Raw genomic sequence first — 57,671 nt, 5'->3', positions numbered from 1 at the left:
AGCTAAATATTCTACAGCGGCTTTTGTATAATTTTCTGTAAGATAATTTTTGAGTTAATGCTTACCACACCTTTAATTTTATTGAGTGTATTAATAACAAAATGAGAAAAAGAGTTTAGATCTTTAGTGGCAACGTGCAGTACATAATTAGATTCACCTGTAATGATATAGGCATTGATGACTTCATCAAAATTCTTGATTTGGCTTAAAAAAAAGTTGTGGTCATTTTCGGTGAGTTGAGCAAGTTTTATTTCAACTATCGCCTCAATTTTTATACCTAATTTTTCATAATTAACTTTCGCTTGATATTTTTCAATGATTCCGTTGGTTTCTAAAATTTTGACGCGTCTGTGACAAGCAGATGCTGAAAGATTAACAAGATCAGCAAGTTCTTGGTTACTTAAACGGGCATTGTCTTGTAAATACTTCAAAATTTTTAGATCAATTGCATCTACATTCATTTTCGAATTTCATCCATATTTTTTAATTTTAATTAGAATTTTATACGAAAATAGCTATTTTTGATCAAATATTATCGAATAAATCGTACAAATTGACGTGATAAAATTCAAATACAAAGGAAATGTAGAAATAGGTGCAATACCAAATGATTACTCGTGAACAGTGTTTGTATTGGGATCAGGAAGATGAACTCAAAAAATTTAAAGATGAATTTGCATTGCCAGAAGGCGTTATTTATTTAGATGGTAACTCTTTAGGTGCTAGACCAAAGAAATCTTTGGCTGTCGCTCAGCATATTATTTCCCAAGAATGGGGAGAAGATCTGATCAATAGCTGGAATAAGGCAGATTGGTGGGGGCTACCAACGCGGCTGGGTGACAAAGTCGCTAAACTGATTGGTGCGGAACAAGGTGAAGTTGTTATTTCAGATTCAACTACACTGAACTTATTTAAAGTTTTATCTGCAGCGGTAAAAATTCAGGCTGATAAATTCCCTGAACACAAAATTATTGTGGCAGAAAAAGATGCTTTTCCAACAGATATTTACATTATTGAAGGTTTCATTGACTTAATTCAAAAGGGCTATCAGGTTGAATTAATTGATGGCGTAGAAGACTTATCTCGTGCTTTAGAGAAAGATGTTGCTGTAGTAGTACTTTCCCATGTGAATTACCGCACTGGTTATTTTTATGATATGGCAACTATTAATGAACAAATTCACTCTAAAGATGCTTTGGTGATTTGGGATTTATGCCACTCAGTCGGTGCGGTTCCTATGCACCTTAATCAAACTGATAGTGATTTTGCGATTGGTTGTACCTATAAATATTTAAATGGTGGCCCTGGTTCTCCTGCATTGCTCTGGGTCAATGAAAAGCATCGTGATCAGTTCTGGCAGCCTTTATCTGGTTGGTGGAGTCATAAAAAACCATTTGATATGGCACAGCATTATGAGCCAGCGAATAGTATCCGCCGATATTTATGTGGGACTCAGCCGGTTATTTCTATGAGTCTGATTGAATGCGGAGTAGATATTTTCCTGCATGCCGATATGCAAAAAATCCGTGAGAAATCGTTGAAATTAACAGATTTATTTATTCAATTGGTACATCAAGAATGTTCTGAATTCGGATTTGAGTTAATTACGCCTTTAGATCATAACCATCGTGGTAGTCATGTTAGTTATCGTCATGAATTCGGTTATGAAATTATTCAGGCACTTATTGCACGCGGTGTGATTGGTGATTATCGGGAACCTGCAGTCTTGAGATTTGGTATTACACCTTTGTATCTGGGCTTTGAAGATATTTGGAATGCAGTACAGCACTTAAAAGAAACCATGCTGAATAGTGAATGGAAAAACAAACAGTATTTAGTTCGTGGTGAAGTGACCTGATTTTAAGGAATCAAAATAAAACAAATGGCTAGGAGGGCCTATGAGTAGTTTTGATGAAATACAAAATAGAGAAGCTGGGCTGCATAAAAAGTTATCTGCAAAACAGATGGGGATGATTGCGATTGGTGGAGCAATTGGAACCGGATTGTTTATGGGAAGTAAATTTGCAATTAGTTTTGCAGGTCCCGCAGTCATCGTCAGCTATGCGATTGGTGGTTTAATTGCTTTTGCACTTATGGCTTGTTTGGCTGAAATGACAGTTCAGCATCCTACTTCAGGTTCATTTGGTGCATATGCAGAACATTATATAAGTCCACTTGCTGGCTTCTTGGTTCGCTACTGTTACTGGGCTTGTATTGTGCTGGCTGTAGGTACAGAGATTACCGCCGTTGCTGATTATATGAAGCTCTGGTTCCCGAATGTAGGCTCTTGGGTCTGGATTGGATTTTTTTCACTGACCTTACTTGTTGTAAATGCCTATAGTGTTAAAGCTTTTGGACTAGTGGAATACTGGTTTTCCACAATTAAAGTTTTTGCCATTATTGTGTTTATTCTTTTGTCTATTGGTATCTTGACGCAAAGCAATCAGGGAATGACGCAAGTTGTAACTCATTTATCAGGACATGGGGGCTTTTTTCCAAATGGTTTTAGTGGGGTATGGATTGGTGTCATTATTTCAATATTTAGTTATTTAAGTATAGAAATGATTGCTGTCGCGGCTGGCGAAGCTAAAGACCCGGAAAAGGCAGTTAAAAAAGCATTCAAAAGCACAGCACTTCGACTCATTTTGTTTTATTTATTGTCCTTATTCCTAATCGTTACTTTGGTGCCGTGGACTGTTTTGATTGGAGCAGATGCAACAAGCCCTTTTGTTATGGTCATGAAGATTGTCGGTATCCCGTATGCGGATAGCATTTTAAACTTTATTGTAATTGTAGCTGCCTTATCAGCCATGAATAGCATGCTTTATATTTCAACTCGTATGCTGTTTAGCTTGTCACGTGCAGGTGATGCCCCAAAAGTCTTTGGTCGAATTAGTAGTAATGGTGTACCGGTAAATGCGCTGTTGTTATCTGCGGTAGGGATTGGTATTGCTAGTATTGTTTATACGATTAATCCAGCTTCCGCATTTCCAATTATGATTGCGCTATCCATGTTTGGTGCGTTGTTCACGTGGGGAAGTATATTTGTGACTCATATGTTTTTTAGAAGACATATGGTTCAGCAAAATATACAACTAAAATTTAAAATTCCTGCTAGTCGATTTATCTCTTTGTTTGGGTTTATTGCGATTTTAAGCATTACAGTGACTACCTGGTTTACCAGTGAATTTAAGTCTACTTTACAATTTGGCGTACCTTTAGTGCTTGTTCTTATATTTTTCTATTATTTGAAACGTTCTACCGTAAAGTTAAATCTCAACTCTAGTGAAGAAACATTGAAGTGACTGGTATATGAGAAAGTATGACAATGCTACAACGGTAGAGAATGAAGGTGAAATACTAGCAGGCTTCCAATACAGAAGCTTGCTGAGTTATCAGGCTTATTATCATATAAAAGATATAAAGTATGGTTCGAAGAACCGATCAACTCTGGATTTTTTTCCTCTAGAACATGTCAGTAAAACCGTAATTTTTATACATGGGGGATATTGGCAGTGGTGTGATAAATCGGACTTTGCCTTTATAGCGCCGTACATATTAGCAAAAGGAGCGCAGTGTGTACTTTTAGAATATGACTTGGCTCCTCAAAGTCATATTTCACAAATCGTTGCTCAAACTCAACAAGCGCTCGATTTTATCGCTAAACAAAATTGGAAAATAGGCGAAGTAGTAGTGGTCGGCCATTCAGCAGGTGCTCATCTTGGTGCTTTATGTTTAAACCATCCGTTATTATCCAAGGCAACTTTATTAAGTGGGATTTATGATTTATTACCTATACAAGAGACTCATTTAAATCACGCTTTAAACTTATCGCAAGAGGATATTTTGAAATATAGTCCTATTCATCAGCAGGAACAGATCAATATTCCTTGTACGATTTTGTGTGGTGGGTTAGAACTTAGTGAATTAAAATGGCAAAGTCAAAATTATTTTGAGTACCGACTTAGTCAAGGTGAGGATATGATTTCTTTTGAAATTATTCCTGAGATTAACCATTACTCTATTTTAGAGCACTATTTTAAATTTATATTTAAGTGAGAAATTAAGTTTGAGTTAGCCTTGGTAAACATAGGGTAAGTTGATTTAAATATTATAGAAACAATAGGTGGGGGGAAAATCATGAAAAGCTATCTTATTTATAATATTAAGTTCAGCTAATAAAATATTTCAGTACAAGAGCAATCAGTATGATAAATAACCAAGTTGAACAACATATAAATTTATATATTGTTTTATTAAATTTAAATAAATATATTGATTTTTGCTTAATCAACAAGGAAATGTAGAGTGCGTCACACTTCTTTGAGTTTTTTATTGCTGTATACTATTTTAAGTTGACCTAAACTAATATCTCGATTAGATTAAAAAGATAGTGTTTTCTCTCTAATCGACAAACTGTTTAGCTGTTGCTTAGATGAGTTTATAGTCCGTAGCTTCCCAAGATGCGGACTTTTTTATTTTTGTACAATTCGTTAATGGTACAAAGATTCGCGCATTAAAAAGACAGTTAATAGTAAATTCGGTTCAATTCAAGTGAAAAACTTAAAGAAGTATTGTAAATATATCTTTAAAGGTATATATTTATATATGCATATACTGCGTCTGTAAAGTTGTTTGTTTTTTAATACCCACATATTTTTAAGATATGTGGGTATTTTTTATTAAAAATGTTTATTTAAAAAATATTTTTAAACTGGCTAAGTTTTATATAAGGGGTTTATTTTAGTTAGATAAGAAAATTCAAATAATTTGTTTTGCATAATTTATTTCTAATAAGTTAATTAATAAAAAATAGGAAATATATATTTATACATTTATTGTACATATTAATCACAGTTAAAGAAATTGTTAATTTTTTATAGTTGTATGAACTTTTATATTTTGAAATAATTGTCTATAACCTGTTAATTATCATATTGTTATGGATATTTTGAAGTTTCTAAGAAGTTTTAATACTGTTGGTACTTACTTAGCAATGGCTACTATAGTTCTTATCATAATGGTTATTTTCTTTTATATTATTGAACCCAAATAGAGTGATATTTTAATTATAAAAAAATAAAATATTTAAATTATAAGTAGATGGATGTCACATTTTTCTATAAAAAAGTGGATTGATATTGTTTAACCTAAAAAATTATGAAAATATGGTTGGGGTTTAAAAGCAGATAAAACTCCTCAAAGTTCTCATCTAAAATTTTAATCCTGAAGTAAAAAGTTATTAATTATCATAAAAATACCTGAAATATAATATATGGAGATAGTCATGAATATTCGCCAAGTGTCTGCTATTTGTCTTTCAATAGCAGCTACTCATTTTGTGTATGCCGCTTCAAATGTTGCAAATCCTGTAAATGATTCTTCCCAAACAAAAGGAATTATTAAAAATCAATATATTGTTATATTAAATAAGGATGCAGGTCCTTCTAAAGATTTCGCACAAAATATTGCTAAACAACATGCTGGTAAAGTTTTACAAAGCTACGATACTGTTCTTAAAGGTTTTGCAATTTATTTACCTGATACAGCAGGGACAGCCTTTATTGAAGCGATGAAAAAGAACCCTCAAGTTCTTTCAGTAGAAAGCGATACAATAGTAAATATTGATGCAACTACTCAAAGTAATCCAGATTGGGGACTAGATCGTATAGACCAGAAAGCTTTACCATTAAATTCGGCTTATTCTTATTTACAGACGGGTTCAGGTACTACGGCTTATATCGTGGATACTGGTATATTGTCTAGTCACCAAGAGTTTTCAGGACGTGTGTTAAGCGGTTATACCGCAATATCTGATGGCAATGGTACAACCGACTGTAATGGACATGGGACCCATGTTGCTGGAACAGTAGGTGGTACGACCTATGGTGTTGCTAAAAATGTCAATTTAGTTCCTATCCGGATTTTGGGGTGTGATGGGTCAGGGGCCTCAAGTAATGTTATTGCTGGTTTAGACTGGATATTAAAAAATGGTAAAAAACCTGCAGTTGTAAATATGTCTTTAGGTGGGGCAACAAGTTCTTCTTTAGATAGTGCAGTGGAAAATTTATATAATAATGGTTATGTCATGGTCGTAGCCGCTGGCAATTCAAATACAGATGCATGTACATCTTCTCCAGCAAGAGTAAGTAAGGCCATTACAGTGGCTGCGACAGATAATACCGATACTCGGGCAAGCTATTCTAATTATGGAAGCTGTGTTGATATTTTTGCACCGGGTAGCCAAATTAATTCTTCTTGGATTGGAAGTAATACAGCTACCAAGATATTAAATGGTACTTCAATGGCAACTCCGCATGTTGCTGGTGTAGTTGCTGAAATGCTTCAAAGTACACCTACGGCTTCACCTCAAACGATCTCTACCAATCTTTTAAATCAAGCGAGCAGTAACGTAGTAAAAAACCCTTCAGGTAGCCCAAACCGCTTGTTATATAAATCTCCTTAATAAAAATATAATTCTCTATGATTGAAAAGGTCCCGAAGGACCTTTTTTTAAATTTTTGCATGTGTACCATACTTGTCAATCATGATTGAACTGGCTTCATTTAAACCACGTACAGTAACTTGTATGCCATTCTTTTGGAACTTTTCTACTGCTGAATCAAGCATTGCAACCGAAGTGACATCCCAAATATGTGAATGAGTCAGATCAATAATGACTTCTTTTACTTCCTCTTTAAAGTTAAAGCTTTGCATGAATCTATCTGAAGAACTAAAAAAGATTTGTCCTCTTAAATCATATAAACGAGCGTTGCCTTCTAATGAACTTATTACCTGTATATCATTTTCAAGTTTATTGGCTAAGAAAAGTGCGGAAAGTAGTACACCCGTCAATACGCCTAATGCTAGATTGTGAGTAGCTACAACTACAACAACCGTTGCAATCATAACGGTATTGCTACTTTTAGGATTAGTTTTAAATTGGGTAAGCGAACGCCACTCAAAAGTACTTATTGATACCATAATCATGACAGCAACAAGCGCAGCCATAGGAATAACTTTCAACCAATCACTTAAAAATACTACTAAAATCAGCAAGAATATGCCTGCGCATAAAGTAGATAAGCGTGTGCGACCACCTGATTTAACATTAATCATTGATTGCCCAATCATGGCACATCCAGCCATCCCACCCATAAAACCAGAGGCAATATTGGCAATACCTTGACCTTTACATTCCTTAAATTTATTACTCGGGCTATCCGTCATTTCATCAACAATTGTGGCTGTCATCATCGACTCAAGTAAGCCAACTGCAGCTAACGCCAATGAATAAGGAAGAATGATAAGAAGTGTATCTAAATTAAGAGGAATATCTGGAATTAAAAAAATAGGTAGAGTATTTGGTAATGCTCCCATATCGCCAACTGTTCGCACATCAAGGCCTAAAAAGAAGGCAAGTAATGTGATTATAACAATACATATAAGGGGAGATGGAAAAATTTTTCCAAGCTTTGGTACATAAGGGAATAGATAAATAATTGCTAAACCAATAGCGACTAATAGATAGACGTACCAACTTACATTGACTAGTTCTGGAAGCTGGGCCATAAAAATGAGTATGGCGAGAGCATTTACAAAACCAATCACAACCGATTTAGAGACAAAGCGCATGAGCTTAGCAAGCTTAAGATACCCTACTATAATTTGTATGACACCCGTCAAAATAGTAGCTGCGAATAAATACTGAAGACCATGTTCTTTCACTAGGGTTGTCATGACTAAGGCCATAGCACCCGTTGCTGCCGAAATCATGGCAGGACGGCCACCTACAAAAGAAATAATAACCGCAATACAAAAAGACGCATATAAACCGATTTGGGGATCTACACCTGCAATAATTGAAAAGGCAATCGCCTCTGGAATTAAAGCCAGACCAACAACAAGCCCAGAAAGAATATCTGCACGGACATTAGAGAACCATTGTTCTCGAAGATTCGTTAACATGGAAATAGCCTAGAATTTTAAATTTTAGAAAGGCTAGTGATGTGATATACCAACACACAAGCGACTACACCACATCACTAGACAGTGATGAGTTATTTACAAAGGAGAAGGGTAAATAAACTTAAGGTGGCGTAAGTGTCATGGATAATGAAAATTTGAAGTTTTAAAGAGGTGCGAAGGATAACATAAGTTTTTAGGGGGAGCCATTTAAGCTTGCTACTTTCACTTATTAGGCATCTAACTATTTTTTGATTTGTTCATTTCTGCTTTAGGCAGAGACGTAAATTCATTTAATGGCATATCTAAGAAAAAGTCAGGAGCGTCAGTGTGTTTGCAATTTAACCAATCGTTTCTAAGATGGTCAGGTATTACAATAATTGAACGTTTTTCATCGTCAGGTTTATGAAACTGCTTCATAAACGAATGTCGATCTGCATTGATTGTTAACAGCGACATTGTTCTAACTTTCTGCTCATCAATTATGGTTTCTTCATAAATTGCTGCAAGCGTAAATGGCTTCCCATCTTGACGAAAGATGCCATACCAATGTGCTTTACCATTGATATATTTCGGTTCATAAATAGCTTCAACAGGAACTAGGCCAAATTGATCATTTGACCAGGCATGTTTAAATGAACGTTTGTGATCAACCGTTTCAGTTCTTGCATTATAAGTTGCATATTTAAATGAAACTTCTTTCGCATATGGTGGCAACATTCCAAATTTAACTTTTCGCCATTCCCATTCATTTTGATGAGATAAGATTATTGGGCAATCATCACTTGGATAGACATCTGATTTGTAATCAAAGGTGGGTTCAAGTAAGTCTAATTGATAAGAATGCTCTTTCTTAAGGGGTTTAAAATTTGCACACATAACGAAATTCGATTTGTAAGGATCCTTAACCTTTAGCTTGGATCTTTTAACTATGTGGTATGTATATTTTTATAGATTGAATTGTCTATTTGAGTATTAAATTTTACTTTTCAATTACTTTGTTAAAGCTTTCTTTCAAATTATTTATCTTAAAAATGAGATCAATGATTTATAAGGCAACTTATAAGATATTCATTTGTTTTGAATAGCTACTTTTATGCAACAGAGCCTTGCAGAAATTTGGATTTTAATAAATGAGCTAATCATCATAATACAAAAGATATAGAGAACGTATACAAACCAATATTTTCAGCGGTTTAAGTAACTCTTTAGAAAACTTTATAAGGTGGAACTATGAATAAACATTTATTAGCAAAAATCACTCTTTTAGGTGCTGCACAACTATTTACGTTTCATACGGCATTTGCAGATATACCTCTGACACCTGCTCAGTTCGCAAAAGCGAAAACAGAAAATTTTGATAAAAAAGTGATTCTGTCCAATTTAAATAAACCACATGCTTTGTTATGGGGGCCAGATAATCAAATTTGGTTAACCGAACGTGCAACTGGCAAAATTTTAAGAGTAAATCCTGAATCTGGTAGCGCGAAAACAGTATTTCAGGTTCCTGAAATTGTGAGTGATGCTGATGGGCAAAATGGTTTGTTAGGCTTTGCTTTTCATCCTGACTTTAAACATAACCCTTATATCTATATTTCAGGCACTTTTAAAAATCCAAAATCTACAGATAAAGAGTTACCTAATCAGACGATTATTCGTAGATATACCTATAACAAAACTACAGATACATTTGAAAAGCCTATTGATTTGATTGCAGGTTTACCGTCATCAAAAGACCATCAGTCTGGTCGTCTTGTCATTGGTCCAGACCAAAAAATCTACTATACGATTGGTGACCAAGGCCGTAATCAGTTAGCTTATCTGTTCTTACCAAATCAGGCACAGCATACTCCGACTCAGCAAGAGCTCAATAGTAAAGACTACCATACATATATGGGTAAAGTATTACGCTTAAATCTGGACGGAAGTATTCCTAAAGACAACCCAAGCTTTAACGGGGTAGTGAGTCATATCTACACTTTAGGGCATCGTAATCCACAAGGTTTAGCTTTTGCTCCAAATGGAAAGCTTTTACAATCTGAGCAAGGGCCAAATTCTGATGATGAAATTAACCTTGTATTAAAAGGTGGTAACTATGGCTGGCCAAATGTAGCTGGTTATAAAGATGACAGTGGTTATGCCTATGCAAACTATTCGGCAGCAACCAATAAATCACAAATTAAAGATTTAGCTCAAAACGGGATAAAAGTAGCAACAGGTGTTCCTGTGACTAAAGAGTCTGAATGGACTGGTAAAAACTTTGTGCCGCCTTTGAAAACTTTATATACGGTACAAGATACCTATAACTATAATGACCCTACTTGTGGTGAGATGGCATATATTTGCTGGCCAACGGTTGCTCCGTCATCGGCATATGTATATACGGGAGGCAAAAAAGCGATTCCAGGGTGGGAAAATACATTATTGGTCCCATCTTTAAAACGTGGGGTGATTTTCCGTATTAAATTGGATCCGACATATAGCACGACTTTGGATGATGCTATCCCAATGTTTAAAAGCAATAACCGTTATCGTGATGTCATCGCTAGTCCAGAAGGTAATACCTTATATGTGCTGACTGATACAGCGGGGAATGTGCAAAAAGATGATGGTTCAGTCACTCATAATTTAGAGAATCCCGGTTCTCTCATTAAATTTACATATAACGGTAAGTAACTTATTTCAAAAAACCCAGCTATATAGCTGGGTTTTTTATATAAAGGTTTATATTTATTCAGTTACGACCAATACTGGCACATGAATTTCTCCTAACAGTGCTTGAGTTACACTTCCTAAGAAGAACTTTTTAAAACCTTTTCGCCCATGAGAACCAATCACTAATAAATCAGCTTTTAGCTCAGTTGCTGCTTTGATGATTTCTGTATGAATTGTTTGACCTTCAACAATTTTGGTTTCAACAGAAATTCCATGTTGGCTAAATTGTTCTTTAGCTTGATCTAAAATGCTCTGAATCGAAGCTCTCGCTTTATTAAAATAATCTTGCGCAATTTCTGTACTATCAATAATTTCAACTGAAATAAATGGATCAATAGTGAGTGCATATACCAAAGTAACTTTACTACTAAAGGCTTTAGCAAGACTTGCAGCATGATTAACCGCAATAAGTGAAGTAGGAGAACCATCGACCGGAACTAAAATATGGTGATAACTCATATATTGCTCCTTATTGTCTTGTGACAATATTTATTGTTGAAGAACCTAAACTTGTTATCGTTATGGTTATATTATCGCCAATTTTATAATTTTTATTGTTTGTTTTTAGTGTGTAAGGTAAATGACTAATTCATAGAATAGTGACTTTCTAGATAAGCCTGACCCTGTTTAAGAATAGAGATCACCTGATTAGCATCAATAGCTGATTCAAATAAAAAACCTTGCCCTATGTTGTATCCAAATTGAAGAAGTAATTCTTCTTGTTCTGGTGTTTCAATACCTTCTGCAATTAATCCGAGTGAGAGATTTGGAGCAAGTAAGCCAATTGCCTGAACAATTGCATAAATGGATGGATCATGTTGCATCTTTTGTATAAAGCTACAATCAACTTTTAAGCAATCAATAGGATAGTCTCTTATATGTGTTAAAGAAGAGAAACCTGTTCCGAAGTCATCTAAAGCAATGCGTACTCCATGCTGTTTTAGTTTATTGAGTGCGCGAATCACATATTCAGAACCACGGTCACCCAGCATATGTTCAGTAACTTCTATCTCAATTAAATGGGTAGGAATTTCAAGTTGATTAATCTTTTTTAATAAACGTTCAGCATAATTATCTCTTAAGAACTCAACTGGTGCGGCATTTAGAGAAACAGGAAGCGGCACAAAACCTAATTTTATCCATTTAGCAATATCATGCAAAACTTGTTGTTGCATGATTTCACCAATTTTACTGGCTAAATCGTAGTCTTTAAAAGCTTCAGCAATCTGAGAAGGCAAACCTCTTTGGGCCGAAGTCGTATGCCAGCGGAGTAATGCTTCAAAGCCCACTACAGCATGAGTTTTTAGATCGACTTTGGGTTGATAGTAGGGCTGAATGGTATGATGACGAATAAGCTGGCGAGCAATGTTGAGTTGAGAGGCGATTGCCTCGGTTAACTGCATCATACTTGGGTTATACATACGTATGCCGCCACGACCACGGGCTTTTAAGTCATGTAATGCCATATCGGCACAACTTAATAAGCTCGATTGATCAACTGCATCTTGAGGGTAAATGGCGCAGCCGATGCTCATGCCGCCGTTGAGCACATTCCCAGCATATGTAATGGGTTGATTGAGTTGTTGAAGCAATACTTCAGCAAGTTCACGAACATCATTCTCATTTTCCAAATGGCTAACAATAACTGCAAACTCATCACCACCTAATCTGGCAACTGAACATCTTTCAGGGTCTACGCACTGATTAAAACGTTTAGAAAGTATTTTTAATAAGTGGTCACCAGCACTATGACCTATAGTGTCATTAATATGCTTGAAATGATCTAGATCAATTAAAAGTAGCCCTACACTGGTTTGGGTTTCTCTTGAGTAAGCTAGGGTGCGTTTTAGTTGTAGCTTAAATGAACGTCTATTAAATAAACCTGTGAGTTCATCTCTCTCGCTAATATCTCTTAATCGGTTTTCAGTAAGATACTGTTGAGTGACATTTCGCGAAACACACAATATCTGAATAATTTCGCCGTTTGTATGTTGAATTGGGGTAAGCATGTTATCCCAATATTCTGGATCTTGATTTGGTAAGCAACTCATGCCAGCGAATCGGGCCACTTTACCCTGTAAGGCTTTTTTTAAGGCAATTCTTCCGCGTTTACGAATATGGGGGGGTAAAAGATCTAACCATCGCATACCGAATTTTTTTTCATCTACAGGTATACCTAATGCAAGGCATCCTGATTTATTCATATGAGATACAGTGCCATCTGTATTTAAAACCTTAATACAATCGACACTGATATCGAGCATTTGATTTTGTATATCGATATCTTTTCGTAAGCTTTGCTGCTCTTGTATATCTTGGTCAATATCTAGAAAACTAATAAACCATTCATTTTCTTGAGAAGATTCATGGTATTTCGACAATTGAATAGAAATTTTACACCATCGATAATAATGGGTTTTATGCAAAAGACGGCATTTAAATTCAATTCTTGATCGGAACCGTATCGCATCTAACCATTTGTTTTTAACTTCTTCTAAATCGGCAGGGTACACGAAATCTAGCCATTGTTGAAACAATGGAGGAGAAGTATCGCGCCAGTATTTTGTACACTCCGTATTGCAGTATAAAATTAAGCCTTTTTCATCACTGACCCAAGTCGGTAAAGGAAACTGCTCAACAATAAAGTGCTTTTGGGTAGTGTTCGACATTGAAGTCATAACATGCCTAAAACTGCTGAAGAGTTAAACTATTTATAAACTGTATTGTAATAGTTGTGTCGTCACCACAAAAGCTATAAAAAATTAATATTTGATGTTTTTTTCGTCTCGAGTAAAGGTTTCTTTTAAATAAAAATTTTATTAATCATCTATGCATATGTTATTTATTAACTTTTAATCTCCTAAAGATTATGAAATGTAGAATTTTAACTTGAAAAAATTATGCGTATTTTTGTAAAAAACATGTTAAAACAGTTGTTTATAAGATTCAAATAGGGTTTTTTATAAAAAACTCATACATCAAAAACATTTTAAATCGTGAAGAGTTAATTAATTTAAATATTTATGAGAAAAAATTTAAAAAGAAAAAAGCATTTAAGTTATTAGAGGTTAATACAATAAATACTATTAACTTTACAAAAGTAATATAAAATAAGGTCTTATATTATCGTAAAATTCTTTTCATCAAAAAGGATATATAATTCCTTTTTGTGCATTTTATAGCCTACATTTTCCCCAAGATGTAGGTTTTTTTTATGTAAAAATTTTATTATTTTAATTTTATTTAACTTATTAAATTATAAATAAAAAAAGCCATGGAGGCTTTTTATACGGTTTCCGGCTTTTTCAACTGTTGTTGAATGTAGAGGTTCATATAATACTGCTCTATATAATCGTCAGCATAATTGTTAGCTAATGTCTTAGTAGCTACCTGTTCATGCTTGCTGTAACAGTTAGTTTCTAAATCTTTTTCAAGTACCCACCATTGACGGTTAATACGACGTACTTGAAACTTATCACTCTTATATTTTCTTTTAGCCATTTTTTCCTAAAATTACGTTAGAGATATTAAGAGAGAGTTTCTACTGGAGTTGAAGGAACAAGTCAACAAGCATAGTGTTTAATTGATTACTTTATGAAGTCTATATTCCTGTAAACATTAGAGAAAATAATAAAAAAGCTCTCATGAGAGAGCTTGAGAATTAATCGTTTTAAAATGTTGAAAACAACAATTATCGAGAAAGATTTTTTAAAAGCAATTTTAAGCTTTCCATCATTTTTTCTAGTTGAAGAGGGGTGATACCTTCGAATGATTGTTCAAGTACTACACTCGTTAGATCATTAATTTTATTAATCATTTCTGTACCACGTTCGGTAAGATATACACGTGTAATACGACCATCTGATTGACAAGAATAGGTTTCAACTAAGCCTTCATCTTTTAAGCGATAAACAATTTTAGTGGTAGTCGACATTTTTGAAATAATCATATCAGATAGTTCTGATACGCTAGCGTGAGGTTTACTACTTAGCGCAAGCATAATACGTCGACGTGAATTATCTAGGCCATATTTTTTGAGGGCATTATCAATATTTTGAACATATTGAGCATGGACCTGAGTAATCCAATAATATGGAAAATCTTCAAGAGTGAAAGATTCTGTTGTAGGTAAAAAACGCGCATACTTCTTTGTCATTGACTTTTCCCCATACCTTGGTGGATCGCATTTTATGAAACTTATTTTAATAGTGGAAAAATATAGTTTCACTAAGCAAGTTATATCAGGACTTTAAGTCATGAGCAAAATTTATATTGTTTGATTAACAAGGACAAACTATAAATTTTCCTCTTCTAATAAAACTTATTCCTTACCGTTTATTTGAACTTGGCTACTCGCTTGGTCGTAAAATGAACGATATTTGTTAGCATGAGAATCGTAGAAAAAAAAACTCGTTTTGAACGTGACATTTCTATCAAAATTTTTTGTCTACAAAGTCATAACTTAAAAAAATAAATCCATTCAATAGGTAAATATTTAAATTAATCATATGTTTAATTGATTTTTTGAAGATGAAAATTTACCATACATTTAACATGATTGATCAAATATTAAAGAAAATTAACTAATAAATGGATTTATATTATTGAATTTACTAAATTTTTAAATATTAATTTTACTGTTCAAAAGAATCATGATTTACGAATGTATTTTAATTAAGGAATTGTTTAATTGTTGATCTTTTGAATTGTATGTTAATTGTTATTTTTTATTTATTTTAATGTAGTGCATTTTCAAATAACGATAGATAAATTCTTCTGGATTAATGATGAAAAAATTACTAATTACTTCTATGGTAGCTTTAACGATAGGGTTAAATGGCTGTGCAAGCATCATTACAGGTTCTTCACAAACACTTACTTTTACAAGTGTGCCTGAGTCAGCAACTATTGAGATTAAAAATCGTAATGGGGTAAAAGTCCATACGGGGCAAACACCTGCTACCGTTAGCTTAAAAAAGGTGCCGGTTATTTCAAACCAGAAAGTTATCAAGTATCTTTCAGTAAACCTGGTTATCAAACTAAAACGGTAGAAGTTACAGGTACTCTTAGTGGCTGGTATTTAGGTAATATTATTTTTGGCGGTTTAATTGGGCTTTTAATTGTGGATCCAGCTACTGGAGCAATGTATAAGTTGGCACCAAAAGATATAAATACAGTATTAGAAGCTCAAAATTTAGTAGGAGAAGCTAAGCAAAAGCCCACGCTAACAGTGATGCTGGCTCAAGATATTCCTGAGCAAATGATGGCCCGTGCAGTACAAATTAATAAATAAAAAATAGTAATAAAAAAGGGAGAATTTATATTCTCCCTTTTTAAATTATGAGTTTGTTAATAATTTTTCTTCTTGATTCTTTTTAATGATGGCATAACTTACTCCCGTTACGATACTTCCAGCCGCAATTGCTGCAAGATACAACCACGCATGATTGATTGCATTTGGAATCAGTAATACAAATACACCGCCGTGTGGAGTCACAAGCTCACAGTGAAATAAAGCAACTAATGCACCAGTTACTGTGCCACCTAGAATACAGGTTGGAATAACGCGCATTGGATCTTTTGCTGCAAATGGAATTGCACCTTCTGAAATAAAGCATAAACCAAGCACAAATGCAGCTTTACCTGCATCTTTTTCACCAGTACTAAATTTATTTCTAGCGAGGAAAGTTGCAATTGCCATCCCAATTGCAGGAACCATACCGCCTGCCATCGTGGCTGCCATTGGCATATAGGTATTGGTAGTAAGTAGTCCGACTGTAAAAGCATAAGCAGCTTTATTGATTGGTCCGCCCAAATCAATACACATCATACTTGCCAGAATAATTCCCATTAATACAGCATTTGTTGTGCCCATATTGTTGAGGAAATCTTTCATTAACTCAAAAATATGCGCTACAGGTTGACCTACCACATAGAACATAATCAGCCCAACAGATAATGTTCCTAATAATGGAATAATCAAAATGGGCTTAAGAGACTCTAAACTAGTTGGGAGCTTAACTTTTTTAGCTATAAATAACGCGATATAACCTGCAAGGAAACCAGAAACAATACCGCCTAAAAAACCTGCTTGTAACTGTGCTGCCAATAATCCCCCGATTAAACCTGGTGCAAGACCAGGGCGATCTGCAATCGAATATGCAATATAACCCGACAGCATGGGTACCATGAGGGTAAATGCTGCTGCGCCAATCTGTTTTAATATGGCTGGCAGACTACCAGCTTGTTCCGCTGCATTTAGGCCAAAACATAAAGAAAGTGCAATTAGCAAGCCACCCGCAACAACCATAGGCAGCATATAAGAAACACCAGTTAATAAGTGTTTATATACACCAACTTTTTCAGTTTTATCCTTATTTTCAGTTGTTGCTTGCTGTTTACCTTGTTCTAAAACCTGAGCATTAGCAATTGCCTCAGCAAAAGCCTTGTCGGTTTGTTTTAAAGCAAAACCAGTGCTACATCTATAGACACGCTTACCTATAAAGCGGTCAGTGTTGACTTCAATGTCAGTAGCAAGAATAACAATATCGGCATCAGCAATCGCTTGAGGTGATAAAATATTCTTCGCACCTACAGAACCTTGAGTTTCTACATCGATTTGATACCCAAGTCTTTCTGCACCTTGTTGTAACGCTTCAGCTGCCATAAATGTATGGGCAACTCCAGTTGGGCAAGCAGTAATGGCAACAAAATGAGTTGCGGTATTTGAAGCTTGCTTAGGTTTTTGTTCCCACTCATTTGCTGGTTTTGAGTGTTCAAGTGCCGTTAAAAGTGCTTTGTCTGCATCATCTTTAATATCTTCAATAGAAACTAAAGATAAAGCGTTTTGACCAAAAATATTTAGATTTTTAGGTTGCTGTCCAATAATAATGACATGATCAAAATGATCGCTTGATTCAAACTCATCGAGTGAAATGACACTATGTTTATAACCGTGTTGGGTTGCGACTAAAGCAAGTTTACGAGCCAAGATTAAAGCATTGACTTGCTGTTGCGGACCATTAGTGACAAATAATAAATGTTTAGCAGTTTGCATCAGATTCACTCAATGAATTGATAATAGTTTGTGCTTTTAATTGGTTTAGAACCTCAGAAGTAGGGATTCGAAAACCAATTTGTGTTACAGCATGGCTTGCAATGGCTGTCGCAGTTTTTAAGGTCTCTTCAGGAGGCAGTTGGTTAACAAGCCCATGGATCATGCCGGCTAAGAGTGAATCACCAGCGCCTACTGTACTTTTTACGATAACTTTTGGTGCTTGAGCATGTAAGGGGTGAGTGGCGTGTAACCAATTTACGCCATCTTCACCCATTGAGATAACCACATGCTCAATATTGGTTAAGCTATCAAAAAGTTCTCTTTGTTCAGCATAGCTTGTTGCTGGACGTTGATAACTTTCAACCAACTCATCGGTATTCGGTTTGATCATCCAAGGTTGACATTCAATTGCAGCAACCAATGCTTTACCACTGGTATCTAGGGCAACTTTCTTATTATTTTTTTTGATCAGTTGAATAAGTTGTTGTAACTCATCAATACTAAAACCTTGCGGGAGGCTACCAGCTATTGCAACAACCTCGACTTGTGGTAACAGAGCTTCAATCTTATTAAATAGCCTTTGTTTGTCTGTTTCAGAAACAAAAAAACCTTTGCCATTTAAATCTGTCATCCGCCCAGAATGCTCAGCAATTTTTATATTTTGACGTGTTTCACCATCAATATAAATAAACTCAGGTTGAAATTGAGCTTGTGCAAAATGTGTATCGAAAATTTGTCGATTATGCTCACCTAAAAAGCCGGTTACGATTACATCATGACCTAAGTCTTTTAATACTTGAGCAACATTAAGGCCTTTGCCAGCCGCATGAATTTCTACCGACTCTTGTCGATTCACTTCTCCTACTAGTAACTCATCCAGTTGAATGGTTACATCAATTGCAGGGTTTAAAGTAATTGTTAAAATTTTAGCCATTACTATTCCCAATCTTATAAGTCTTGTTCAGATAGCTGGCGCACAGCAGGGGCGCTATCGCATAGTAAAGCTTGTTGCGCAAGCTTTTGAGCATGGCTATAGCTTAGTGTGCGGATTTGAGCTTTTACTAAAGGAATGCTATTTGGGGACATACTCAGTTCGTCTACGCCTAATCCCATGAGAATAGGGACAGCTTTCGGGTCTGCTGCAAGCTCACCACAGATTCCTACCCATTTGCCATGTTTGTGGGCAGCTTTCACTGTTTGATCAATCAAATTAAGAATACTTGGATGTAATCCGTCTGCTTCCGCTGAGAGTATTGGGTGGCCTCGGTCAATCGCTAACGTATATTGGGTCAGGTCATTTGTGCCGATACTGAAAAAGTCGACTTCTTGTGCAAGAACCGGTGCAAGTAAAGCAGCAGACGGAACCTCAATCATAATGCCAACTTGTAAATTGCCACATGGATGTTGGGCTCTTACTTCGTCAAGAATTGCTTTGGCAGCACGCCATTCTTCAACGCGTCCAATCATAGGGAACATAATTCGTAACGGACGATTATCAGATGCTTTTAGTAGAGCGGTTAATTGCTGTTTTAAAAGTTCAGGGCGTCTTAAAGTTAAACGGATTCCTCTTAAACCTAAGAATGGGTTTTCTTCTTCAGCAATTGGTAAGTAAGGTAAAGGTTTATCACCACCTACGTCTAATGTACGTACCACAAGCGGGCGACCTGCAAGTGCATCTAATACAACTCGGTAATCAGCTTCTTGAACAGCCTCATTAGGTGCACTGCTATGAGACATAAAAACAAGTTCGGTTCTAAGTAGGCCAATTGCTTCAGCACCACATTCTACTGCTTGTGCTGTCGCTTGAACTTTACCCAAATTGGCTGCAATTTCGATTTGGTGTTGATCTAAGGTAATTGCTGGCTCGTGGCTATGACGTTCAGCTTCTTCACGAATTTGACGCTGTTGCTCACGCTCTTGCTTGGCTTGTTCGATTTGTGCAACATCTGGATCTAAAACAAAAGTTCCCGTATCACCATTAATAAGTAAAGTGCTTTTCGGATCAATTTCTAGGACTTGTTCACCAGCACCAACAATAGCGGGAATGCCTAAAGCACGTGCGACAATTGCACTATGCGCACTTGCACCACCTATAGCAGTTAGAATACCTGCGACACGGTCTTTGTTGAGACGAGCGACATCACTTGGCCCAACGTCATGCATGATTAGAATATAAGGCTCTTTAGGCTCTTCAATAACCACTTCACCACATAATTGGGTTAAAACTCTGTCGCCAATGTCACGTAGGTCTGTTGCGCGTTCAGCGAGTAAACGATCTGGTAGAGCTTCCTGTGCTTTAGCTGCAGCTTCAATATGTTCATGCCACGCAGCTGGTGCTGATAAATTTTGATAAATTTTTTGATATACACCATTAATTAAATCAGGATCATCAAGCATTTCTAGGTGAGCTCGAAAGATTTGTTTAATTTCAGAGGCATCAGCTTTGGCTATGACTTGGTGAATATTGTTTTTTACTGCATGTAGGGCAATATCTAAATTTTCTTTCTCGACTTTTACGCCTGAACCCATACGTTCATATTGATAAACCTTTGGTTTAATCACATGGACAGGTCCAAAAGCTAAGCCACTTGATGCTGCAATGCCCGTATTGTTACCCAATGTCGTAGCATTTGATATTACCGTTTGAGCAGGGAGCTGGTCAGGTGTTTCACTGGTTACAGGTAGCGCTTCAACTTCTTCACCTAAGCCTTGCTGCACTGCCAAAATAACTTGATCTAAAGCCTCTACGGCATCGGTTTCTGGCTCAGCGATAAAACGTAGAGTTTGGCCACGCTTACAACCTAACGCTAAAAGACGAGTTAAACTTTTGGCAGAAACAAAGCTACCATCGTCTACTGCAACTTGGATGTCGCCTTGAAAGGTTTTTGTAAGATTGACAAGGTGTGTAGCTGGTCGGGCATGTAAGCCGTGTGCATTTGCCAGTACTACTGAACGTTGAGGCCAGTCAGGAACAACGTCAGCTCCAATAATTTTTGCAATTTCGTTTGGTGTTTGAGTTTTATCTAGCTCGGCAACTTGCTCAGGGTTAAATAAAATATCAATTAAACGATTAAATCTTTCATTATCGAGTTGGTCATTGGCTGCTATACAAACGAGGGTGTTCAGCTTTTTACCATTTAGCTCTAATGCCTGTGATGGTTTAGTAATGCTAATAGCTGGTTGCTGAACAAAGTGATCGCTAGAAATGGACCAGATTTGATCTTGCAGTTGAATGGCTTGTTCTGGATCAAGTGAACTTAGAAAACCACATTTTACAAAATTATGTTTTTTGAGTGTTTGAGAAGCTGCCCAAAATAAATCTTCGATATCTTGTGCATCGATTTCGGTTTGAATAAGATTTTCATGAAGCGCTAAAGATAATGGCTGAGCTTGTAGTAATTCGATAATCTGCTCAGGTTTAGAAGCATTTTTTACTTGTTCGCTGACGTCATGCATTAATGCACGAGTAAGAATTTGCAAAACTTGCAAATGTTCATCAGATTTTGCTGCAATCACTACAGCTAAATAAATTTTATTTTCTCCATCCCAGATCACGCCTTCGGGGAAATGGGCTAAGCGGATACCTGTTTTTAAAATATATTCACGTGATTGAGGAGTACCGTGAGGAATGGCAATGCCTTGGCCTAAATAAGTCGCGCTTTGTTGTTCACGATTGATGAGTCCCGTTATATATTCAGGCGTAACTAACCCATCTTTTTCTAATATATCTACTAGACACTTTAATGCATGTGTTTTATCAACAGCATGTTGATTCATATGAATATGTTGAGGCTCTAGTGCTAGCATAATTATCCTTGAACAATTTCTTTGGCTTTAGCTAAAACAGAAAAAAAGAAGCTGTTTGCATTAAACAAGTAAATATACCTGTTTTTTGACAACAGCTTCAGATGAATTACCTTAGCAGAACTTTAACGGTATATCGACGCATTTAAGTAAAAAGCTGCTCGTTTTTAATACAAAAAAACCTCTAAGCCGGATTACTGACTTAGAGGCGAAAATAAAAGCAGTGATTAATGTTTAATTTCTTGTTCTAAAATAGACCAAAGTTTTTGATGTGATTTTTTAAATAACAGCATATGGCCAATTGATTTATAGCCTAAATCTTTTGGGCTAAGTTCAATCATTTTTTTATTCGCATTTGGATATAAACTTAATAATTCTTGTACGTTACGTTTGGTTGCAATCTCATCATCATCAGCCCAAATAGCAGTAATTGGACATTGAATATCTGAATGAAAATCATGAAAAATCGTCTTACCTATGGCATTTTTTACATATCCGGGACGGCTACAAAACTCTCGCCATTGTTGAGCAACTTTTTTAGGTAGGTTTTCTCCCATACCAATGAATTGAGTTGCTCCATAACCTTTAACAATACTAGAAATAGGGAAGATAAGATTAAACATAACTGGCGCTAAAACCTTGGTTTTTCCTTTAAGGCCTTTAATATGTCCAGTTGAACCTGCAACCGTTATCACTTTTGCGACTTTATTATAGTTAGGTACGACTCCTAGTAGTTGTCCGCCAGCACTATGTCCAATAAGAATAACTTGATTTGCTTTCGTTTTTATTAATAAAGCATCAATTGCAGCAGGAATATCAAGTGTTCCCCAGTCGGTAATACTTGCGGTACTTTGTTTTAAGGCTCCATGTAGGGACTCGCCAATACCACGGAAGTCAAAACTCAATACATCATAGCCTTGTTGGCTTAACCATGTTGCGAAAGAGTGATAAAAGTTTTTAGTTATACCTGTTGCTGGGCAAATCAGGATAGGGTACTCAGCTTTCTTTTCTTGAGCAGGATAAAATTGAGCTGCAAGCTGATAACCATCTTTACAGGTTATCCAAAAAGATTCAAAAGTCTTATCCATAGATTTAAAGTTAATTGGCTAATCATTTATCTTAATGTACATGAGTTCTGAAAAGGTACTTGATTAAAATGTGACTATAAAGTCAAGATTTATGTTATATAGCTCATCAAATCTTGATAAAACGAATAATGGAAATTATGGATTTATCGAAAGCTGTACAGCTGGCTATTGTCTTTAGTGGCGTCTTTTTATGGATAGGAATGTTAACTGGAGTATGGAAATATTGGCAAATACGCCGTTCCGAATTAAGCCGTGCACATTATTATGTAGATATTGCACATAGAAGCAGTTTGCTTTATGCAGCAGCCACACTTATTCTGGCTGTATTGAGCTATTTCACGATTTTAAATGAAGATATTGCTTTATGGTGTGTATTGGCAAATATACTGTTTTTTAGTTTCTCAATTTTAGTTTATATCATCCACGGATTTTTGCAGGATACGACCAATCAGTTTAAACAACCTCATAGGTTAGGGCATTTCAGTTTACCTGCATGGTTGATGACATTTATGATGTTCGCTTTAATTATTACTGAGCTGTTAGCAACTGCTATTTTAGTGATGGGGACAATTTTATTGTTTTTAAGCAAATAAAAATGGATGATCGCTCATCCATTTTTAGAATTCTTATTTCTGTTGACTAAGTCGTCTTTTAGCTAATTTTCGCATTTTGTGGTCGACAAAGGCCCATACACAAAATACAAAAGAAACAACCATGGCATACATAAAGTATTCGGGTTTCAGATTCCCTTTAATCATACCTTGAAACAGTAAAGTCAGCATAAGAGCAAGCGTCGTTACTCCATAAACAACTGAATCTTTGCTGTTCAGAGTGTTAATGAAGACTTGTTTGTTGAAATGTAATGATAACATCTCCATCCCTCCTTGTGGTTGCGCTAAAACCGAATGTTTTAGTCAAGAATAAGTTTAATGTTGTACTTGTATTTTTAGCTTAATTCAATAGTCAATAGAAAATTTTTTGAACAGTTTTATAAAAACTTCTATGTTTATAAATGGTTAAGGTATTAAAAAAGTAAATATTAAACATTTTTGTATAAAATAATTACTTTTTTAGAAAAGAGAAATTATTTAAATGAAATGTGTAATAATTTCTCTGTTCTTTAAATTTGCTTTAGCTACTTTGTTTTTTTAAAAAAACATCAATAGCGTGTTGAGCAATTTCAGCATCTTCAAAAGATTGAACACCTGAAACACCAATCGCACCTAAAATCTGGCCTTCATAAATAATCGCTTTTCCGCCTTCTAGCATACCTTTAGCACTTGGCATACTCAAGAAACCAAGACGACCATTTTGAAGAAGCTCTTCGTAAAATTTTGAAGGACGACCACTCATTGATGAGCATTTAGCTTTTTCTAAGCAAAGATGTGTGGTGAGAGGAGAAGCGCCATCTAGACGTTTCATAAGTAATAAAGAGCTTGTTTCATCAACAATGGCTATACTAACTTTAAAGTTGTGTTCAATTGCATATTTCTGAGCTTCTTCCATTAAAAACTCAGCATCTGCTAATGTTAAATAATATTTACTTTTCATTTATGCTCTTCTTTCCTGAGTAAGCTAAAAATTATTTTAGTGTAATATTACAGTAAAAATTAATTATATCTATAGTTGAATTGTCACTAAATGCTGATGTTAGAAATAAAATGCCGGTTGGGTAAACGCAGCATTTTATTCGATATATAAAATCATGTTTGGGTAAAACTCGATTTCAAAAAAACATCAGATTAAATGCTTTTATGTTTAACTTTGTCGATAAGAGTAGTCACTACAAGAACAACTAAAGATGGGATCAACCATGCCAAGTTTTGTTCATTTAACGGTAAGTGTTGAAGAAAATTAGGGAGGTAGTCACCAAAGCCTGCAACTTTAAGCCCGTCAATAATTCCGAAAATTAAAGCAATGCTTGTTACTGAACCGACAATAAAAGATGGTTTGTGCCAAAATTTCCAGAAGAAACTGAGCATAATAACTACAATTGCAGGTGGATAAATTGCACTTAAAACTGGTACTGATACGGCAATTAGCTTAGTCAATCCAAGGTTGGAAATAATGAAAGAGAAACCAACCAAGATGAAAACTAAAAGCTTATATGGCAACTTAGTAAGTTGAGCGAAATATTCAGCACATGCACAAGTTAAACCAATTGCAGTAACCATACATGCTAAGAAAATGAGACCTGTTAAGAAGAGTGAACCCATATTCCCAAAAGCATGTTGAACATATGCATGTAGGATTACAGCACCATTTGCTGCATTAGGAGCGACTTCATGACTACCCAAACCTAATTTAAATAAGCTTAAGTAAACTAAAGTAAGTCCTACACCAGAAATAAGGCTGGCAATAATTGCATACTTGGTTACTAGCTTGTTGTCAGTAACACCACGCGAATAGATCGCTTGAATAATGACGATACCAAATACTAAGGCACCTAAAGTATCCATGGTGAGATAACCATTTACGAAACCTTCTGAAACAGGAGAGTTAACGTAATGATTAATTGGAGCAGGAACATAACCCGCAGGAATCATAACCGCTGCAATACCTAAAATTGCTAAAGCGATAATTTTCAGAGGAGCTAGAACATGTCCAACTGTGTCTAAAAGCTTGTTCGGATATAAAGAAACGACAGTTACAAATGCGAAGTAAATTGCACTATAAATTAAAAGGCTACTGCTAGACGTTCCAAAATAAGATGAGAAACCAATTTCATAAGAAACAGTTGCGGTGCGTGGTGTAGCAAATAAAGGGCCAACTGATAGATAACAAACTACAGTTAAGATCAGACTTGCGATACGACCTAGCGGTGAACTAATAATTTCAATGGAACCCTGCATACGAGAGAGGGCCATAATGGTAATTACAGGTAAACCAACGGCAGTAATCAAAAAACCTATGGCAGCTAGCCATACATGATCACCAGCTTGTTGAGCGACAATGGGAGGAAAGATAATATTGCCAGCCCCAATAAAGAGGGCAAAGGTCATAAAACCTAAGGCAATAATATCTCCGGTACGAAGCTGTTGCATAAATTAAATTTAACAAAAAAGAAAGAATTTTAGAGCAAAAGAAATCATGATCAAGCGCTATTTTATGTGAAAAAGCTTTTTTTTAGGCCGTATCAATCATCCAGAGATATTAAAAATATCAACTGGTTAAGTTATCTACTTGAAAACTCATTGAAAGAAATAAAGAAAACATTTTTTAGGTCTGAATTTTTAAAGAAATTGTGTAAAAATGAAAATATAAATTTCTATTATGAATGTTGAATATTTGGACATTAAAAGCTTTCCGCCTATCCTATATCCATTCTACAATATTCTAAATTAACTAACATTTTTGTAGGCGTGGTAAAAGCAGTGTCTACGAGGATAAAATTGAATGAGAGCTTCTACTGTTACAATTAAAACTGAACAAGATCTAGAAAAATTAAGAGTTTCTGGGCGTTTGGCTGCACAAGTTTTAGAAATGATAGGGGAGTATGTCAAGCCAGGCGTAACAACTGAATATTTAGACAATATTTGTAATGATTACATCGTAAATACTTTAAAAGTTATACCGGCTAATGTGGGTTATCATGGATTCACAAAAACAATATGTACTTCAGTCAATGAGGTGGTATGTCACGGTATCCCTTCTCAAAATAAAATTTTAAAAGATGGCGATATTATTAATATTGATGTAGCAATTATTAAAGACGGCTATTTTGGTGATACGAGCCGTATGTACTATGTCGGTAACGTAAATCCACATGCTAAAAAATTAGTTGAAACTACTTATGAAGCAATGGTCGCTGGTATACATGCAGTTAAACCAGGGGCGACTTTAGGGGATATTGGTTACGCTATTCAATCGGTCGCTCATCGCGAAGGATATAGCATTGTTCGTGAATATTGCGGGCATGGTATTGGTAAAGTTTATCATGAACAACCTAATATTCTGCATTATGGACAACGCGGCCAAGGTCTTGTTTTGAAAAAAGGGATGGTCTTTACAATTGAACCTATGGTTAATGCAGGCAAACCTCAGGTAAAAGAGCTAAATGACGGCTGGACCGTAATTACCCAAGATCATTCGTTATCTGCTCAATGGGAACATATGGTTGCTGTTACAGATACAGGATTTGAATTATTAACGCCGTGGCCCGAAGGTGTGGGAAATTATCCAGAAATTTAATATGCATAAAAAAAGTTCGATAATCTATCGAACTTTTTTATGTGGCTTTGATTTATGGATGTTCTGAAAGATGTTCTACCAAATAATCAATAAATACACGTACAGCTGGCAGTAAACCTCTTCGTGACGGATAAACAGCATGGAATATACCGTGGGCTGCTTTCCAATCTGGCAAGATTTGTACAAGTTGACCTGATTTTACAAAATCCTCAGCTGCTGTGTCAGGTAGCAAGGCAATACCACAATTTTGACTTGCAAGTTGGGCAAGCATATAAATATTTGTTCCCATGATAGTTGGGCTAACTTTCACTTTCTTCAGTTGGTTGTCTGGGCCATGTAATATAAATTGTTGATCTAAATGTTCTTCAGACAAGCTTAAAATACGATGATCACTTAACTCATCAGGTGACTTAATATTACCAAACTCATTTAAATAAGCTTGGCTTGCAAAGAGACTTTGTTCTATGAGTGCAAACTGTCTTAGTACCAGACTAGGGTCATCATCTAGTTTAGATCTGACTCGTAGAGCAATATCAATCCCTTCATTAATTACATCAACGCGTCGATTACTTACAATAAGTTGTAATCGAATTTCAGGATATTTTTTTAAAAATGCTGGCAAAATTTTGGGTAGCTGGTTTTGTGCTATATCTACAGGAACGCTTACTTTGACTACACCTCTTGGTTGAATACTTAAGTGATCAACCAAATCATGAGCTGCTTGTGCGGCATTCATCATGACTTGGGCGTGTCTATAAATATCCATACCAATATCGGTAACTGCAAAATGACGAGAACTGCGCTGAATTAAGCGAACCCCTAAATTTTCCTCTAAGTTATAAACACGACGACTTAATTTTGATTTTGGAATATCCGTAACACGTTCGGCGGCACTAAATCCACCATGCTCAACAACAAGGGCAAAACAATAAAAATCATCAAGATCTGTGAGCATTAAAATATCCTATTTATGCAACACTAAAGATTTTACATTATTACTTTTGCAACGATAAAGTTTGATTTTAATTTTTTGTAAAAAGCTTATTAATAAACCTTAAAAGAGATGTTTAGATGATTTGAAATTTCATTGTAATTACATTTAAATTATTTTGTAATTTAATTTCTTAAATTAATAGACAAATATGGCGCTTATAAGCTAATTCTCCTAAAATATATTTTTCTCGATTTTTTAAATAATATGTCTTACCAGTTAGTTGAATTAGAGAACGCAACCGCTAATATTATTTGCCCGATTTGTAAGCTTGCCGTTATTGATTGGACACAAGAGCAATATGTTCAACCTTGTGAACATACAGTATTTATTGCAATGGACTTAGGATTTGAGTTTGTTGCTGACCGTTTTGAAGAAGTTATGAATCAAAACGTAGATGAGTTACATGAAGATCCGAACATAAATATTTTTGATGCAATAACGACTACACCATATAAAAATTTAACTATTTTAAAAGCAGATCTTGGTGTAGATGGGCTATTTCGTTATGTCGGTATAAGTGATTGTTAAATTTATAAGTATAAAAAAGCCAATCTTTCGATTGGCTTTTTTATTATTAAGCTTCTGGAGCTGCGCTGTATTGTTCGATTAATGGTTTTAATTCGCCATTTTGGAACATTTCAAGCATGATATCGCTACCACCAATAAGCTCGCCGTTTACCCATAATTGTGGGAAAGTAGGCCAGTTTGCAATTTTTGGTAAAGTTGCACGAATATCAGGGTTTTCTAAGATGTTCACATATGCAAATGGACGACCAATTTGACTGAGCGCCTCTACTGCACGTGCAGAGAAACCACATTGTGGAAACTGTGGAGTGCCTTTCATGTAAAGTAAAACGGGATGCTTCGCAATTTGATCGCGAATTAACGCTTCAGTATCACGTGCTTGTTCAGTCATAAATAGATCCTCAACTAATCTTGCAGCATTATAGGGGGTGTTCACATCGCTTTGCAAACCGCCTTGTTGCTTAAAGTTGCACAGAATATTCAATATTTTATTGTATAAACCGAAGCGATAGCAAAAAGCAGACGAAATTTTAGATAAATGAATGATGAGACTTTTCATCAGTGCAAGTTTTTGTTTATATAAACCCTTCTTAAAACCTCATACAGACAGAGTTCGTGATGACTGATATTACCCTAGCTCCAGTACAACCTGATCAACCAACACATTTAATGGCTACTTATGGTCGCCAAGCGATCAGTTTTGTTCGAGGCCGAGGGGCGTATCTTTATACACAAGATGGTACAGAATATTTAGATGCACTCACTGGTATTGCTGTATGTGGTTTAGGGCACTCTCATCCAGCTATTGCAGAAGCCATTGCAGAGCAAGCAGCTACACTCGTGCATACGAGTAATTTGTTTGAAATTCCTTGGCAAACTGCGGCTGCTCAAAAGCTTGCTGAAGTTTCAGGTATGGAAGAAATTTTCTTTTCAAACAGTGGCGCCGAGTCAAATGAAGGAGCAATTAAAATTGCTCGTAAATTTGGTACTCAACAAGGTATAAGCTTGCCAAAGATTATTGTTGCTGAGCAGTCCTTTCATGGTCGTACTTTGGCGACACTTTCTGCAACAGGTAACAAGAAAGTACAAGACGGTTTTGCACCTTTAGTGGAAGGCTTTATTCGAGTGCCATTTGGTGATATTGAAGCGATTCAAGAGGCTGCCTTACAGCATCCAGATATCGTTGCTATTTTAATTGAACCAATCCAAGGTGAAGGTGGTATTAATACTGCTCCACAAGGATTTAGCTATTTAGAAGAAGTTCGCCAAATTTGTAACCAGCATAACTGGTTAATGATGCTAGATGAAATTCAAACTGGTAATGGTCGTACTGGTAAATACTTTGCGTATCAACATACGAATATTATTCCGGATGTTTTGACCACAGCAAAAGGTTTGGGTAATGGTTTTCCGGTGGGTGCTGTAATGACTCAAGGTAAAGCAGTAGGCTTGTTAGGGCCTGGCAGTCATGGTTCTACTTATGGTGGTACAGTATTGGGTTCTCGTGTGGTTTACACGGTAATTGATACGATCCAGAAGGAAAATGCAGTAGAGAATGCAGCAGTAGTGGGTAATTATATTGTTGACCAATTACGTGCCCAATTGTCGGATAAGAATGTGCAAGTACGTGGTTTCGGTATGATGATTGGTATCCAATTACCTAAAGATTGTGCTGAGCTCGTTGCGATTGCTCGTGATGAATACAAACTTATTATTAACGTTACGGCAGGTTCGGTGGTGCGTTTATTACCGCCAATTAACATGACACAAGCTCAAGCTGATATTTTGCTAGAGCGTTTAGTCGCATTAATTACGAATTATCTTTAAGTTTAAAAACAATAAAAATGGGCGTTAATCGCCCATTTTTATTTTTGTATTTAGCCTGAAATATATTGCTTTAATTGTTCAATCAAAACTTTCTGGTCTTCCATTGCGGCTTTAACCAAATCACCAATTGAAATGAAACCAACCAATTTTCCATTATCTAATACAGGTAAGTGACGTAAATGACGATCGGTCATGAGCTGTAAACATTCTTCAACCGTATTATTTAAACCTACCGTGATCACTTTTGCTGTCATAATTTCAGCTACTGTAGTGCTATAAGATGAGCGCTCCATAAGCGTTACTTTTCGTGTGTAATCGCGTTCAGATAATATTCCAACAACTTGTTCACCTTCTGCTACGACTAAAGCACCAATACCTTTTTCAGCCATAATCGTAATTGCTTCGAGGACAGTTGCTTCGGGTGAAATTGTAAAAATGGCTTGTTCAGATTTGTTCTTAATTACTTGTGCAACGATAGTCATTTCTTCTGTCCTGTTGTTTTATCATTTTGATTTAAATTAGCTCGATTTTTGAAAAATGCAAAGACTTGCTAGTCATTCAAATATAAGTTTTATGTTCAAGCGTTCAAAAAGCACGCTATATTGGGTAGCTCAAAGAAACTTTAAGCTACCTGCCATTTTGGATGATTAAAAAAGAAATGATGCATTTGCTGTGTAGATAACTTCAACTTGCGATGAGATGAGTTAAATAAAGCAGGAGTGACTTTTAACCGTGTTAAAGTAGGTAATAAAGATTCATGGAAGTCTTTTGGGGTAATTTTTCTTGGCTTGTAATTGGGCCAGTGAGTTTTGGCGTATCGATGTGCTTGTACTCCATTTAGCCAGAACGGAAAAATAAAATCTTCCTGATCTGATTTAATGGCCCAGCCTTCATCAAATAGTCCCCACAGAACCCCGCAGTACATCATGGTTCTTAAAATATAAATCTTGATCATCAAGTCTTTAGAAACCGGTTGTAGATTACTTAAACTGTTCATTTTAAATTTAAAGGTTTTCAACTTGTCCTGCTTATTATAAGAGAAACACATGACATTTCAGTTTAAACAGGTGTCAAATCGTAAACAAATATTGATGACTAGAAATATCTATACAAATAAATGCTGGATAAGGGTGGGACTTTCTAAGTCACGACTGAAGTGGCGAAGTAAGGCTTTAGATAAATAGGTAATTTTGGTTTTGTATAGGTATAAAAAAACGCCACCTGAGCAAGACAAAGCGGCTAAAGCTTTGGGGAAGCGCAAGATGAACATAGTTATGGTTAATTTATATTGAACTTTTTACAGGTATAAAAAAACGCCACCTGAGCAAGACAAAGCGGCTAAAGCTTTGGCGAAGCGCAAGATGAACATAGTTATGGTTAATTTATATTGAATTTTTTACAGACATAAAAAAACGCCACCTGAGCAAGACAAAGCGGCTAAAGCTTTGGCGAAGCGCAAGATAAATATAGTTATGGTTAATTTATATTGAACTTTTTATAGGTATAAAAAAAACGCCACCTAAGTGACGTTTCTTTATGCTTGCATCGTGGCTAGTTTCTGCCAGTATTGTGCTTTCATGGAATCACGTTCAACACGGAAACCTTGGTAGTATAGTTCTGCTAAGAACAAAGCAGCTTTACCGTGACCAGCACGAGCAACTTCTTCTAACTGTGCAACTGCATCTTGGAAATTCATTTGAGACTGAATTGTGTTAACCGCAGTTGCGTATACATGTTCTAAATCATGATGAGAGATACGTTGAATCATATAAAACTCCTTATTGTAATTATGATTACTTTTTCTAAAGGCCACTGCCTTTGAACTAATTTAACTTAGAATTGTTAAACTAATATTACAAATTAATGGATTTGTCAACCATTAAGAAGCATCAATTAGTTCACTATTAGGATACATGATTAAACATTATTCACAAATAATTTTGAGTAAAATCAATATGAGAATAAAAGACAAGGAGAATAACTATGACAAATACTATTGATGGCTTTGTTTTTGATAATCCTCCTAAAGAGGAGCAAATCATAGAACTTGCCCATTACCATCGTAAATTATTAGACGAAGCAATTTTCCATCAAGAAATACATTTAGGGGATTATTGTTTAGCACAAAGGAAACGGGTTTTCGACTATGCTCGTCAATTAGACCCTAATCAAAAAGCTTGGTTCTATCAAGTTTATGATGGTGAACTTAGAAAGATTGCAGATGAAGATGAATTGCACCCAGCAGATGCAGAAGAAGGTTTAAGTATTTTTGCTATGCTATTAGTATTAGTTATTATTGCTGCAATTTTATACTTCTCTGTAATTCGTTCCTTAATGGGCTAGCAATTGTCATCCAGTAAGGTTAAAGAATAATAGCCTTACTGGATTTTGACCTTGTGCTGAAGTGCATTGAACCCTACACTACATTCATTAGAGGTAGGTCATGCTCACATTCAAAGAAAATTTTCTTAAATTAAAGTCTGAGTTAAAGGCAGATCAATGTTTTAATCTGGTTGTGATTATTATCATTGGCTGTATTTTTATGCTGTCTTATTTGGCATTACTACGTCCTGTGAATTCAGAACAGTATCAACGAATTGTGCAACTTTCTCGACAGGCTACTTATCCAAGAACTCAAGATATGGCCGAGTTGATTATGGCTCAATCAGAAATTCATAGAGCAGAGTATTTAAAGTTAATGCATGCTTATCAGTTTGAACATAATCATATCAAGCAATATCCTGCATTAGCGCAAGAAGATACTCAATAAGTATTGTCTTTATTTCAAAAAGGTTTTGCACGCTATTGAAGCAGGCAAAAATTTGAATTTATGCTAAACTTTCCGTTTTTTAACACGCTGCTTTTCAAGGAATCGGCATGCAACAACAATCGAATATGCAAAATAAATTCTTGATAGATGCTGAGATCGGGGATGACGATGTCACATTGCCTAATTTACCTGCTATCGATGTTCCTATCGTTGAGTCACCTGTTAAGCAAGAAGTAAAAGCTGAAGAAGTTGTCGAGGCTGCACCTTCTACAGAACCTGAGCAACCAAAATCTGGTTTCTTTGGACGAATGAAAGAAGGCTTGAGCAAAACTCGCCGTAATTTCACCGATGGGATGGTTAATATCTTAATTGGTGGGAAAGAAATTGATGATGAGTTGCTTGAAGAAGTCGAAGAGCAATTATTAGTTGCAGATATTGGTGTTGATGCAACAAAAACGATTATTACCAACTTAACTGAACGTACTGCTCGTGGTGATTTGATCTATTCACATTCACTTTATAAAGCCTTGCAAGAAGAGTTAGTTGCTTTGCTTGCTCCACGTGTGAAGCCTTTGCATATTGACCCTAATAAATCACCTTATGTGATTTTAATGGTTGGGGTAAATGGTGTTGGAAAAACAACAACAATTGGTAAATTAGCGAAGCGTTTACAAGGTGAAGGCAAAAAAGTGATGTTGGCGGCAGGTGATACATTCCGTGCTGCTGCTACTGAACAATTGCAAATCTGGGGTGAGCGTAACGATATTGCTGTAGTTGCTCAAGGTCATGGTGCCGATAGTGCATCAGTTATTTTTGATGCTTTTGAAAGTGCGCGAGCTAAAGGTATTGATGTACTGATTGCAGATACTGCGGGCCGTTTGCATAACAAAAGTAATTTGATGGAAGAGCTTAAGAAAGTTAAGCGTGTTATGCAAAAAATTGATGCAACAGCGCCTCATGAAATTATGTTGGTTGTAGATGCGGGTACTGGGCAAAATGCAATCAACCAAGTACAAGAATTTGACCAGGCTGTCGGTTTAACAGGTATTACCATTACTAAGTTGGATGGTACAGCAAAAGGTGGAGTATTATTTAATATTGCTAGTCGTACTCATGTGCCAATTCGTTTCATTGGTGTGGGTGAAAAAATTGATGATTTAAGACCATTCTCGGCGAAATCGTTTGTTGCAGCACTATTTGAAACTGAAAAATAATTCTTAGCCAAGACTTAAGAAAAACCTCACAAAATAGTGAGGTTTTTTTATATCCATATCTTTTTTTATTGTTGCGAAAATAAAACGAACTGTCATATTTTTAATGCTGATTATAAGAAATGAGTTCCATAGACTATATTCATTCCCAAACAACGGCCCCTGGTCAATTAAATAGGTAGGAAATAAAAAATGTCTACTTTCTTAGATAAAATTAAAAACCGTCGTACTATTTATGCAATTGGTAAAAATGTTGCATTAGATCGCACAAAAATTGAAGAAACTATTCGTGAAGCGGTTAAACATAGCCCATCAGCGTTCAACTCTCAATCTTCACGTGTTGTTACTCTTTATGGTGAATCACATGCTAAATTTTGGAATTTAGTTCGTGAAGCATTACGTAAAATTGTTCCTGCAGATGCCTTTGCCGGTACAAATGCAAAGATTGATAGCTTCGTTGCTGGTGTTGGTACAGTACTATTTTATGAAGATCAAGCTGTTGTTAAAAGCTTGCAAGAGCAATTTGAATTATATGCAGATAACTTCCCAGTTTGGTCTGAACATTCAAGTGCAATTGCTCAGTTTGCGACTTGGACTGCGCTTTCAGAACTTGGTTTAGGCGCATCGTTACAGCATTATAACCCGATTGTTGATGCTGATGCTGCTGAAGCATTTGATGTTCCAGCAACTTGGAAATTACGTGCTCAACTTGTATTTGGTTCTGTTGAAGCACCAGCTGGTGAAAAAGCATTTATTAGCGATGAAGATCGTTTTAAAACATTCAACTAAATTGAGTGGATGAAAAGAGTACCTAGAGGGTACTCTTTTTTTATGCTTTTAAAATTAGTTAGAAATTAATGATCAATAAAATAGGTGTTTATTAGAATTCAAAAAAATATTTTAAAAGCTTGAGCGGCGGCTTTGTAAACAGGAGGTTGTCATAAAATCGTCATAATCATATTGCATATTGCTCATGTTTTTACAAACTATTAAATATTACAGAGACGTGAACAGATGACTTTAAGATTAAGTGTCGCTGCGATGGGTTTATTACTCAGCGGTTCAGTATTTTCAGCAGTTACAATTACAGCGCCAGAGGAAATCGTAATCCTTGCGGTGAATGGTCAGGAAGTCAACTCTGGATTATTCCGTTCTTCTAAAAATAATTATAAAGTCGATGCTGGTGAGACAAGCCTAAGTGTACGTTATCAAGAATATTTTGAGCATTTAAGTGGCGAACACGATATTGTTAAGTCAGGAGTGGTTACCATTCAAACTCCAGCGCTTAAAGATGGTCAAACTTATAAGCTTGCAATGGTAGATGCTCCAAAACAATTTGAACAAGCCAAAAAATATGCTGAGCAACCTACAGTGGCTTTATATAATTCAAATAATGAGTTAATTGTTCAACAAACTGGTGCCAATAATGAGGCAAGGCCGTGGTTTGCATCGGGATTGCTAGGGAAAGTTACTGATTTCACGACTAAATCATCTAAACAACAACCTGACGCTGTGTATGCAGCTGCAAAACCTACCACGACTCAAGCTAATGCACCTGTTGCAACAACTATGCCTCCTACTGGTGTAGCACAAACTAATGATCAGCGTTTGGCAGAAATTTGGAAAAAATCTTCTAAAGCAGAGCGTCAAAAGTTTATGGCTTGGTTGGCTGAGCAGTCGAATTAATTGCTATTCAAAATAAAGCCGATTTAATATCGGCTTTATTTTTAGAATATTTTAAATAGCCTAAGTATATTTATGATCAAATTAAATTTCCGTTTAGCAGAATTTAGTGACATCCCAACACTAGTAGAGTTGATTAATCAGTCATATAGAGAACAACAAGGTAGAAGCTGGACTACTGAAGTTGAATATGTAAAAGGGCAACGTATTAATAAAGAGCAATTGAAACAACAATTAGAATTACCTAATTCAGTATTATTAATTGGAGAAATAGATTCTTCAAAAGTTGTTACATGTATTGGTCTTACATTTCAAAGCAATACAGTTGAGATAGGAACATTTTGTACAGATCCGCATGTTCAGAATATGAAAATAGGACGTTCTGTTTTGGAGTACGCTGAACAATTTGCTTTACACAAAGTACCTGAATTGGACAGCGCAATCATGTATATTTTAAATGTGCGTTCAGAGTTAATTGCTTATTATGAAAGACGCGGATATATAAAAACAGGTAATCATGAACCATATCCGCTTGACGCAAATGTTGGATTACCACTTATACCAATTAAACTAATCGAAATGAAAAAGGACCTCAAATGAGGTCCTTTTTGTTTAGGTTAGAAACCAGATGTAATAGCCTAAAAGCATGAGAGGCCAAGCTATCCATGGACTAAACAACCATTTCCATAACCAGAAGTGCGGCACAAAACCCACTCCATAAATGAAGCCTCCGGAAATACCCACCATCACCAGCATAAGCTGGCTATGATTGTAGTGTCCGTTTGCATCTAACATGAGGGAAGGATGCACCAGTAAAATTACAGCAAGCGGCAATGCCAACAGAAATGAAATGGCCATTGCGAATGCTTGAGCTTTTCGTTGATTTGATGCTGTCATTGCGGTTGCCATGATTTATTCCTCATCTAAATTTTGATGATGTTCGATATAAAGAGCACTCAATACACCCGCGAAACATGCCATCAAAATTCCAAGAATCCATGCGAAATACCACATTTGCTTCTCCTTATTAGTACAGGCTATGCGAGTTTGACTCGATATGTTTATTAGTAATAACGCCCCACATTTTGTAATACGACCAACTGGTGTAGATCAAAATGATCGGAACGAATATGCATGCAGCAACAGTCATAACCCCTAAAGTACGATGACTTGATACGGCATCCCACATTGTTAAGCTAGAGTTTGGATTAACACTTGATGGCAATAAAAATGGGAAGAGTGCAAAACCGGCAGTTAAAATCGCACCTACAATCATTAAGCTTGTGCCAGCAAAACTTAAACCCGCTTTGGCTTTTGATGCTGTAAAGAAGGCAATAATTGCCCCTAAAATTGCCAGTACAGGAGCTACTTTTGTAATCGGATAGCTGCTGTAGTTATTCATCCAGCCTGGGTTGTTGTTTGTGACTACTTCTTTGGCTAAAGGGTTAAGTGCTGCGTTTGGATCAACTGCAGCAGCATAGCTATAACCTGGGACTTGACCGAAGTACAACCATGCACCAATTACAAGGAAACAAACTAAAAATATGGCTGCCATAATTTGAGTTGCTTTAGCAGAGCGTTGTTTCAAGGCACCGTCTGTGCGTAGCATAAGCCAAGCGCCGCCATGAGCACACAACATAGAAAGGCTGACAATACCGCAAATTAAAGCAAATGGGTTAAGAAGAGCAAAGAAGCTACCTGAATATTCCGAGCGTAATGTACTGTCTAAACTAAAAGGAATACCTAAGAATAAATTACCGAAGGCAACACCAAAAACAAGTGCTGGTACGGCACCACCAATACAAAGTCCCCAGTCCCAAGAGTTGCGCCATTGGGTATTTTCAAGTTTAGAACGATAATCAAAACCTACAGGACGTAAGAACAGGGCAAATAGCACAAGTAATAAGGCCCAATACATTCCGGAAAATGCGACCGAGTATACCATTGGCCAAGCTGCAAATAGTGCACCACCAGCAGTGATAAACCAGACCTGATTACCATCCCAGTGAGGTGCGATCGTATTAATAGCAGCACGGCGTTCGTTATCAGTTTTACCAACAAAAGGCATGAGTGCCATTGAGCCCATATCGAAACCATCGGTTAGGGCAAATCCAATGAGTAGGACTCCAACTAACACCCACCATATGATTTTTAGGAGTTCGTATTCAATCATGATAAAGCCTCCCCATTAACAGCTGCTTTTGGCTCTTGTTTTTCAAAATGGTATTTACCAGTGTGAAGTGAGCTTGGACCTAAGCGAGCAAACTTAATCATTAAGTACATTTCAATAATCAAAAGTATGGTATAGAACGCTGCCAGAGCGAGAATTGAGCCCCACACATCGCCCGTACTTAAACTTGAAGCTGATAAGTGCGTAGGTAAAATTTCACCAATAGACCACGGCTGACGGCCGCCCTCTGCTACATACCAACCAGTTTGTGCAGCAATCCACGGAAGTGGTAGGGCAAATAATGCATATTTAAGTAGCCAAGGTTTATTCTCAGCATTTCTTTTCGCTACTGCCCAAGTTGCTAAAATGAAAAGAAGCAGCATTAAGAAGCCAGAAGCAACCATTGCACGGAAAGAGAAAAACAGAGCTGTAACATTCGGAATAGTATCTTTTACCGCTGCTTGAATGTGCTGCTCGCTTGCATCGACTACATTCGGAGCATATTTCTTAAGAAGTAGACCATAGCCTAAGTCTTTTTGATTTTTCTCAAATGAAGCTAATAACTCTGGTGAGCGATCACCAGCACGTAATTTTTCAAGCTCAGCATAAGCAAGCATACCGTTACGAATACGAACTTCGTGCTGTTGCATTAAGTCTTTCAAACCAGTGACTTCTTTCGTAGTTGAACGAGTGGCGATGAGGCCTAATGCGTATGGAATTTTAACTGCATAATCTGTTCGCATTTCTTCATGGTTTGGTACACCAAACAAAGTAAACGGAGCAGGAGCAGGGTGAGTATCCCATTCGGCTTCAATTGCAGCGAGTTTAGTTTTTTGAACATCACCTAGTTCATAACCCGACTCGTCACCGAGTAAAATTACTGAAAGTGTAGAAGCAAGCCCAAAAATGGCAGCAATTGCAAATGAACGACGTGCGAAGGGAAGGTCACGTTTTTTAAGTAGATAGTAGCTTGAAATGGCGAGTACGAAAATCGCACCTGTTACATATCCGGCAGAAACAGTATGTACAAATTTAACCTGTGCAACCGGGTTGAAAATAAGTGCGCCGAAATCAACAAGCTCCATACGCATAGTTTCGAAGTTAAATGCTGCACCTACAGGGTTTTGCATCCAGCCATTCGCAACTAAAATCCAGAGCGCTGACATGTTAGAACCTAGGGCAACTAACCAAGTTACTCCTAGATGTTGAACTTTACTTAAGCGGTCCCATCCAAAAAAGAATAGACCGATAAATGTAGACTCAAGGAAGAATGCCATTAAGCCTTCAATTGCTAATGGTGCACCGAATATATCACCTACATAATGAGAGTAATATGCCCAGTTTGTTCCGAACTGGAACTCCATGGTTAAGCCTGTAGTTACGCCTAAGGCAAAGTTAATACCAAATAGTTTTCCCCAAAACTTAGTCATATCCTTGTAAATCTCTTTACCAGATATAACGTAAGTGGTTTCCATAATAGCCAGAATAAATGCAAGGCCTAGGGTCAAAGGTACGAAAAGAAAGTGATACATTGCGGTCATGGCAAATTGGAACCGCGAAAGATCAACCACGCTTTCAGAAATCATCAACGTGTCTCCTTAATGTGGGAAGAGTTATCGCCTGCAATATGCTCGGCGACCTGATTGTCAAAATTTTTGGGGATAGTAGGAGCGTCAAACCAAATATGTTTGATTGTTAAGAGAAGCGCGACTTTAATTATTAGAATAATTGCGATTTCTCTAATTAATCGGGAGTTAATATCTAGATTTTTAAGGCTCATAAAATAAACCTCGATACATATTAATTTCATTATTAATCAAAATATATTAAAAATAAACAATAAATATATTTTAAATAAAAACTTAATTATTTTTTTAATAAAAATCATATGTTTAATAATTTAAATAATTATTAATAAAATATCTGACTAAAATGGTTTGAATTAATTATTAAATCCAACTAAAACACTTGTATATAAAAATATTAAGTTGATTAAAATAGTTTGATTTATATTTAATTCTGATTAAAAAGGTTGGATATAATAAAGTATTTTTTATTTCTAACTAAAATGGTTGGTTTAATATTCAATTAAAATAACAGTAAAATAAAGGCAATAATTAAACCTTTTAAAAAGCAATTAAAGACGAGAAGAATTATTAATAATTAATCAGGCGCGAAAAGGTCATTCGAAACAGAAATTTTCTTGGCAACATAATGGCTTTTATGCACTTTGATAAGAATGACTTGTGAATATAGTTCTAACTCACCATACTCAGGTTCAACCTGGACATAGTGCAGTTGTCCAAACTCATCACGTACACGAGCTTGTGCTGAAAAACCAGGTCTTGCACTACCACTGGAAATAGTTGCTAGACGCCCTAAAAGGTTATAGTTGGTATGTGTAAGCTTGGGTTTAATGACTTGATCAAGGCAGTGAATCATAAATACGGTAAAGAAAATCGCGATGACCAGTGCAGGGATGATTAAGTAAAACGGCGTGATAAAGTAATGCTGTATAGCAAAGAAAGAAAGCTGTAAAAAATAACCGGCAAAACTGAAATTGATGAGTAAAAAAACAAAAATTAGAGCTTTAGAAAATTTAACATTGAGCAAAGGGGAATTGGTAAGCCAAACTGGCGCAATTTTTTTTAATAGCTGGCTTGGTCGTAAACCAACATACATACCAATAGTTTCTACCACGCTGAGCAATATCAAAGCCACAACACTTAAATGAAATGGCATAAGATAATAATTAAAAAAGAAATCAGCCATGGTAGAAACTCTAATGTTGATGATCTCAGTCTACGATATAAATACCGCCATCTGAATGCACCTTAATCTCAACTTTATTTAGAAACTCACCTAAACAAGGACCTGAAATACATTCACCAGTCTCCACGTTAAATAAAGCACCGTGGGTTGAGCATTGGATATATTCTTGGTCTTGATCTAGAAATTGGTTTTCTAGATATTCAAGTTCGGTTTGCAAATGTGGGCATAAATTCTGATAGGCGTAGAAAGAGCCATCACGCTGTGTAATGAAAATAGTAGTTCCTTGTAAAGTGTCAAAAGCTCTAGCTTCACGCTCAGGAACTTCTTCCGTCATACAGATCCTCTCCATTTCAAGCACATTCCTTCTGAAAATTTTCGAGAAGTTTAGCATAGTCATTAATGGCTAAACGAGGACCAAATTGAGACACGACTTCACTTGAAATTAAGATGGCTAACTGTGCAGCAGCAGTTAAATCTTCATGATGGTTTAATGCGTAGAGGAAGGCACCTGCAAAAGCATCACCCGCACCATTTGTATCTACAGCTTCAACATGACGGCCTGCGACGTGAAAATGGTGAGTTGGATTTGCAACTAAAGCACCTTTTGCACTTTGTGTAATCACAACGGTATGGTTTTTAAAACGTAATTGAGTAAGTGCATCTTCAACAGTAGTGGTATTGGTATACATTAAGGCTTCTTGTTCATTACAGAACAATAAATCCACACCATCATCCATAAGCTCTTCTAGGCCTTCACGGGCATATTGAACCATTGCAGGATCTGATAAAGATAGGGCAATTTTAACGCCGTGAGCTTTTGCAATTTCTCTAGCTTGTTTTACCGCTTTACGTGCTGTTTCACTTGTAGAAAGATAGCCTTCAATATAAAGCCATTTTGCTGTTTTTAATGGTTCAAAATCGATTTGGTCTTGAGAGAGCTCAGCGGTAATACCTAAATAGGTATGCATAGTACGCTCAGAATCTGGGCTAATCAGGACCATACAGGTACCGGTCACCCCTTCACTGATGGACTTTGGTGTAGTCTGGATGCCTGCATCATTTAACCCTTGCAGGTAAATTCCACCTAATTCATCATGACCAACGCGGCAACCATAAAATGCGCTACCACCTAATGCACTAAATGCTACAGTTGTATTTGCAGCAGAGCCGCCACTTGCTTGACCTTTGTAATCTTGAGTTTGTTTTAATTTTTCATAAAGGGCAGATTGTGTTTCACCATCAGACAACTGCATGGTGCCTTTTTGTAAGCCTTGCTGACTAAGAAAATCATCAGAAACTTTAAATTCTTGGTCGATTAATGCATTACCAATTGCAAAAAGATCTACAGTTGCCATATGTGTTGTCACAGAATAAAAAATCAGATCGATAAGTTTACACCATTGCTCACATTTGCTGTAGTTTGTTGAATAAAATTCAGGTTATTCAGCGGCTAGCAGAGTTTTATTGTTTGCCTAAGCAATTGAAATAATCTTTTTAATAAATATTATCAATTAATAATGATTCTTGCTAATATTTACAAATCTATACTGTTTCATTGAAACTTCGCCTGAAATTTTTCGTAGCGAACTTATATGAAGCGTTCAGTTTTATTTATTTCATCAGTTGGGGTTATGACAAGCCATGTATATGCTCTGGAAGCAGATCAACAGGCAGTAACCAACCTTCCAACAATTTCAGTTAAAGCTGATAAGGAAATCAGTTTAAAACAAGAAGTGGGGCAAGCATCAAGTGCAACTAAAGGACTTATGCAATTAAAAGATGTCCCTCAAATTGTAAACGTTGTACCTAAACAAGTTTTAAGAGAACAGACAGTCACCTCTATGCAAGGTGCCTTGCAAAACGTTGCAGGTTTAAGCTTTAGTGTAGGAGATGGACAACGTGATCAGGTCATGATTCGTGGTTTCTCTGCAATCACTGATAACTATGTAGATGGTATTCGCGATGACGCATTGTATTTTCGCGATATGTCGAATGTAGAGCGGATCGAAGTTTTAAAAGGGCCTGCTTCGGTATTATATGGACGTGGTTCAGCAGGTGGTTTAGTTAACAAGATTAATAAAAAACCAATGGATCAATCTTTGCGTGAAGTGAGCCTGATTGGTAGTACAACAGGACAACGCCGCGCAGAAGTCGATGTAAATGAAAAAGTCGCAGAGAATGTTAAGGTTCGCCTAACTGGTGCAGTTGAAGATTCAGATGGTTATCGTGATCAGGCTTTTTTAAAACGTCAAGCGGTTGCTCCATCTGTACAGTGGGATATTACTGATAAAACCAAACTTTTACTTCAGGCCGACTATTTGCATGATAACCGTTTGGCAGATCAAGGTTTCCCAACAGACCCGATTACAGGTAAACCTGTTAAAACAAATCCTAAAACTTTTTATGGCGCTTTAAATGGTAAAGAGGTTGGGGATGTTGACACTGAAATCTCAAGCCAAACTATCAGCTTAGACCATGAGTTTAATGATAATTTTAAGTATCATGGTGCAGTTCGCCACTATAACTACTCACTTGATCGTCAATATAGTGTAGATTCACATCCAGCTGCTGATAAGTCAAAAATTACTTTAACCCAGAATAAACGCTTGCGTAATGAAGATGGTGTGTATGTTCAACAAGAGTTGAGCGCTTTATTTAATACAGGTTTTTTAAAGCACAATACCTTAATTGGTGCTGAATATAGCAAGCAGCATAAAGATGAGATACTTTGGCAAGGTGCTAAAACAACCACTGATTTATATAATCCTAAATTAGAGTATTGGGCGCCTATTAATACAGGAACTACAACTGCACGTAATAACAATAGCAATACTTTTGAAAACTACGGCGTGTATCTGCAAGACCTAATGACAGTGACAGATCAGCTTAAAGTTTTAGTGGGTTTACGTTATGACAATCTATCGCAAGATCGTGATGATAAAACGAGTACGAATTTAGATTTAAACCGTACTGACAATACTTATTCTCCACGAATTGGAGTGGTCTACCAGCCAGTAAATAATATCTCACTTTACACTTCTTATAACCGCTCTTTCCAACCTTTGGCTGATTCATTTGTTTTTTATAAAAATAGTGATGACTTAAGGCCCACAAAAACTGAAAACTATGAAATTGGTGCAAAGTGGGATGTAAATGATCAGTTGAATGTAACCTTGGCTTTGTTTGAGATGAGCCAAACTAATATTCAAAACCAAGATCCAGCAAACCCAAATCAAGCATTGTTGGCAGGTGAGCAAAAAACCAAAGGTGTTGAGCTTTCATTAACAGGTCAATTGACCGATCAATTGTCAGTATTGGCAGGTTATTCGTATATGGATGGTAAGATTGAAAAATCGGCTATTGGTTTTACAGGCAATCATTCTGCGCTCACGCCAAACAATACTGCTAACTTATGGTTAAAATATCAAATTAATGATCATTGGTATGCAGCTGTGGGTGGTCGTGGTGAATCATCACGTTTTAGTGCGCCAGACAACAAAAACGTTTTACCGGGATATGCAGTTGTAAATGCGGCGTTAGGTTATCAAAGTGAACGTTATGATGTGAACTTAAACTTAAATAACTTGTTTGATCGCGATTATTTTGTGTCAGGTCATAGTGGAGCAAATGATTCGAACATGATGGGCGATCCTTTAAATGCTCAAGTTGCACTTCGCTATCGTTTTTAATTAAAAAAACTCTAAAAAGCTCATCATTTCGATGAGCTTTTTTATTTGTCGTGTAGGATATAGATAGTATTAAAAGGTTTTGTTCTGATAGGATACAACGACGCGGGCTATGTGCTTGATATTAAAGCTATGGCTATGAAAACTAATACTTAACAAAAACATAGTGTTTTGCTTGGCTTTTATTCGCCATTCTCAAGCCGACTCAGGCTATAATGAGACTTATTCACTTATCCGATATGTTAGGAGATCACATGACTGTAGATGTCACTGAAACCATTTCTCAAACTGTTCACCCTGCGTTTCAGTTGCTACGTCAGCACCATGTTGAAGCATTAGATATTTTAGTGTCTGAATATAAGCATAAAGTCACAGGTGCGGTGCATTATCACTTGGCAACTGATTATGATGAAAATGTATTTCTTGTTGCGTTCAGAACACAACCTATGGACTCTAAAGGAACTGCACATATTTTAGAGCATACTGCTTTATGTGGCTCTGAAAAGTTTCCTGTTCGTGATCCATTCTTCTTAATGATACGCCGTTCATTAAATACTTTTATGAACGCGTTTACAGCAGCAGATTGGACTGCATATCCATTTGCAACTCAAAATAAGAAAGATTTCCAAAACTTATTATCTGTTTATCTTGATGCTGCTTTCTCGGCAAATTTGAATCCTCTGGATTTTGCTCAGGAAGGTATCCGTATTGAACTTGAAAATGGTCAGCCTGTATATAAAGGCGTAGTCTTCAATGAAATGAAAGGTGCAATGAGTGCGCCTTCTGATCAGCTTTATCACCAGTTGGCTCATCATCTATTCCCTGAAACCACTTATCACTACAACTCAGGCGGCGATCCAAAAGACATTCCTGACTTAACGTATGAACAGTTAGTTGAATTTTATAAAACCCATTATCATCCGAGTAATGCGGTATTTATGACTTTTGGTAACCAAACCGCCTATGAATTACAAGAGCAATTTGAAAAACTGGCTCTACATAAGTTCACTGCTGGTACAACTTTATATTCGAAACCAGAAAAACGCTTAACGGCACCTGTTGAAGTTACTGAAACTTATGCTGTTGATGGCGATGAGTTAAAAGACAAAACTTACCATGTATTGTCGTGGTTATTACCTCAGGCGAGTGACATTAAACTTCGTCTGGGTATGCGATTAGTAGAAGGCGTTTTACTCGAAAACTCAGCTTCACCACTTCGTCATTATTTAGAAACTTGTGGCTATGCTCAGTCGACTGGTCCTTTAATGGGGGTAGACGATAGTAACTTTGAAATGACGTTCTATTGTGGTGTTCAAGGTTCAAATCCAGAGCATGCAGAGAGCTTTAGAGAGGGCGTTTTAAACGTTTTACGTGAAGTAGCTGCAAAACCAATTGACTCATCGTTAGTTGATGCAATTTTGCATCAAATCGAGTTACACCAACGTGAAATTAATGGTGATGGTACACCATATGGCTTAAGCCTAATTTTAAATGGGTTAAGTGGTGCGATTCACCATAACGATCCGATTCAAATTTGGGATGTTGATAGTGCCATTGCTCAGGTCAAAGAAGAACTCCAAGACCCAATGTGGTTATCTAACCTGATTCAAACCCATTTATTGGATAATCCGCACCGCGTGCAAATGACTTTAGTACCGGATGCAACCAAGTCAGCGAAAGAGCAAGAAGCTGAAAAAGCACGTTTAGCTGCAATTGGTGAAAAGCTAACTGAAGAAGATAAAGCAGAGATCATCGCTAAAACCAAGGCATTGCAAGAACGTCAAGATACACCAGATAATCTTGAACTGTTGCCAAAAGTAGGTCTAGAAGACGTACCAGCTGACTTGCATATTGTACAAGGTCAATTGCGTGAAATTATTTGTAATCGAATGGATACGCCGTTGAATTTGTATCATGCAGGAACCAATGGTATTTACTATCAACAAGTCCTCATTCAGATTCCTGATGATGTGGTTAAATCACCATACTTCAATTTGCTCTCTATTTTAATGGGTGAAGTTGGTGCAGGTGAGTATGACTACCTTGAACTCCAGAACTTACAAACAGCTGTAAGTGGTGGTTTGGGAATGGGTGCTTCGTTACGCAGTAAGGTTGATGATAAAGACAAAATTAGTGCTTGGTTAACTTTAACAACTAAATCTTTAACTCAGAAGTTCGATGCGATTCATTTATTAAAATTAGCATTTGAACAACTTCGTTTTGATGAAAAAGAGCGAATCATTGAGTTATTGCAGCAACGTAAGACACGCTGGCAGTCTCGTTTATCTGGTGCTGGTCATAGTTATGCAATGCAGATTGCTTCTCGTAATATGAGTGCGTTAGCTCAACGCGACTATCAAAACACTGGCTTAGGTGCGTTGAACTGGTTAGGCGAGCTTGTTACTAAAATTACCCAAGATGATGCTGCTTATGATGCGCTTATTGCTGAATTGAAGCATATTCATACAAAATTATTGCAAGCACCTAAACAGTTCCTGCTCGTATGTGAAGAGCATCAGTCAGAGCGTTTAGTTGAAGAAATTCAAAATGTTTGGGATAAATTAAACGTTGATACAGCAGCAACTGAGTTAACCCAAGTTGAGCAAGAAAATGATAATGAACATGAAGCTTGGTTAATTCAAACCAATGTTCAGTTCTGTGCCTCTGCATATCAAGCTGTGGAAGTATCTCATCCAGATGCGGCACCTCTAATGGTATTGGCAGCTTACTTGCGTAATGGTTTCTTGCACAGTGCTATCCGTGAAAAAGGTGGTGCTTATGGTGGGGGGGCTAGTTATGACGGAAATGCATGTTCATTCCGTTTCTTTAGTTACCGTGACCCACGCTTAGCTGAGACTTTTAAAGATTTTGAAGCGAGCGTGCAATGGTTGTTAAACACAGAGCAACAACCTCATCAGCTTGAAGAAGCAATTCTTGGTCTGGTGGCAAGTATGGACAAACCTGGTTCACCAGCAGGTGAAGCAATAACAGCGTGTTATGCATTGTTGCATGCAAGAACTCCGACTTTCCGTCGTACATTACGTGAAAGATTATTGCATGTAACTTTAGAAGATTTACAACGTGTTGCGCGTCAATATTTAATTGAACAAACACCTGTAAAAGCTGTCGTTGCACCTTTTGCAAAACGTGATGAATTGCAACAACTGGGCTTTACGATCAAACAAGTTAATTAAAATAAAAATTGGAGATGAACATGGCGTTCAGACAATTTGAACGCACATCTTTACAGCTAAGTATGGGAACCCTGCTTAGCTGTTTATGTGCGTCGGTGGCATATGCCGACACCTTAGCCCCTGTAAAACCTGCGAGTGTAGATGCATGTGTTGCCCTTGCTTCGAATGCTGATCGCCTAGCTTGTTATGATGCTGTGTTTAAACCATCGGCCTTACCAGTAGTTCAAGCCGCAGTAGTACCAGAGCCTGTTAAAAAAATTGATAAACCTGTTGTTCAACCTGAAACATTTAAAGAAAAGGTTGTAGATAAGGTAAGTAATATCAAAGTAATTGGTAAGGCACCTACACTTGAACCTACTACGTCTTTACTAGATCAACGTTGGGAGTTGTCTGAAAAAAGTAAACTGGGTGTTTGGAATATTCGTGCTTATCAACCTGTTTACTTGCTACCAGTTTTCTGGACGAGCGATAAAAATGAGTTTCCAAGCAGTCCAAACCCAAATAATACGGTGACAGAGGCCCAAAACCTTAAATCAACTGAAAGTAAATTTCAGATTTCTTTGAAAACGAAAGCTTGGGAAAATATTTTTGGTAACAATGGTGACTTGTGGGTAGGTTATACCCAATCTTCACGTTGGCAGACCTTTAATGCTGAAGAGTCTCGTCCATTCCGTGAAACGAACTATGAGCCAGAAGCAAGTTTAATGTTTAGAACAAACTATGAGTTGCTTGGCTTAGATGGTCGTTTGCTTGGGGTAACTTTAAATCACCAGTCAAATGGACGTTCAGATCCTTTATCTCGTAGTTGGAACCGTGTCATCTTTAATGTGGGTTTAGAACGCGGTAACTTTGCTTTAATGCTTCGTCCATGGATACGCCTTGAAGAAGACAGCAAAGATGATAACAATCCAGATATGGAAGATTACATCGGTCGTGGTGATTTAACTGCTTTTTATAAGTGGAAGCAAAATGACTTCTCATTAATGCTACGTCACTCTTTAAAAGGTGGTGATGATTCTCATGGTGCTGTTCAGTTTGACTGGGCTTTCCCGATTAGTGGCAAGCTGCGCGGACACTTCCAATTATTTAATGGTTATGGTGAAAGCTTAATTGACTATAACCATCGTGCAACTTATGCCGGCTTGGGTGTTTCACTCATGAACTGGTACTAAGTTTGACCTATAAAATGCCGCTTTTACAGCGGCTTTTTTATTAACCAATTTGAATGTTGGCTTGAGGATGTTTGAGACGGCTTTTTTTAGGAGTAGCAATTAAATAGGCGAGTGTTAAGGGGCCTAAACGGCCTGCAAACATAAGTAGGCTTAAAATAAATAAACTACCATTGTGTAAATCTGGCGTGATACCGCGAGAAAGGCCTACCGTACAGGCTGCTGAAACGACTTCAAATAATAAGTTCATAAAGTCTGCTTTAGGTTCTAAAAGTAAAAGAATAAAGAACCCGATAAATATGAGAATACTGGTAATTGCGGTGACAGCTAAGGCTTTATAAGTAGTTTCGTGAGAAACGGAGTGATTGAAAACCCTGATTTCATCGGTACGTCTTAAAAAGGAAAGTACACTTAAAACTAATATGATAAAGGTGCCGACTTTTATACCTCCAGCAGTACTGAGTGAACCTCCACCGATGAACATGAGTAGCATCATAAGTAAAGAACTACTGTTGGTCATTGCTCCAGTATCAATAGTATTGAACCCTGAAGAACGTGGAACAGTCGCTTGAAACCATGCATTTAAAGCTTGATCACCTACATTGAGCAGACCTAAGGTATGAGGATTTTGTGCTTCCAAAACCCAAATTAATACAAACGCAACCAAATTAATAATCGCAATAGTTGTTAGGATGAGTTTGCTATTTGGGCTGAGTTTTTTCCATTTTTTATTTTGTTTGATATCCATGAGGACTAAAAAACCCAGTCCACCTAATGTATAGAGCAAACTAATCGTAATACATATAAGGTAGTTGCTTTGGAAGTTAACTAAACTGTTGCTAAATAGTGAAAAACCCGCATTGTTAAATGATGAGATACTATAGAAAACTGCATAATATAGTCCTCGAGCAAAGCCATAAATCGGTGTAAATGCGGTAGTTAAGATCACTGTTCCAATCAGTTCAAAAAGAAGTGTGTAAGTAACAACACCTTTTGCTACAAAAGTAACCTTTGAAAGACTAGTCTGCCCAAGGCTATCTTGAGCCATCATTTGCTGTTTAAGGCCAACTTTAGGAGATAAACTTAATGCTGCCAAAATGGCAAAAGTCATAAAGCCTAAACCACCTGACTGAATCAATAATAAAATAATGACCTGTCCGAAAAGTGTAAAAGATTCATGAATATTTAAAACGGATAGACCTGTAATAGTGACTGCCGAGGTCGCCGTAAATAGAGCATCCATCCAACTAACATGTCCGTTATTGGCAATAGGAAGTTTAAGCAATAATGTGCCAAAGACAATAAAGCCCAGAAAGCCCAGTGCTAACAGAGAAGGTGGGCTTAAATTTAGTGTTTTATGCGGTTTAGGCTTAAGAGACATATTTTCTGGTTCGTTTTCTTATATGAAACAATTTGAGAGTTTTTTTAGCTGCTGTAAATGACCTTCTAAAATAAGAATATCATGCGTTTGTAAAGTAAAAGTCTCTTCGGTTTCAAATAAAATCTGCTGTTGTCTTTTTACAAGAAGCGTTTTTACTTGAGGGGCTTGCTGCATAATTCCGTACAAATTAATGCCGTTTAACTTCTCTGGAATATCAATTTTTACAATATAGTGCTCATCATCTAAAGACATATAACGGCTCACCATTGGGTAGTTTAGTGCTTGAGCAACACGTACCCCCATGTCTTCTTCAGGATGAATGATTTTATTGATATTTAGATGAGATAAGATTGTATGATGTGCTTTGGTTTTTGCTTTTACCCAAATTTTATCAATGCCCAGATTTTTTAAATTCAACACACATAAAATACTGGCTTCAATATCTTCACCAATTGCTACAACCACTGCATCACAATTTTGAATGTTTAATTCATCCAATACATGTTCATCTGTAGCATCAGCAATGACAGCATGAGTTAAAACATCGGCAAGGTTCTCAACATTCTTTTTGACTGTATCAATACCAATAACATCATGGTTTAATCTCGTAAGTTCCTGAGCAACAGTTGCCCCAAAACTTCCCAAGCCGATGACCGCGAACTGTGCCATAGTTGTCCTTTTATACTTAGTTAGGGCTTTATTTTTAATGATATTTTCTTTGAGATAAAGAGAAGCAATGTAAATATAAAAAATAATAAGCTTAAATGATAAAAAAGCCGACATATTTGCCGGCTTTTTTATCAAAATGAAAGGTTACTTCAAGAAACGTTTATAGCCCACATTGTCAGTAATTTCTGCATATGGATAGCTAATTTGCTCCAGAGTTTCAATTAAACCATCTGGGTTTTGTTTAGCATCTGTTGCTTGTAAGCCAACTAGTACACGACCTTCAGCAGCGCCGTGGTTACGATAATGGAACAGCGTAATATTGTGGGTTGGACCTAAACGAGTTAAGAAGGTGAGTAAGGCACCTGGACGTTCCGGAAACTCAACACGGAACAATCTTTCGTCATCCAGATTGGCATGACCACCAATCAAGTAACGAATATGCAATTTGGCAACTTCATCATCAGATAAATCATCTACAACATAATTTTGCTGTTTAAGTTGTTCTAAAATTTCATGACGTTCAGTGTCACCACCTTTTAAGCTAATACCCACAAAAACTTGTGCTTCTTCTGTGTTATTTGCACGGTAGTTAAACTCGGTAATGTTACGGCCCTGTAGAGCACGGCAGAAGCCTAAGAATGCGCCTTTTTCTTCAGAAAGAGTAACTGCATAAATGGCTTCACGTTGTTCACCCAATTCGGTGCGCTCTGCAATGTAACGTAAGCGGTCAAAGTTCATGTTGGCGCCGCAAACAATCGATACCATGTTTTTGCCGCTAATTTTATGCTCGGCAACATATTTTTTGATACCAGCTAGGGCCATCGCACCTGACGGTTCAACGATGCTGCGGTTTTCATCAAAAGTATCTTTAATTGCAGCACAGATCTCATCTGTATTTACAGTAACAATATCTGGTTCAACAATTGGTCCAGAATTATCTGATTTGCGTAGACGAACGATATCAAAAGGTAAGGCACCAATTTGAGCAACTGCTGTACCATCAGCAAATAAGCCTACGTGGGGTAGGACTACACGTTCATTGGCTTCTAGCGCTGCTTTTAAACAAGCTGACTCTTCATATTCAACACCGATGACTTTGACATGCGGTGCAACATCACCTAAGTAAGCTGCTACACCAGCAATTAAGCCACCACCACCAACAGCAACAAAAACATATTCTACATCACGCCATTGGCGTAAAATTTCATTCGCAATTGTGCCTTGGCCCGCAATAACCAACTCGTCGTCATAAGGTGGAATAAAAACTAATCCTTCAGCTTCGGCACGTTGCTGAGCGTATTTGTTTGCAATATCAAAACTATCGCCATGTAATACAACTTGGCCACCCAAACGCTTCACTGCCTGAACTTTAATGTCAGGGGTAGTACTTGGCATAACAATAATTGCAGGAATACCTAAACGTTGACCAGACAACGCTACACCTTGCGCATGGTTGCCGGCAGATGCGCAAATCACGCCACGTTCAAGTTGTTCTTTCGGTAATTGGCTAATACGGTTATAGGCACCGCGTAATTTAAAAGAAAAAACTGGTTGTAAATCTTCACGCTTAAAACGAATTGTGTTGTTTAATTTTTGACTAATTCGTGGAGCTGCTTCGAGAGGTGTTTCAATTGCAACATCATAAACCGTTGCTTGTAAAATTTGTCGTACCACACGAGACAGCATGTTCATCTTCCCTATAACAGTTTAAAATAGGAAATTATTGTAGCAAACCCTTGTCCATTTGCGCCGTTTATTGGCGCATAAATGTCAAAAAATAGTTGAGTGATGTAATGAGCCTATATGCAACCCAAGATGAAAAGAAACAAGCTGCTGCGAAAGCTGCTTTAAAACACTTACCCAAAGGTGGCATTTTGGGGGTAGGAACTGGAAGTACTGTAAATTTCCTGATTGATTTATTGCCTGAACTACAATTAGAAGCAGCAGTAGCAAGTTCTCAAGCAACAGCAGATCGTCTTAAAAAATTAGGCATAGAAGTGGTTGATATGAACCATGTGGGTAGCCTTGATGCTTATGTTGATGGTGCAGATGAGATTGATCGTCACATGCATATGATTAAAGGCGGCGGCGCAGCATTAACTCGTGAAAAAATTGTAGCCTCAATTGCTAAAAAGTTTGTATGTATCGTTGATGATTCAAAATGGGTTGATCAACTTGGTCGTGATTTCCCATTACCTGTAGAAGTGATTCCAATGGCGCGTTCTGCTGTAGCTCGTAAATTGGTAAGCTTAGGGGGTGATCCGGTTTATCGTGAAGGTGTGGTAACAGATAACGGAAACGTTATTTTAGATGTATTTAATTTGAACATCTTAAATGCAATTGATTTGGAAAAGACAATTAATAATATTCCGGGCGTTGTGACTAACGGTATTTTTGCGTTAAATCCAGCAACGATTGCAATTGTTGCAACAAATGATGGTATTGAAGAGCGTACTGCACAGTAATGTCTGTGGAAATGCCAGAAATTAAAATTGTTCGTCACGTAAGGGCAAGAAAATTGCGCTTACGTGTTGAGCCTGCGTCTATACGACTTACTGTGCCGTTATTTTGTAGTAAGAAACAAATTCAGCAGTTTTTAGCTCAGTCTGAACAATGGTTAATCGAGACGTGGAATAAACAGCACCACGTTCAATCTACCTCATTTGAAATTCCTTCAGAAATTTCTTTTTTTAATAGAGAACAGCCTTTTCAAATTGTTGTGCAGAAGCAACATCGCATTTTTCAATTTGATTGGGAAGATAGTTATTTATTTATTAAAGATCAACAACCCTATCAAGCTTTACAAAACGCTGTTATTGCTTATGCAAAACAAGAGTTGCCAGCACTTTTGTCAGAACTTAGCCAAAAAACTCGACTGAGTTATGCAGAGTGTACAATTCGGCGTCCTAAAACTCGTTGGGGAAGTTGCAGTAGTCAACATAATATTATGCTGCATGCAGGTCTGGTTCTTATGCCTGCTCAAATTACCCGTTATGTTTGCATTCATGAACTAGCACACACCAAACACTTCGACCATAGTCCTGCATTTTGGGCCGAAGTTGCAAAGTTCGACCCTAACTATATGCAGCATCGCAGACAATTAAAAGGTAATCCATTGCCTGCATGGTGGTATGTTACAACTTAGCTAAAGCTACACTCTAATTGTGTTGTTTGTAAGACATCTGGTGCTTTGCGGCTATCAAGGCCTGCTTGAGCACTAACAATCTTGTTCGCTTTAATATGTAGCTGTATAAAATTATATTGCTGTGTTGAATTGTTAGGTTCGGATGAACTTGAGTTAAGTAAATAACTATAACTTGCAGCGTCGGTTTGCAGTAAGTTATCTGTACTATCTGCGCTTAAGGCAGAGCGATAGCTTTGAGAGCCTTTAATTAATTCAATTTGACCATTAGCACGGAAGTTAAGTTGGCAGCCTGTTGTACTGTCTTCATAGTGACCAACTAAATAGTCTGTAGCTGGTAGTTTTGGGTCAGAAATATTGATACTAGTTAAACCTTGTTTACACGGATAAGCCGAACCATTGCAGGTCGTTGTAATACCACTAAAGCCAACAGCACGTCGGTAATCTCCCGCACCATCTATACGGAAAAATTCAGATGTATTACCAGCAGGTATAATCCCCGAATATTGTTTCTTGTCCAGTAGATCATAACCTATTGGGTCTAAATGGGATTGATCTTGCAAATCTGCTAGTTTAAAGGTGGCTGCTCTTAGATTAGTGGCAAAATAATCACGTGTTACCTTTTGATTAGCTGCGATATCTAAAAGTGTGTTTTTTGCTGGATCAATATTATCAGGGGCTGAGGTGAAGATAGGGGTAAAAGATGATTTGTCCCCAATAAGTTTTTTGCCGTCTAAATATCCATCTTTTAAATCTGTAGCGAGACTTTGGGTGAGATCTTGATAAGGTGAATTCGTATTATGGATGCTTGACCAATATTGAAGATAACCAAAGCTTAGATAACTATCCACATAAGTACTTGGCTTTGTGGTTGAGTATTTCAATAAATTTAAAATTGTAAGCGTACTTGCCGGACTTAAACTTGGAATATTGGTATCTTTAAACGCATTAAGAAGAGATCTGTAGACATCTTGAGAGGCTAAGTCAACATGTAATTGTTCAATACGGGTTGGGATAATTGTCTCATTAGGCAACTGACCTGAACGAATCACAGCACGTTGATAAATTGCTTCTGAACTTGGGCTGATCAATTGTGTTTTATTGCTTATCGAGCTTGGGGTAATAAAAGCGTGATAAACACCAGAAATATTTTGATATTCAGATTTGGTTGGATCAAATACTTGAGATGAGCCTTGGGTCGTGACTTCAACACGATAAAGACGATTTAGTTTTGTGCTTGGAAGTTTAATATCGTAACTCGTTAAACTGGCAACTTGGGTATCAATCAAAATACTATTGTCGGTATTATCATATACCTTGAGTTGAACATTGCGCATTTCGACAGGGGTTTTAAGCGTAATATCCGTCATGACTTCAGGAGTGGGTTCAGACGGTTTAGGCGTGTTAGATGAACCTCCGCTACTGCTACCACCACCACACCCAACAAGGGCTACACTTAAAATTAAAGTGGTGAGGCCGAGATAAGTGCACACTTTTATTTCTTTTGATTGATCAAGCATCCTAGCTCTCCAAAAATAAATTTGGTATTTATTTACTGATATTTGTTTGGTACTGACAGGCCGGCAAGTGCTATGTAATTATCGTTTAAAATAAAAAAATTAAAATTACCAAGCATGAAATGGTTTTGTAAGCCTAGACATCCTGTCATACTACCGCAAGTATAGATTCAAAATTTGAGGTAATGCACGTGATTTCTGTCGGAATTGTTGGTGGAACTGGTTATACAGGCGTTGAACTATTACGTATTTTATTACGACATCCAAAAGCGCAGGTTCGAGTTCTGACTTCACGTACAGAAGCGGGCAAACCAGTTGCTGATATGTTCCCAAACTTACGTGGGCATACAGATCTTCAATTTTCAGATTTAAACATTGATGCATTAAAAGAATGTGATGTTGTATTTTTTGCAACTCCTCATGGTGTTGCGATGCAACATGCGAAAGATTTGATTGCGGCAGGCACCAAAGTTATTGATTTAGCTGCTGACTTTCGTTTACAGAATCTTGAGCAATTTGAAAAGTGGTATGGTATGGAGCATGCTTGCCCAGATGTACTAAAAGATTCTGTTTATGGTTTAACCGAGTTAAATCGTGAAAAAATTAAGCAAGCTCAAGTCATTGGTAATCCGGGTTGTTACCCAACGACTGTTCAACTGGGCTTGGCTCCACTTTTAAAATCAGCACAAGCATTGATTGAAACAAAGAATATTATTATTGATGCAAAATCTGGTGTTTCTGGTGCTGGTCGTAAAGCAAGTTTGGGCATGATTTACAGTGAAAATGCGGATAACTTTAAAGCTTATGGTGTTGCAGGCCATCGCCACCATCCAGAGATTGTAGAGGCTTTGGAAAATATTGCAGGTAAGAAAGATGTTTTTGAGGGTCTTTTATTTGTTCCGCACCTAGTACCGATGATTCGCGGTATGTTAAGTACAATTTATGTAGACTTAACAGAAGCGGGTAAACAAACAGACTTACAAGCTTTGTATGAAAACTTCTATGCAAATGAAAAATTTGTAGATGTCATGCCTGCTAATAGCTCACCTGAAACTCGCAGCGTGCGCGGAGCAAATGAATTACGTATTGCTTTGTATAAACCACAACCAAATAAACTCATTATTTTGGCGGCTCAAGATAACCTTGTAAAAGGTGCATCTGGCCAAGCTGTACAAAATATGAACCTTATGTTTGGCTTTAATGAAGATGAAGGCTTACAAGGGATTGGTTTATTACCATAAAAAACTCTTTTTTGCTTCACACACATTTAAATTTCGATTTAAATGTGTGTCTTGACTCTGATCTTAAACACTGAGATGACGATGCAAAACTCGGAACAGACGACTTCTGTAGAAAGTTCGTTGCAAAAGAAAAAATTTTTAAACACCAATAAACCATTATTTATTGGTGCCGCTATTTTAATGAGTGGTTGTTTTGCGCTCGGCTATACAATTGGGCACCGTCAAGGTTTAACTGTTGTTGGTTACGATGCAGATGCAGAGCAATTGGTTGAGGTAGTGCAAAAGCAAAAAACAGCATTAGATGCAGTTAACAAAAGTTTGAATGCTGCTGTACAAGAGCGTGATGTTGCTGTTACAAATGCCAATGATTTGTTTGAAGCACTTAATCAAGCCAATGCTGATAAAACGCAGCAAGAAGGTATGAGTAACATCTATCGTGAAATTTTAAGACAACGTGGTGGTTTAAGCTTAACAATTCAGAATTTGGCGATAAAACCGTTACCGGAAAATGCTTATGAATATCAGCTTGATCTGGTACAAGTTAGCCCGAGTAAACGCCGTGCTTCAGGTTTAGTTGAAATAAGACTGATTAAAGATACAGAAGTTTTAGTGGTACCACTTGAAGATAAGAACTTTAACTTCACTGATTTTGAGCGTTTGACTGGCCGATGGACGATGCCTAAGGGGTTCACACCTCAATTTATTGAAGTGCGTCTAACAGGCGGTTCTGATACACCGGTTATTAAGCGTTTTAGTTGGCAGCGTGGTAAACCTGTCGAAACACCTTCTGCTTTTGTTGCAGAAATTCCTCAAGCTGAAGCAAATTCACAATAGTAACATCATATGCGAACAAATAAGCGTCAAACAAATTTAAAAGATATTAAGGCTTCTTTTCAGCAG

55 protein-coding genes and 1 pseudogene (1 of these 56 cut by a window edge) are annotated in these 57,671 nt (G+C 36.8%); 25 read left to right on the top strand and 31 right to left on the bottom strand.

From position 1 onward, the window contains the following. Positions 1 to 11: 11 nt before the first annotated feature. Entirely contained in the window at positions 12 to 461 is a 450-nt protein-coding gene (gene gigD, locus EG365_RS19020) for an Lrp/AsnC family transcriptional regulator GigD (RefSeq protein WP_001099948.1), read from the bottom strand. Positions 462 to 607: 146 nt separating this feature from the next. Between gigD and kynU the strand changes: the two genes are divergently transcribed. The 5 genes from kynU (at position 608) to EG365_RS19000 (ending at position 6,466) form a co-directional block, all read left to right on the top strand. Further along, a complete protein-coding gene (kynU, locus tag EG365_RS19015) occupies positions 608 to 1,858 on the top strand; it encodes a kynureninase (protein ID WP_000632796.1) in 1,251 nt (416 codons plus the stop codon). A 40-nt stretch (positions 1,859 to 1,898) separates the two neighbouring features. After that, entirely contained in the window at positions 1,899 to 3,305 is a 1,407-nt protein-coding gene (locus EG365_RS19010) for an amino acid permease (RefSeq protein ID WP_000093788.1), read from the top strand. Positions 3,306 to 3,312: 7 nt separating this feature from the next. Next, a complete protein-coding gene (locus EG365_RS19005) occupies positions 3,313 to 4,059 on the top strand; it encodes an alpha/beta hydrolase (protein ID WP_001233774.1) in 747 nt (248 codons plus the stop codon). 883 nt (positions 4,060 to 4,942) lie between these two features. Next, complete coding sequence (locus EG365_RS19535; protein WP_085916944.1) at positions 4,943 to 5,056, top strand: hypothetical protein; 114 nt, start codon at positions 4,943 to 4,945, stop codon at positions 5,054 to 5,056. Between the two features lie 231 nt (positions 5,057 to 5,287). Continuing rightward, complete coding sequence (locus EG365_RS19000; RefSeq protein WP_001026393.1) at positions 5,288 to 6,466, top strand: S8 family peptidase; 1,179 nt, start codon at positions 5,288 to 5,290, stop codon at positions 6,464 to 6,466. A gap of 47 nt (positions 6,467 to 6,513) precedes the next feature. Here the strand turns inward: EG365_RS19000 and EG365_RS18995 are convergent, their stop codons facing one another. Continuing rightward, positions 6,514 to 7,968: a SulP family inorganic anion transporter gene (locus EG365_RS18995; RefSeq protein ID WP_000957160.1), complete on the bottom strand. Its 1,455-nt coding sequence runs from the start codon at positions 7,966 to 7,968 to the stop codon at positions 6,514 to 6,516. A gap of 237 nt (positions 7,969 to 8,205) precedes the next feature. Then, complete coding sequence (locus EG365_RS18990) at positions 8,206 to 8,844, bottom strand: SOS response-associated peptidase family protein (protein WP_000332536.1); 639 nt, start codon at positions 8,842 to 8,844, stop codon at positions 8,206 to 8,208. Positions 8,845 to 9,198: 354 nt separating this feature from the next. On the opposite strand from EG365_RS18990, the gene EG365_RS18985 reads away from it, so the two are divergent. Then, a complete protein-coding gene (locus EG365_RS18985) occupies positions 9,199 to 10,641 on the top strand; it encodes a glucose/sorbosone family PQQ-dependent dehydrogenase (protein ID WP_001032856.1) in 1,443 nt (480 codons plus the stop codon). A gap of 54 nt (positions 10,642 to 10,695) precedes the next feature. Here the strand turns inward: EG365_RS18985 and EG365_RS18980 are convergent, their stop codons facing one another. The 4 genes from EG365_RS18980 to EG365_RS18965 form a co-directional block, all read right to left on the bottom strand. Beyond that, positions 10,696 to 11,139, bottom strand: coding sequence for a universal stress protein (locus EG365_RS18980; RefSeq protein WP_000120225.1), 444 nt, complete (start codon positions 11,137 to 11,139; stop codon positions 10,696 to 10,698). Between the two features lie 125 nt (positions 11,140 to 11,264). Next, the gene (locus tag EG365_RS18975; protein WP_000203146.1) at positions 11,265 to 13,358 is read right to left on the bottom strand and encodes a GGDEF domain-containing protein; all 2,094 of its coding nucleotides are present in this window, start codon (positions 13,356 to 13,358) and stop codon (positions 11,265 to 11,267) included. A gap of 607 nt (positions 13,359 to 13,965) precedes the next feature. Further along, positions 13,966 to 14,181 (bottom strand): hypothetical protein, encoded by a 216-nt coding sequence (locus tag EG365_RS18970; protein WP_001129188.1) that lies wholly within the window; start codon positions 14,179 to 14,181, stop codon positions 13,966 to 13,968. 190 nt (positions 14,182 to 14,371) lie between these two features. Further along, on the bottom strand, positions 14,372 to 14,836 hold the full coding sequence (locus tag EG365_RS18965; RefSeq protein ID WP_000163427.1) for a MarR family winged helix-turn-helix transcriptional regulator: 465 nt from the start codon (positions 14,834 to 14,836) through the stop codon (positions 14,372 to 14,374). 631 nt (positions 14,837 to 15,467) lie between these two features. On the opposite strand from EG365_RS18965, the pseudogene EG365_RS18960 reads away from it, so the two are divergent. Beyond that, positions 15,468 to 15,973 (top strand): annotated as a pseudogene (locus EG365_RS18960) (hypothetical protein). A 45-nt stretch (positions 15,974 to 16,018) separates the two neighbouring features. Here EG365_RS18960 and EG365_RS18955 read toward each other — a convergent pair. The 4 genes from EG365_RS18955 to EG365_RS18940 all read right to left on the bottom strand — a co-directional run bounded on the left by EG365_RS18955 (position 16,019) and on the right by EG365_RS18940 (position 22,629). Continuing rightward, complete coding sequence (locus tag EG365_RS18955; protein ID WP_001192469.1) at positions 16,019 to 17,737, bottom strand: fructose-specific PTS transporter subunit EIIC; 1,719 nt, start codon at positions 17,735 to 17,737, stop codon at positions 16,019 to 16,021. Continuing rightward, positions 17,724 to 18,671, bottom strand: a complete 948-nt coding sequence (gene pfkB / locus EG365_RS18950; protein WP_001062793.1) for a 1-phosphofructokinase — start codon at positions 18,669 to 18,671, stop codon at positions 17,724 to 17,726. The genes EG365_RS18955 and pfkB overlap by 14 nt, the downstream gene beginning before the upstream one ends. Before the next feature lie 14 nt (positions 18,672 to 18,685). Beyond that, complete coding sequence (gene ptsP / locus EG365_RS18945) at positions 18,686 to 21,544, bottom strand: phosphoenolpyruvate--protein phosphotransferase (RefSeq protein ID WP_000880346.1); 2,859 nt, start codon at positions 21,542 to 21,544, stop codon at positions 18,686 to 18,688. 224 nt (positions 21,545 to 21,768) lie between these two features. Continuing rightward, the gene (locus EG365_RS18940; RefSeq protein ID WP_000361718.1) at positions 21,769 to 22,629 is read right to left on the bottom strand and encodes an alpha/beta fold hydrolase; all 861 of its coding nucleotides are present in this window, start codon (positions 22,627 to 22,629) and stop codon (positions 21,769 to 21,771) included. Between the two features lie 137 nt (positions 22,630 to 22,766). Here EG365_RS18940 and EG365_RS18935 point away from each other — a divergent pair, with 137 nt between their 5' ends. Beyond that, a complete protein-coding gene (locus EG365_RS18935; RefSeq protein ID WP_000365972.1) occupies positions 22,767 to 23,222 on the top strand; it encodes a hypothetical protein in 456 nt (151 codons plus the stop codon). A gap of 33 nt (positions 23,223 to 23,255) precedes the next feature. Here the strand turns inward: EG365_RS18935 and EG365_RS18930 are convergent, their stop codons facing one another. The 3 genes from EG365_RS18930 to brnQ all read right to left on the bottom strand — a co-directional run bounded on the left by EG365_RS18930 (position 23,256) and on the right by brnQ (position 25,673). Then, on the bottom strand, positions 23,256 to 23,501 hold the full coding sequence (locus EG365_RS18930) for a hypothetical protein (protein WP_000949688.1): 246 nt from the start codon (positions 23,499 to 23,501) through the stop codon (positions 23,256 to 23,258). Positions 23,502 to 23,760: 259 nt separating this feature from the next. Then, positions 23,761 to 24,180 (bottom strand): GlcG/HbpS family heme-binding protein, encoded by a 420-nt coding sequence (locus EG365_RS18925; RefSeq protein WP_000838063.1) that lies wholly within the window; start codon positions 24,178 to 24,180, stop codon positions 23,761 to 23,763. A 191-nt stretch (positions 24,181 to 24,371) separates the two neighbouring features. Continuing rightward, positions 24,372 to 25,673: a branched-chain amino acid transport system II carrier protein gene (gene brnQ, locus EG365_RS18920; RefSeq protein WP_001186685.1), complete on the bottom strand. Its 1,302-nt coding sequence runs from the start codon at positions 25,671 to 25,673 to the stop codon at positions 24,372 to 24,374. A gap of 352 nt (positions 25,674 to 26,025) precedes the next feature. Here brnQ and map point away from each other — a divergent pair, with 352 nt between their 5' ends. Further along, positions 26,026 to 26,820 carry a type I methionyl aminopeptidase gene (gene map / locus EG365_RS18915; protein WP_001202776.1) on the top strand — a complete coding sequence of 265 codons (795 nt, stop codon included), beginning with the start codon at positions 26,026 to 26,028 and terminating at the stop codon, positions 26,818 to 26,820. Between the two features lie 52 nt (positions 26,821 to 26,872). Here the strand turns inward: map and EG365_RS18910 are convergent, their stop codons facing one another. Continuing rightward, positions 26,873 to 27,775: a LysR family transcriptional regulator gene (locus tag EG365_RS18910; RefSeq protein ID WP_000954523.1), complete on the bottom strand. Its 903-nt coding sequence runs from the start codon at positions 27,773 to 27,775 to the stop codon at positions 26,873 to 26,875. Positions 27,776 to 28,018: 243 nt separating this feature from the next. Here EG365_RS18910 and EG365_RS18905 point away from each other — a divergent pair, with 243 nt between their 5' ends. Further along, positions 28,019 to 28,342 carry a hypothetical protein gene (locus tag EG365_RS18905; protein ID WP_000121844.1) on the top strand — a complete coding sequence of 108 codons (324 nt, stop codon included), beginning with the start codon at positions 28,019 to 28,021 and terminating at the stop codon, positions 28,340 to 28,342. 46 nt (positions 28,343 to 28,388) lie between these two features. Here the strand turns inward: EG365_RS18905 and grxD are convergent, their stop codons facing one another. Further along, positions 28,389 to 28,730 carry a Grx4 family monothiol glutaredoxin gene (grxD, locus tag EG365_RS18900; RefSeq protein ID WP_000138830.1) on the bottom strand — a complete coding sequence of 114 codons (342 nt, stop codon included), beginning with the start codon at positions 28,728 to 28,730 and terminating at the stop codon, positions 28,389 to 28,391. A gap of 227 nt (positions 28,731 to 28,957) precedes the next feature. On the opposite strand from grxD, the gene EG365_RS18895 reads away from it, so the two are divergent. Further along, positions 28,958 to 30,166: an aspartate aminotransferase family protein gene (locus EG365_RS18895; RefSeq protein ID WP_000129953.1), complete on the top strand. Its 1,209-nt coding sequence runs from the start codon at positions 28,958 to 28,960 to the stop codon at positions 30,164 to 30,166. Positions 30,167 to 30,216: 50 nt separating this feature from the next. Here EG365_RS18895 and EG365_RS18890 read toward each other — a convergent pair whose 3' ends face one another. The 3 genes from EG365_RS18890 to EG365_RS18880 form a co-directional block, all read right to left on the bottom strand. Further along, the gene (locus EG365_RS18890) at positions 30,217 to 30,648 is read right to left on the bottom strand and encodes a CBS domain-containing protein (protein WP_000156920.1); all 432 of its coding nucleotides are present in this window, start codon (positions 30,646 to 30,648) and stop codon (positions 30,217 to 30,219) included. A gap of 140 nt (positions 30,649 to 30,788) precedes the next feature. After that, on the bottom strand, positions 30,789 to 31,163 hold the full coding sequence (locus tag EG365_RS18885) for a DUF2750 domain-containing protein (protein ID WP_001087274.1): 375 nt from the start codon (positions 31,161 to 31,163) through the stop codon (positions 30,789 to 30,791). 537 nt (positions 31,164 to 31,700) lie between these two features. Next, a complete protein-coding gene (locus tag EG365_RS18880) occupies positions 31,701 to 31,934 on the bottom strand; it encodes a hypothetical protein (RefSeq protein WP_000616034.1) in 234 nt (77 codons plus the stop codon). A gap of 215 nt (positions 31,935 to 32,149) precedes the next feature. On the opposite strand from EG365_RS18880, the gene EG365_RS18875 reads away from it, so the two are divergent. The 6 genes from EG365_RS18875 to EG365_RS18850 all read left to right on the top strand — a co-directional run bounded on the left by EG365_RS18875 (position 32,150) and on the right by EG365_RS18850 (position 36,430). Beyond that, the gene (locus tag EG365_RS18875; protein ID WP_000185571.1) at positions 32,150 to 32,509 is read left to right on the top strand and encodes a hypothetical protein; all 360 of its coding nucleotides are present in this window, start codon (positions 32,150 to 32,152) and stop codon (positions 32,507 to 32,509) included. Between the two features lie 100 nt (positions 32,510 to 32,609). Then, positions 32,610 to 32,936, top strand: coding sequence for a hypothetical protein (locus EG365_RS18870; protein WP_000955083.1), 327 nt, complete (start codon positions 32,610 to 32,612; stop codon positions 32,934 to 32,936). Between the two features lie 107 nt (positions 32,937 to 33,043). Next, on the top strand, positions 33,044 to 34,150 hold the full coding sequence (gene ftsY, locus EG365_RS18865; protein ID WP_001187342.1) for a signal recognition particle-docking protein FtsY: 1,107 nt from the start codon (positions 33,044 to 33,046) through the stop codon (positions 34,148 to 34,150). A gap of 189 nt (positions 34,151 to 34,339) precedes the next feature. Continuing rightward, positions 34,340 to 34,936, top strand: coding sequence for a nitroreductase family protein (locus EG365_RS18860; RefSeq protein ID WP_000102943.1), 597 nt, complete (start codon positions 34,340 to 34,342; stop codon positions 34,934 to 34,936). A 225-nt stretch (positions 34,937 to 35,161) separates the two neighbouring features. Then, positions 35,162 to 35,833 (top strand): DUF2057 domain-containing protein, encoded by a 672-nt coding sequence (locus EG365_RS18855; protein WP_000175350.1) that lies wholly within the window; start codon positions 35,162 to 35,164, stop codon positions 35,831 to 35,833. A 72-nt stretch (positions 35,834 to 35,905) separates the two neighbouring features. Next, positions 35,906 to 36,430, top strand: a complete 525-nt coding sequence (locus tag EG365_RS18850; protein WP_000593801.1) for a GNAT family N-acetyltransferase — start codon at positions 35,906 to 35,908, stop codon at positions 36,428 to 36,430. A gap of 12 nt (positions 36,431 to 36,442) precedes the next feature. Here EG365_RS18850 and EG365_RS18845 read toward each other — a convergent pair whose 3' ends face one another. From EG365_RS18845 to EG365_RS18810, 8 genes are all read right to left on the bottom strand, one after another. Then, positions 36,443 to 36,742, bottom strand: a complete 300-nt coding sequence (locus EG365_RS18845; protein ID WP_085916945.1) for a cyd operon YbgE family protein — start codon at positions 36,740 to 36,742, stop codon at positions 36,443 to 36,445. Then, a complete protein-coding gene (gene cydX, locus EG365_RS18840) occupies positions 36,743 to 36,844 on the bottom strand; it encodes a cytochrome bd-I oxidase subunit CydX (protein ID WP_000270276.1) in 102 nt (33 codons plus the stop codon). A 13-nt stretch (positions 36,845 to 36,857) separates the two neighbouring features. Next, the gene (cydB, locus tag EG365_RS18835) at positions 36,858 to 38,003 is read right to left on the bottom strand and encodes a cytochrome d ubiquinol oxidase subunit II (protein ID WP_000575152.1); all 1,146 of its coding nucleotides are present in this window, start codon (positions 38,001 to 38,003) and stop codon (positions 36,858 to 36,860) included. Beyond that, positions 38,000 to 39,586, bottom strand: coding sequence for a cytochrome ubiquinol oxidase subunit I (locus tag EG365_RS18830; protein WP_000622644.1), 1,587 nt, complete (start codon positions 39,584 to 39,586; stop codon positions 38,000 to 38,002). Before EG365_RS18830 ends, cydB begins: the two co-directional genes overlap by 4 nt. Beyond that, positions 39,586 to 39,780, bottom strand: a complete 195-nt coding sequence (gene cydP, locus EG365_RS18825) for a cytochrome oxidase putative small subunit CydP (protein ID WP_000053889.1) — start codon at positions 39,778 to 39,780, stop codon at positions 39,586 to 39,588. The genes EG365_RS18830 and cydP overlap by 1 nt, the downstream gene beginning before the upstream one ends. Before the next feature lie 383 nt (positions 39,781 to 40,163). Continuing rightward, entirely contained in the window at positions 40,164 to 40,772 is a 609-nt protein-coding gene (locus EG365_RS18820; RefSeq protein WP_000753036.1) for an OB-fold-containig protein, read from the bottom strand. A 25-nt stretch (positions 40,773 to 40,797) separates the two neighbouring features. Further along, a complete protein-coding gene (locus EG365_RS18815) occupies positions 40,798 to 41,106 on the bottom strand; it encodes a Rieske (2Fe-2S) protein (RefSeq protein WP_000134203.1) in 309 nt (102 codons plus the stop codon). A gap of 16 nt (positions 41,107 to 41,122) precedes the next feature. Continuing rightward, complete coding sequence (locus tag EG365_RS18810) at positions 41,123 to 42,127, bottom strand: adenosine kinase (protein WP_000246666.1); 1,005 nt, start codon at positions 42,125 to 42,127, stop codon at positions 41,123 to 41,125. A gap of 237 nt (positions 42,128 to 42,364) precedes the next feature. Between EG365_RS18810 and EG365_RS18805 the strand changes: the two genes are divergently transcribed. From EG365_RS18805 to EG365_RS18795, 3 genes are all read left to right on the top strand, one after another. After that, a complete protein-coding gene (locus EG365_RS18805) occupies positions 42,365 to 44,461 on the top strand; it encodes a TonB-dependent receptor (RefSeq protein ID WP_000831238.1) in 2,097 nt (698 codons plus the stop codon). A 251-nt stretch (positions 44,462 to 44,712) separates the two neighbouring features. Then, positions 44,713 to 47,652 (top strand): insulinase family protein, encoded by a 2,940-nt coding sequence (locus EG365_RS18800; protein WP_000215287.1) that lies wholly within the window; start codon positions 44,713 to 44,715, stop codon positions 47,650 to 47,652. Between the two features lie 20 nt (positions 47,653 to 47,672). After that, positions 47,673 to 48,824, top strand: a complete 1,152-nt coding sequence (locus tag EG365_RS18795) for a phospholipase A (RefSeq protein WP_000885655.1) — start codon at positions 47,673 to 47,675, stop codon at positions 48,822 to 48,824. Between the two features lie 40 nt (positions 48,825 to 48,864). On the opposite strand, the gene EG365_RS18790 is transcribed toward EG365_RS18795, so the two are convergent. The 3 genes from EG365_RS18790 to ilvA all read right to left on the bottom strand — a co-directional run bounded on the left by EG365_RS18790 (position 48,865) and on the right by ilvA (position 52,563). After that, a complete protein-coding gene (locus EG365_RS18790) occupies positions 48,865 to 50,202 on the bottom strand; it encodes a TrkH family potassium uptake protein (protein WP_000053915.1) in 1,338 nt (445 codons plus the stop codon). An 18-nt stretch (positions 50,203 to 50,220) separates the two neighbouring features. Continuing rightward, positions 50,221 to 50,871 carry a potassium channel family protein gene (locus EG365_RS18785; protein ID WP_001983728.1) on the bottom strand — a complete coding sequence of 217 codons (651 nt, stop codon included), beginning with the start codon at positions 50,869 to 50,871 and terminating at the stop codon, positions 50,221 to 50,223. Between the two features lie 144 nt (positions 50,872 to 51,015). Further along, the gene (gene ilvA / locus EG365_RS18780; protein ID WP_001983729.1) at positions 51,016 to 52,563 is read right to left on the bottom strand and encodes a threonine ammonia-lyase, biosynthetic; all 1,548 of its coding nucleotides are present in this window, start codon (positions 52,561 to 52,563) and stop codon (positions 51,016 to 51,018) included. Positions 52,564 to 52,664: 101 nt separating this feature from the next. Here ilvA and rpiA point away from each other — a divergent pair, with 101 nt between their 5' ends. Together rpiA and EG365_RS18770 are read left to right on the top strand one after the other, a co-directional pair. Beyond that, positions 52,665 to 53,336 (top strand): ribose-5-phosphate isomerase RpiA, encoded by a 672-nt coding sequence (gene rpiA / locus EG365_RS18775; RefSeq protein WP_000061059.1) that lies wholly within the window; start codon positions 52,665 to 52,667, stop codon positions 53,334 to 53,336. Further along, a complete protein-coding gene (locus EG365_RS18770; protein ID WP_000110121.1) occupies positions 53,336 to 54,016 on the top strand; it encodes a SprT family zinc-dependent metalloprotease in 681 nt (226 codons plus the stop codon). Before rpiA ends, EG365_RS18770 begins: the two co-directional genes overlap by 1 nt. Here EG365_RS18770 and EG365_RS18765 read toward each other — a convergent pair. Then, positions 54,013 to 55,533 (bottom strand): hypothetical protein, encoded by a 1,521-nt coding sequence (locus tag EG365_RS18765; RefSeq protein ID WP_000886870.1) that lies wholly within the window; start codon positions 55,531 to 55,533, stop codon positions 54,013 to 54,015. The two genes, EG365_RS18770 and EG365_RS18765, sit on opposite strands and share 4 nt — an antisense overlap. Before the next feature lie 182 nt (positions 55,534 to 55,715). Here EG365_RS18765 and argC point away from each other — a divergent pair, with 182 nt between their 5' ends. The 3 genes from argC to clpS form a co-directional block, all read left to right on the top strand. After that, positions 55,716 to 56,771, top strand: coding sequence for an N-acetyl-gamma-glutamyl-phosphate reductase (argC, locus tag EG365_RS18760; protein ID WP_000558176.1), 1,056 nt, complete (start codon positions 55,716 to 55,718; stop codon positions 56,769 to 56,771). Positions 56,772 to 56,846: 75 nt separating this feature from the next. Beyond that, positions 56,847 to 57,605: a DUF6776 family protein gene (locus EG365_RS18755; protein ID WP_001987890.1), complete on the top strand. Its 759-nt coding sequence runs from the start codon at positions 56,847 to 56,849 to the stop codon at positions 57,603 to 57,605. A 9-nt stretch (positions 57,606 to 57,614) separates the two neighbouring features. Continuing rightward, on the top strand, positions 57,615 to 57,671 hold the 5' end (the start) of the coding sequence (gene clpS, locus EG365_RS18750; RefSeq protein WP_001260033.1) for an ATP-dependent Clp protease adapter ClpS. Its footprint extends 357 nt past the window's final position; the window shows 57 of its 414 coding nt (coding positions 1–57); it begins with the start codon at positions 57,615 to 57,617; the stop codon falls past the right edge of the window.

This window comes from Acinetobacter sp. FDAARGOS_494 (assembly GCF_003812225.1).
Taxonomy (GTDB): domain Bacteria; phylum Pseudomonadota; class Gammaproteobacteria; order Pseudomonadales; family Moraxellaceae; genus Acinetobacter; species Acinetobacter baumannii.
Note: the sequence above shows the minus strand (reverse complement) of the source record. Positions and strands in the feature narration are given on the sequence as shown.

Coding starts and splice junctions, on each gene's coding strand:
- gigD (WP_001099948.1), bottom strand. CDS start 461: ATGAATGTAGATGCAATTGATCTAAAAATTTTGAAGTATTTACAAGAC.
- kynU (WP_000632796.1), top strand. CDS start 608: ATGATTACTCGTGAACAGTGTTTGTATTGGGATCAGGAAGATGAACTC.
- EG365_RS19010 (WP_000093788.1), top strand. CDS start 1,899: ATGAGTAGTTTTGATGAAATACAAAATAGAGAAGCTGGGCTGCATAAA.
- EG365_RS19005 (WP_001233774.1), top strand. CDS start 3,313: ATGAGAAAGTATGACAATGCTACAACGGTAGAGAATGAAGGTGAAATA.
- EG365_RS19535 (WP_085916944.1), top strand. CDS start 4,943: ATGGATATTTTGAAGTTTCTAAGAAGTTTTAATACTGTTGGTACTTAC.
- EG365_RS19000 (WP_001026393.1), top strand. CDS start 5,288: ATGAATATTCGCCAAGTGTCTGCTATTTGTCTTTCAATAGCAGCTACT.
- EG365_RS18995 (WP_000957160.1), bottom strand. CDS start 7,968: ATGTTAACGAATCTTCGAGAACAATGGTTCTCTAATGTCCGTGCAGAT.
- EG365_RS18990 (WP_000332536.1), bottom strand. CDS start 8,844: ATGTGTGCAAATTTTAAACCCCTTAAGAAAGAGCATTCTTATCAATTA.
- EG365_RS18985 (WP_001032856.1), top strand. CDS start 9,199: ATGAATAAACATTTATTAGCAAAAATCACTCTTTTAGGTGCTGCACAA.
- EG365_RS18980 (WP_000120225.1), bottom strand. CDS start 11,139: ATGAGTTATCACCATATTTTAGTTCCGGTCGATGGTTCTCCTACTTCA.
- EG365_RS18975 (WP_000203146.1), bottom strand. CDS start 13,358: ATGACTTCAATGTCGAACACTACCCAAAAGCACTTTATTGTTGAGCAG.
- EG365_RS18970 (WP_001129188.1), bottom strand. CDS start 14,181: ATGGCTAAAAGAAAATATAAGAGTGATAAGTTTCAAGTACGTCGTATT.
- EG365_RS18965 (WP_000163427.1), bottom strand. CDS start 14,836: ATGACAAAGAAGTATGCGCGTTTTTTACCTACAACAGAATCTTTCACT.
- EG365_RS18955 (WP_001192469.1), bottom strand. CDS start 17,737: ATGCAAACTGCTAAACATTTATTATTTGTCACTAATGGTCCGCAACAG.
- pfkB (WP_001062793.1), bottom strand. CDS start 18,671: ATGGCTAAAATTTTAACAATTACTTTAAACCCTGCAATTGATGTAACC.
- ptsP (WP_000880346.1), bottom strand. CDS start 21,544: ATGCTAGCACTAGAGCCTCAACATATTCATATGAATCAACATGCTGTT.
- EG365_RS18940 (WP_000361718.1), bottom strand. CDS start 22,629: ATGGATAAGACTTTTGAATCTTTTTGGATAACCTGTAAAGATGGTTAT.
- EG365_RS18935 (WP_000365972.1), top strand. CDS start 22,767: ATGGATTTATCGAAAGCTGTACAGCTGGCTATTGTCTTTAGTGGCGTC.
- EG365_RS18930 (WP_000949688.1), bottom strand. CDS start 23,501: ATGTTATCATTACATTTCAACAAACAAGTCTTCATTAACACTCTGAAC.
- EG365_RS18925 (WP_000838063.1), bottom strand. CDS start 24,180: ATGAAAAGTAAATATTATTTAACATTAGCAGATGCTGAGTTTTTAATG.
- brnQ (WP_001186685.1), bottom strand. CDS start 25,673: ATGCAACAGCTTCGTACCGGAGATATTATTGCCTTAGGTTTTATGACC.
- map (WP_001202776.1), top strand. CDS start 26,026: ATGAGAGCTTCTACTGTTACAATTAAAACTGAACAAGATCTAGAAAAA.
- EG365_RS18910 (WP_000954523.1), bottom strand. CDS start 27,775: ATGCTCACAGATCTTGATGATTTTTATTGTTTTGCCCTTGTTGTTGAG.
- EG365_RS18905 (WP_000121844.1), top strand. CDS start 28,019: ATGTCTTACCAGTTAGTTGAATTAGAGAACGCAACCGCTAATATTATT.
- grxD (WP_000138830.1), bottom strand. CDS start 28,730: ATGACTGAACAAGCACGTGATACTGAAGCGTTAATTCGCGATCAAATT.
- EG365_RS18895 (WP_000129953.1), top strand. CDS start 28,958: ATGACTGATATTACCCTAGCTCCAGTACAACCTGATCAACCAACACAT.
- EG365_RS18890 (WP_000156920.1), bottom strand. CDS start 30,648: ATGACTATCGTTGCACAAGTAATTAAGAACAAATCTGAACAAGCCATT.
- EG365_RS18885 (WP_001087274.1), bottom strand. CDS start 31,163: ATGAACAGTTTAAGTAATCTACAACCGGTTTCTAAAGACTTGATGATC.
- EG365_RS18880 (WP_000616034.1), bottom strand. CDS start 31,934: ATGATTCAACGTATCTCTCATCATGATTTAGAACATGTATACGCAACT.
- EG365_RS18875 (WP_000185571.1), top strand. CDS start 32,150: ATGACAAATACTATTGATGGCTTTGTTTTTGATAATCCTCCTAAAGAG.
- EG365_RS18870 (WP_000955083.1), top strand. CDS start 32,610: ATGCTCACATTCAAAGAAAATTTTCTTAAATTAAAGTCTGAGTTAAAG.
- ftsY (WP_001187342.1), top strand. CDS start 33,044: ATGCAACAACAATCGAATATGCAAAATAAATTCTTGATAGATGCTGAG.
- EG365_RS18860 (WP_000102943.1), top strand. CDS start 34,340: ATGTCTACTTTCTTAGATAAAATTAAAAACCGTCGTACTATTTATGCA.
- EG365_RS18855 (WP_000175350.1), top strand. CDS start 35,162: ATGACTTTAAGATTAAGTGTCGCTGCGATGGGTTTATTACTCAGCGGT.
- EG365_RS18850 (WP_000593801.1), top strand. CDS start 35,906: ATGATCAAATTAAATTTCCGTTTAGCAGAATTTAGTGACATCCCAACA.
- cydX (WP_000270276.1), bottom strand. CDS start 36,844: ATGTGGTATTTCGCATGGATTCTTGGAATTTTGATGGCATGTTTCGCG.
- cydB (WP_000575152.1), bottom strand. CDS start 38,003: ATGATTGAATACGAACTCCTAAAAATCATATGGTGGGTGTTAGTTGGA.
- EG365_RS18830 (WP_000622644.1), bottom strand. CDS start 39,586: ATGATTTCTGAAAGCGTGGTTGATCTTTCGCGGTTCCAATTTGCCATG.
- cydP (WP_000053889.1), bottom strand. CDS start 39,780: ATGAGCCTTAAAAATCTAGATATTAACTCCCGATTAATTAGAGAAATC.
- EG365_RS18820 (WP_000753036.1), bottom strand. CDS start 40,772: ATGGCTGATTTCTTTTTTAATTATTATCTTATGCCATTTCATTTAAGT.
- EG365_RS18815 (WP_000134203.1), bottom strand. CDS start 41,106: ATGACGGAAGAAGTTCCTGAGCGTGAAGCTAGAGCTTTTGACACTTTA.
- EG365_RS18810 (WP_000246666.1), bottom strand. CDS start 42,127: ATGGCAACTGTAGATCTTTTTGCAATTGGTAATGCATTAATCGACCAA.
- EG365_RS18805 (WP_000831238.1), top strand. CDS start 42,365: ATGAAGCGTTCAGTTTTATTTATTTCATCAGTTGGGGTTATGACAAGC.
- EG365_RS18800 (WP_000215287.1), top strand. CDS start 44,713: ATGACTGTAGATGTCACTGAAACCATTTCTCAAACTGTTCACCCTGCG.
- EG365_RS18795 (WP_000885655.1), top strand. CDS start 47,673: ATGGCGTTCAGACAATTTGAACGCACATCTTTACAGCTAAGTATGGGA.
- EG365_RS18790 (WP_000053915.1), bottom strand. CDS start 50,202: ATGTCTCTTAAGCCTAAACCGCATAAAACACTAAATTTAAGCCCACCT.
- EG365_RS18785 (WP_001983728.1), bottom strand. CDS start 50,871: ATGGCACAGTTCGCGGTCATCGGCTTGGGAAGTTTTGGGGCAACTGTT.
- ilvA (WP_001983729.1), bottom strand. CDS start 52,563: ATGAACATGCTGTCTCGTGTGGTACGACAAATTTTACAAGCAACGGTT.
- rpiA (WP_000061059.1), top strand. CDS start 52,665: ATGAGCCTATATGCAACCCAAGATGAAAAGAAACAAGCTGCTGCGAAA.
- EG365_RS18770 (WP_000110121.1), top strand. CDS start 53,336: ATGTCTGTGGAAATGCCAGAAATTAAAATTGTTCGTCACGTAAGGGCA.
- EG365_RS18765 (WP_000886870.1), bottom strand. CDS start 55,533: ATGCTTGATCAATCAAAAGAAATAAAAGTGTGCACTTATCTCGGCCTC.
- argC (WP_000558176.1), top strand. CDS start 55,716: ATGCACGTGATTTCTGTCGGAATTGTTGGTGGAACTGGTTATACAGGC.
- EG365_RS18755 (WP_001987890.1), top strand. CDS start 56,847: ATGACGATGCAAAACTCGGAACAGACGACTTCTGTAGAAAGTTCGTTG.